Below are 57,671 nucleotides of genomic sequence, written 5' to 3' on the forward strand. Positions count from 1 at the left end.
AATCTATGCATTTAATCTGTGTAAATCATTCTAATCTGTGGCTAATTATTTTTTTTATTTTCACGCAGATTTTGCACACTTAAAATTTTAGATAATCAACAAAAATCAGCTTAGATCTGCCAAATCTGCGTGCTATTTAATTTCTAAAATCAAACCACAAGTTCATGGTTATACCGTCATCGCCACTTTTGATTCGGATATTGGTTGGTTGACTAGAAGGTCCTTGTTGTTCTAGCGGTTTGAAAGAGCGCATTCCTGGAATTTCATACATAAAAGATAGATCGCCTTCTGGGAATTTTGGTTGTGGATAGCTGCCTGGTAACGCATGTTTGGGTTCGTCTGGTGTGAAAACTCTAAAGGTCACATTTTCGGAAGCACTGAAAACTTTGAACGAATTGTTACCAGCTTCTAAATTGGCTCCAAATAAATTGGCGTGGTAGCCTTTGAATTCGGGATAAATCAAATTATCAAAACTTTCGCCTGTAATCGTATTGTTGTAGTCTTTGTGCCAAATGCCGTACGTAGCACCTTTCATACGGTTTTTCCAAACGTGATAAGGGCCTTTTCCAAACCATTTCATACCTGTTACACCTTGTTCTGGATAGCTAAAAGTGATTCCGAATTTGTCAATGGCATCATCAAATGCAGCTCCGTCAAATCCGCCGTTATTGGTAGCGTTGGTTAAGGCACGCAGTTCCATTAGTACACGACCATCAGCTTCCATCGTCCACTTTACTGAGTGCATCGCTCCGTTGTAGAAAACGGTACAAACGACTTTATCTCCAACTTGTTCGGTTTTGATTTCTTTAAAAGTAGCTTTCATACCAATTGGTCTTGGACCTTGCGAAAGCGGAATGGTATTTTTATCGTTTTTAACCGAAATGATTTCACCGTTTAAAGCATCCAAAACCAATTCCACTTTATTAGCCGAAAGTGTGATTTGGTTGCCTTCTTTTTTTATCGTTGCTTTTGCATTGGTTTTTTCTGTCAATACAAATTTCTCTGCAAAATAATCCGCTTTATGTATAGGCCACGACCAAGTATATATTTCGCGTCCGTGTTGGTCTTTGGCAGAAATTTCAAGGAAATCGCCATTGAAGAAATTTGAATTAACTGGAATGCTAATTTTTCTAGTTTCTCCTGGTTCGATACTCGGAATTTCGATTTTTCCTGAGGCAATACTTTTGGCTTCGTTATTTCCGTAAAATAAATTTTTATCCGCTTGCATCACTCGATATTCTATTTGACAGGTATTCAAATTGCTAAACAAATAATCGTTGGTGATTAAAATTTTGCCATCGAATTTTTCAGATATTTGAAAAGGAGCAAACTGGATTGGAGCCCAAATTTCTTTAATCGCATAAAAACTACCTTCGCGTTCACGATGAGGTCCTAGAATTCCGTCGGCAGCCAAAGAACCTTTGGAGTCAAATTTTTCGGCTCCTGTCCAATCCGAACGAAAAACCGCTTCATCTACCATTGCCCAAATGAAACCACCAGCAAACAATGGACTTTCTTTGTAACGTTTCCAAAAATCTTCTAAGGCAGCTCCACCACCATTGTCGTAAGTAGCGTGCATAAATTCGGTTGGGAAAAACACATTTTCACCTTGATTAAAACGATGCACACCCGTTAAATAAGTTGGGTAATGATGCGCATCCCAGCCATTAAAATCAGCCCACGGATGAATTACGATTCGTTTTTGCGGATCGTATTGCTCAAAAACTTTATCGACATCGTAGTTCCATCCGCCTTCATTTCCGTTGTCCCAAATGATTACCGATGCATGATTGACATCACGTTCAACTGTTTCTTTGACTAATTTGGTTCCCGTTTTGGTATCGTAAGCATTTTGCCAGCCCGCCAATTCGTTTAAAACAAAAATTCCCAACGAATCACAAGCTTCTAAGAAATGAGAATCTGGAGGATAATGACCACGAACCGCATTCATATTCATGTCTTTCAATAAATTCACATCCATCACGCTAATGCGTTTGCTGGTACTGCGTCCGCCTTCTGGCCAAAACGTATGACGGTTAACCCCTTTCATTTGTATTTTGGTTCCGTTAACGTAAATTCCGTCCTTCTTTTTAAATTCTAATGTTCTAAAACCAATGCGTTTTTCGTATTCGTGAATGGTTTTACCATTTTCTTTTAAGGAAAGTTTTAAAGTGTATAAATTCGGATTTTCGGGATTCCAAGGCAGAACTCCGTCCCATTTGGTTTTTATAATTTCCTGAGTACTTCCTTTTTTAATGTTGAAAGAATTTGTTGCAAAAGATTTTCCGTCTTTTACCCCAACAATCGTAGCTTGAACTTCAACATTTTTCGAGATATTTTCTAAATCTAATGTTGCTGCCAAAGAGCCATCCATTTTGGCATCTACAGCAATATGCTCGATGTGTGCTTTGGGAGCAACTTCTAACCAAACCGGACGATAAATTCCGCCAAACAACCACCAATCGGCTTTGCGCTCGGCAGCATTTACAGAATTATTGGCAGAATGTTTCCAAACGTGAACTTCGAGCGTGTTTTTGGTTCCATATTTTAATAACGAAGTGATGTTGTATTTGAACTCATAAAAACCGCCTTGATGGATTTCGCCCGCCAATTTTCCGTTGACTTTTACTTCGGTATCGGTCATGGCGCCACCAAAAACAATGGTAATGTCTTTGTCTTTGTAATCAGCAGGAACATCAAATTCATATTTGTACAAACCTTCTTCCTTGCTCGGTTCTTTTTGGTTGAGTTCTTTGTACCAACGGCCATAGGTGTATTCGCCAAAACCTTCTAATTCCCATTGCGAAGGCACATTTATTTTAGACCAAGTCTTACTTTTATTGCCATCGGTACAATAAAAATCCCATTGTACAGGATGTTCAAAATCTTTTCCAGAAAGCAGAATTTTTTCAGTTTGTTGAGCTGAGGAATTGTGGGTAGAAATGGTAGCTAAAGCAATAGCAATAAGAGATTTTATGGAGTTATGCATATTTATGTTTTAATGGTATTCAGAAATAATTAATTGCCATCAGGCTTAGTAGTTTCAAAACGGGTGCTCATTGGCAAAGTCCAATTCGAAATATAATTTGGATGTTTTGGATCGTAATTTGGAGCTTGTTTTAGAATATCTTTTTTCAAAGGTAAATTCAATTCTCGAATTCCTTGAAGTACAGCCAAAGCAATTTCATTGGCACCAAAAGTATTAAAATGAGTATTGTCTTCCAAGGCTTTGGTTTGCCCCGGGAAAGTGTTGGCTGGATATTGTACAAAAGCTTTTCTGGATTCGTCATCTCCCCAAGCTTCGTACATAAAAGTTGTTTTTTGGGTAATATCAATAAGAGGCACATTCATTTTTTTAGCAACTGTTCGCATGGCTTCAGGAAAATCGCCATGGGTTTCTAACAAAGAACCATCTGTATTGAAAAAACGACGCTGAGTTGGTGTTACCAAAACCGGAAAAGCACCTTTGTCTCTGGCTAGTTGCACAAATTCTGCTAATAAATCCGAATACGATTTCCAAGCGGTGTTTTCTGGGCCTTTTATTTTTTCGTCATTATGCCCAAATTCGATAAATAAATAATCTCCAGGTTTAATTTGTGAACTTATTTTTTGTAAACGATTACTACTTTTAAAGGAGCTCAAGGTCAAACCAGAACAAGCATAATTGCTAATGACAACATTGGTCCCAAAAAACTGAGGGATCATTTGTCCCCAAGAGGCCCAAGGTTCAACATCTTGATCGGTTACGGTGGAGTCGCCCGCTAAGAAAACCGTAGTAATTTTATCTAGCGCAATAATTTCAATGTTTTGAATGGTTGTCGTTCCCGAAAATTCTAGTGTGAGTTTATTGTCCCAATTTAAATCTCCTTTTTCTCGGTCTTTTAGTTTAATAGAATTTGAGGAATCTATAACACTATTTCGAATATTTACGTTGAATTCTGCTACTGATGATTTTCCTTTTTTTGTCAAAAATTGATTTACCATTACTCTGCGGGATTCTGCTTTTATAGTCGTGTTGCACTCTTTTGATGCACCGCCAATAGCAATTTTTATTTTATAATTTCCTTCGGGAATTTTTACCGAAAAATAAGTGCTTTTATCAATACTAAGTCCCAATTTATTGAAGGTTGCATTTGAATTTGTTTGGTAATCAAAACCATAGCCTGTTTTTTCATCGTAAGTTATGGGTGTAAAAACATTTGTGAATTTGGCGTTTTTTTGGGAAGATTCAAAATTGAAAATTTTTGATTTGATCGCAAGAGCTGTAGGTATCGATGTGCTTTTTTTTCCGATTTCGATTGCATCTTTTCCCATTGCTATTATCATATTTGATGAGCAAACGAGACATAATGATGCGATAAAAATTCTAAAAGAACTCATTTGTTTATGGGTTTAATTAATATAAAATCAAAACTAGGGGTTCGTTTTCAAAATTGCATCCTGTACTATGAGGTTGTTGAAAGGTACAAAAAAATGATTTTTGGAATAGACGGGTAGGTACAGGATGGAATATTGTTTTAAAAACTGCAATATTGTGTTGTTAATGTTTGTAATAAAGGCATTGTTTTAATTTTTATAGTGAGCAATTCAAATTGTAAGATGCAAAAAAAGAGTATCATTTTATAATGATTTTTATGAAAATTAAGTTCATTTTATTTTTCATTTTGTTTTCGATAGCAATGTTGGGACAAAATAATTCAGCCTCACGTAGAATTCATTACGTGCCCGATGCTGATGGTTTTTTGTTGCAAAATGGCACCCGAAAATTCAATCGTGCTTTGTACGGTTCCAATACTGGTTTTAGAGTCGAAACGGGCGATTTGCCTGAGTTTGCCATGTACATGCCGGGAATGGGAGGAAATCTAAAGTTAGGTTTTGGCGATGAAAACCAAAGCAAATGGTTTACCGAATTCCAACAAATTACGACACGTTACGCCAACGGAAAAATGTATTATGCTATAAAAGATGTTTCTTTTGCAAAAACGGAAATCCTATTAGAAGTTGTGGCTTTGACTGATAAAGAAGGTTTTGTAGTAAAAGCCAAAGTTCAAAATGCCAATCCGAAACAATTTTTATTTTGGGCATTTGGAGGAGCAACTGGAAAAAAGTTTAGTCGTGATGGCGATATTGGTGCCGACCCAGAATCGGTTTTTTACCTGCAACCCGATTATTGCAAAGGAAATGTTTTTGACCTAAATAAGAATGATTTTGTACTACAGTACGGCTCCGAATCGAACAAGAAAAAAATAGGAAACGATAAGCAAGTGCAAGGGTTTTTTCCAACTTCGGAAGTGAAAATCGCCAATGCCAATAAACAAAGATCACCGTCTGATTTGTTTTCTGCTGACAAAAGTGAGCTGAATGTGATTTGCGGAAAAATCAATTTACAAAAAGAGACTACTTTTTATTGGTTCTTTACTCCAGAAAGCAATGCTAAAGCTATTTCTCAAAAAGAAATGGCTACTTTATTTGAAAGAGCCTCTGCTTCGATGTTAGCTTTAGCCAATCGAGTAAAAGTCAAAACGCCCGATCCGTACATCAATACTTTGGGTTCGGCTTTGGCTATTGCGGCGGATGGAATTTGGGAAAGTCCAGCCTATTTACACGGAGCCATTGCTTGGCGAATGCATCTCAATGCTTGGCGTGGCGCTTATGTAGCCGATCCTTTGGGTTGGCACGACAGAGCGAAAACGCATTTTACAGGCTACAGCAATTCTCAAGTTACCGAACCTAAATCTGGACCAATTGTTTTTGATGAAGAGCGCAATTTGGCTCGTCAAAAAGAGGAAATCGGAACTTCAATGTTTAGTAGCGGTTACATCAGCCGCAAACCCAACAATAATACGGTTGCGCATCATTATGATATGAATTTGGTGTTTTTTGACCAGATGTTGCGTCATTTTAAATGGACAGGAGATACCGATTTTATGAAAGAAATGTGGCCGGTTTTACAGCGTCATCTCGATTGGGAAAACCGCAATTTTGATCCAGATAACGACGGACTTTATGATGCGTATGCATCTATTTGGGCGAGCGATGCTTTGCAATACAGTGGAGGGGGTGTGATTCACTCTTCGGCTTATAATTATTATGCTAATCTGATGATGATGCAAGTGGCAAAGGCTTTAAATCTTAACGAAAAACCATATCAAGAAAAGGCCAATCAAATTGCAAAAGCGGTTCAAGACAAACTTTGGATTCCCGAAAAAGGAATTTTTGCCGAATACAAAGATGCTTTGGGCAATCAATTATTGCACGATGTTCCAGGCGTTTGGAGTATTTACCACACGATTGATTCAGAGTTGGGAAATCCTTTTCAACAATACCAAATGTTGCGTTATGTTGATACGCAAATTCCGCACATTCCAATTGCTGTAGAAGGCTTAGATAAAAAGGATTTATTTGTCATCAGCACGACCAATTGGCAACCTTATACGTGGTCTGTAAACAATGTGGCGTTGGCAGAACAGTTGCATACTTCGTTGGCGTACTGGCAAGGTGGAAATGTAGAGAAAGCTTTTAAAATGTGGGAAAGTGCCTTGGTAGAAAGTATGTATCTGAGTCCATCGCCTGGTGGTTTTGAACAGTTAATGATTCAGGATGCCGTGCGTGGCGAATTGTACCGTGATTTTGCCGATCCAATAGGGATGGCGGCTCGAACTTTGGTCGAAGGTTTGTTCGGAATTCAGCCTGATGTTTTGGCGAAACAATTGACTATTAAACCCGGATTTCCCGAAAAATGGAACTCGGCTTCACTGGAAATTCCAGATATGTCTTTTGATTTTAAAAGAGAAAAAAAAACCGATTCGTATGAAATTACCAGTCATTTGTCAACAAAAATGGCTTTGAAATTTATTGTAAAAGGAATTGCTGAAAGAATAAATAGTATTACTATTAATGGAAATAAAGCGAATTATACGATTACCAAAAACGGAATCGAAAAGCCCGAAATTATTATTGAATCGCCTTTTGCCGAAAAATATTCCATTGTAATTAATTGGGAAGAAAAAGCTTTGGAACAACCTAAAATAAAAGAAAATTACAATCCAAAAGATGCTTTTGTATTCGAAACTAAAATGGCAAAAATCATTGATATCAATGACCCACAAAAAGTTTTGAGTGCAGTTTCAAAAACCGAAAATAAAATCACCGCAACCATAAACGGCATCGGTCATAAAACACTTTTTGTGCAGTTGCAACAAGGCGAAATGATGTGGTGGCAACCAGTTGTCATTAACTGTAAACCAAGATTGGAAATTGTTTCAACCGAATTAAAATCAAATGAAGTAAGGCTCTCCGTTCAAAATAATTCGGATAACAATGTTTCGGCAAAATTGATTGTAAATTCTTTTGGAAAAGAAATCAACATACAAGGAAATAGTAAAGAAATTGTTGCTATTCCTTTGAAAAATACCGTTGCAGGCACCAATAAATTGCAATTAAAAACTAAAGATTTGGGCGATTTGAATTTGTCATTTACCAATTGGGATATTCCAAATCAAGCGAAAGGAAAATTCGAAAAAGTAGATTTGAATTTTTTTTTCAATGCCAAAGTGACGGATATTTTTACCCAAAAATACTTGTCTCCTCGTCCGCAAACCGTGACTTTGCAATTGCCCACACAAGGAATTGGAAACTGGTGTTATCCATTTATTCAGCCAACAATTGATGATTCGGGTTTAAGAGCAAAATCGAAGGATAACGAATTTAAAGTAGATGATAAATTGGTTTTCCAAACCCCATCTGAAGCTTCTCAAAAGAATATCGTTTTTACCTCGCGATGGGATAATTTTCCAAACATAGTAAATATTCCGTTGCAAGGCAAAGCGTCACATTTGTATTTGATGATGGCGGGTTCGACCAATCCGATGCAAAGCCGAATGGTAAATGGTAAAGTGATTGTTACTTACACCGATGGTTCGCAAGATGTATTAGAACTCAAAAACCCTGAAAATTGGTGGCCTATCGAGCAAGATTATTTTGTAGATGGTTTGGCTTTTTCAACAAATGTGCCAAAACCACCAAGAGTGTATTTCAAATCGGGAGAGGTTTCCAGAACTTTTTCGGATTATAAAACGATAAAAGGATTTTCGAATAATGGAATTGAGGGCGGAGCTGGAACGATTTTGGATTTGCCATTGAATCCGTCCAAAAAATTAAAAAGCCTTTCGATACAAACCATTACCAATGATGTGGTGATTGGGTTGATGAGTGCGACGTTGGTTAGATAAAGGTTATTTGATTGAAATAAAAAAATATAGCACGCAGATTTTACAGATTTTGGCAGATTTGTAAATTCAAAAAACCTGCTGAATCTGCGTACAATTTTAATAACAATTAGTACAAGGTTAATTAAAAAACATACAACGGATCAAGAGTCCAATTTTAAAATTAAAAACATGAAAAAATATTTAATCTTTTCCATTTTGTTGTTGTCTTCAGGGATATTTGCTCAACAAAAAATCGATCGCAAAGCTGTAGTTACAAGACACGATGTAAAGATAAATGCAATCGATACTTTGGCTTCGTTAAGCGTTGGAAACGGAAAATTTGCCTATACCGTTGACGTTACTGGTTTGCAATCTTTTCCTGAAAAGTATCAAAACGGTGTGCCATTAGGAACCCAAGCCGAGTGGGGTTGGGACAGTTATAAAAATGTAAATGGCTATAAATTTTCGGAGACTCTGAAAGAGGTAGATCAGTACGGAAGAAAGATTTCGTATTCTGCACAGATTAAAGAACCAGCCCGTAAAAAAGAGGCGGTGGAATGGTTTCGTCAAAATGCACATTTATTGCAATTGGGGAATATTGGATTGGAAATTACCAAGAAAGACGGGACTTTGGCAAAGCCAGAAGACATCAAAGCGATTAATCAAAAACTGAATTTGTGGACAGGAAAAATAGAAAGTTCTTTTGAGGTCGAAGGAACCACTGTAAAAGTAATCACGACTTGTCATCAAGAAAAAGATGCTTTAGGTTTCCAAATCGAATCGGATTTGATGAAGCAGGGGCATTTGAAAGTTCGTGTTCGTATTCCGTATCCAACAGGACTTTGGGGAGATATGGGAACAAAATGGGAAGAAAAACAAGATGTAGCGATCTCAACAGTTGCTATTGAGGGAACTGAAATGGGGAAAAAATGGGGAGGAAAATTAGACTATCAAAGCAATCTGAAAATCAAGAATACTTCGGAAGCAACGATTACACATGTAATGGACAGTATTTCGTATGATATAAATTTGAAATGGAAAGGAAATGCTGTTGTAAAAGAAAAGACAAAACATTATTTCTTAGTAGAACCAACTAATAGCAATCAATTGGAATTGACTTGCGCATTCATTCATACCAATAAAAATAAAGGCACCGTTCCGTCATTTGCGGAGATTGAAAAAAGTTCGGTTACAGGATATGATAAATTCTGGAAAAGCGGTGCAGCGGTAGATTTTGCTGGAAGTACCGATAAAAGAGCGCACGAATTGGAGCGCCGAGTGGTGCTTTCGCAATATCTAACTAAAATTCAATGTGCAGGTTCTGTGCCTCCGCAGGAAACGGGTTTGACGTACAACAGTTGGTTCGGAAAACCGCATTTGGAAATGCATTGGTGGCACGGGGTTCATTTTCCGCTTTGGGGAAGATCTCAGTATTTAGAAAATACTTTGGGCTGGTATGAAAATGCTTTTGATAAAGCCAAAAAAATAGCAAAAAGACAAGGTTTTGAAGGAGCTCGTTGGCAAAAAATGACCGATCCAGAGGGTAACGAAAGTCCGTCATCGGTAGGAGCTTTTTTGATTTGGCAACAACCTCATTTTATTACTTATGCGGAGTTGTTATACGATTCGTCAAAATCAGAATCGACTTTAAAAAAATACAGCGAACGCGTTTTTGCTACCGCCGATTTTATGGCTTCGTTTGCTTTTTATGATAAAGAAAAGAAACGCTATATGTTGGGTCCCGGCGTGATTCCGGCGCAGGAGCGTTTTGTGGCGATGCAAACGTTCAATCCCACGTATGAATTGGCTTATTGGAATTGGGCTTTAAAAACCGCCATCGAATGGAAAAAGAGAATGAAGCAAGCGGTTCCTCAAAAATGGGAAGCGGTTCTGAAAGATTTATCGCCTTTGCCAATTCAAAACAATGTCTATTTGGCAACCGAAAGTGCTACGGATTCATACACTAATCCTGAATTTAAAACGGATCATCCTTCTGTTTTAGGAACTTTCGGAATGTTGCCTGAAACTTCATTATTGGATAAAAAAATAATGAGAAACACCTTCGATTTGGTTTGGGATACTTGGTCTTGGCAAAAAACCTGGGGATGGGATTTCCAGATGACCGCTATGTCGGCAGCTCGTTTGGGTTTACCCAACAAAGCCATTGATGCCTTATTTATGGATGTAACGACCAATACCTATTTGAAAAACGGACACAATTACCAATCGGGAAGACTAACACTTTATCTTCCAGGAAATGGAGGAGTCCTTACAACTGTTGCGATGATGTGTGCCGGTTGGGAAGGCTCAGTGGGCGAAAATCCAGGTTTCCCAAAAGATGGAACGTGGAAAGTAAAAAGCGAAGGCTTTATGAAGATGTTTTGATTAGTTTGTTGTTAGTTGATGATTAAAAGTTCATCTGCGCAAATCTGCGTGCTTTAAAAAAAATAAAAAAAATAAAATATGTCAAAATTGCTAAAAAGTATAATATTATTTCTGATTGGTTTTTCAGTTTTCGGTCAAAGACAAATGGAAAACCTCGACCGTGGACTCGTAGCAATCCAACAAAAGGATGGTTTTTATATCAGTTGGCGAGTTTTAGGTACCGATTCGGATAATCTAGCTTTTAATTTATACCGAAAAAGCAACGAAGCGAAACCAGTAAAACTGAACGATAAACCAATTTCAGGGGCTACTTTTTTTATCGATAAAACCGCAAAAAGTTCTGAAAACAACGAATGGTTTGTCAAAACGATTGAAAAGGGAAAAGAGCAAGAAGCAAAAGGAAGTTTTAGAATTTCAGCCAATTCAGAAGCTAAAAATTACGTTTCATTACCCTTAAAAAAGATTGATGGTTATACAGCGAATGATGTTTCGGTTGGAGATCTTGATGGAGATGGTCGTTACGAACTTATCGTTCACATGACGGGAAAAGGGCATGATAATTCGCATAAAGGCCTTACCGATCCGCCTATTTTTCATGCTTATACTTTGGAAGGGAAATTGTTGTGGGAAATCAATCTTGGGAAAAACATTCGAGAAGGAGCACATTACACCCAATTTATGGTGTATGATTTAGATGGTGATGGTTATGCTGAAATGGTTTGCAAAACAGCTGATGGAACAGTGGATGGCGTTGGCAATGTAATAGGCGATGCTACTAAAGATTGGCGCGATACGGATGAAAAATTGGGGACTTATGGGAAAATTTTGAAAGGTCCAGAATACCTAACCGTTTTTGATGGGCGTACCGGGAAAGCAGTTGCAACGGTTGATTATATTCCAGAAAGGGGAGATTTACGTGGCTGGGGTGGTTTTGGCGGAAACGGTCATAGTGATAATACCGGAAATCGTGCAGACCGTTTTACCGCTTGTGTGGCATATTTAGACGGAGTGCATCCGAGTGTAGTCATGTGCCGTGGGTATTATGGCAGAACGGTTTTGGCAGCTTTCGACTTTAAAAATAATAAATTGACTTCTCGTTGGGTTTTTGACAGTAAAGACGGAAAAAATCGGTATTCGGGTCAGGGTAATCATGGACTTTCGGTTGCCGATGTAGATCATGACGGAAAAGATGAAATAGTTTTTGGTGCAATGTTGGTCGATGATAACGGGAAGGGATTATTTACAACAGGATTACGACACGGTGATGCTTTGCACGTGAGTGATTTGGATTTGGATAATCCGGGATTAGAAGTTTTTGGCGTGCATGAATTGGAAGGTGGTTCCGAAGGTTTGGGAGCTGCTTTGTATGATGCTAAAACCGGTAAAATTCTTTTTTCGGGTTCTAAAAATGAAGACGTAGGTCGAGGTGTGGCCGATAATATTGTAGCCGATAAAAAAGGAGCGCAATTGTGGTGGTCGGGTTCAAATGGTGTTTTTGATACCAAAGGGAATAGAGTCGGGGATTCGCCTAGTGCAGCCAATTTTGTGATTTATTGGGATGGCGATGTGAGTCGCGAACTATTAAATTCGAATTACATCGAAAAATACGGACTGGGTCGTTTGTTGACTGCAGAAGGTGCTTCATCGAATAACGGAACCAAATCGACACCAGCTTTATCAGCAGATATTTGGGGCGATTGGCGCGAAGAATTGATTTTGAAAAGTAATGATAATTCGGAATTACGAATTTACACCACCACTATTCCAACCAATGTTAGACAATATACGTTGATGCACGACTCGCAATACCGATTGAGTATTGCCTGGCAAAATGTAGGCTATAATCAACCGCCACATACTAGTTTTTACATGGGCTACGGAATGGAGAAAGCACCAAAGCCTGATATCAATTTGGTAAAAACGCGATGAATTAAATTATTTATACGCAACCATTTTAAAACATTTTCATCTAGTAGGTAAACCATTAGTTATGAAAAAGTTCCTGAGCTTTATAATTTTTATCATTACAATTAGTTGTTCAAATGATGAAGAAAACACTACGTCGGTAAAAATTAGAATATCAAATGTTAGTCCATTTAATTTTCAGGATATTATTGTAAATACGGGTAGTTCTAACGGAAATGTAAATTTTGGCAACTTAGAAGCTGGAGAGAAAACAGTCTATAAAGAATTTGATTCGGCTTATGCTTATGCTTTTATTGAATTGGAAATTGAGGGAAAGATCTATACGTTACAGCCTATAGATTATGTTGGCGAAACTCCTCTTGAGGATGGAAATTACACTTATCAAATCAAGGCATCGGATTCCGAAAATCAATATCAAAAGTTGAGTTTGACATTGATAAGAGAGTAAAAAAAATTTTTATATAAGAGGAACGAGGAAATTTTACTTTTATAAAATTTCCTCGTTTTTTTATTAAATGCTACAAATCAGCATTTGTTTTCGTCCAAATAGAACCATTTTTTGTGGTTGTTTTTTTGAGTTTGCCTATAGCGGTAAGATTATTCAAGAGTATTTCTGCTTGATTTTTTGGAGTGTCGGTCAATACCGAAAATTCTTTGACGGTTAGCGAATGGTATTTGGCAAAGACTGATTTTGCACTTTTATCATAATTGTATTTTTGAATTGAGGGTTCAAGTTTACGAATGACTTCTTCATAAGCAGCATAAGGCTTAAAGCCATAAACGGTTTCTGAGACTCCATTCGTATTAACAAAAATCATCGTAGGGAACCCTCTAACACCCAATTCTCGAGCCAATTTTAAATCTGCATAAAATAGATTTTTGGCTTGATCTTCAAAATCAGTCTTGAGTTGATCAGTGTTGAGACCCGCATTTTCAGCGGCTAATTTGATGTACTCCCATTTGGTTATGTTTTTTTTCTGCAAGAAAACCATTTCCCGAATTAAACGAAGAAATACAATAGCTTTTTCCTTGTCTTGCATTTGTGCAGCTTTAAAAGCAATCGAAGGCGGATAAGAAGAATTTAAAGGATCCTCTAACCAGACATCACCATCAATTGGCATATCATAATACAAACTAACCTCGTCCCAATGATGAGCAACATCCGATGGTTTGCTGATGCCACCGCTGTTGTATGACCAATCAGGTAATAAACCTCCCATTCTATAATCAATCTCTAAATTGTTTCCGTATTCTAGCTTTAGTTTTCGTAGTTGAGGCTCTATACCCCAGCAAGAGGAACAAATAGGATCTGTAAAATAAATTACTTTGATCGGATTCTCAATTGCTTTGATTTCCTTAGTATTTAGATCTGTTGCAAGATTGCTAGGCATTTCGCAAACTCCAGATTCTGGATTGCATAGCAAAGGATTGTTTGAGTCTTTCATAGTTGTAGTGTGTTGAGATTGGCAATTTGCCATACTTAAATAGAGTAATAATTGAATTTTGAAATAGTTAAAGCTCATTCGTTTTTAGAGTATTTAGGCTATTTGTTTATTTTTGTGTAAAGGTCTAAACAATAAAAGTGCAATGCAATAAGTCAAATTTTTATGACTACAAAAAACAATATGGAAGAAAACGAAACATGCCCAGCTCAAGCTCTAATAAAATTATTGTCTGGTAAATGGAAACCTGAAATTTTTAGATTAGCTGTAGATAGTCCGTTACGGTTTAGTAGTTTGCTTCGTCAGATAGAAGGTTCGAATAAGCAAACCATTGCTGTTGCTTTACGTGAATTAGAAGAAGTTGGATTGTTAGAAAAGAATATCATCACCGAAAAACCTTTGCATATCGAATATTATCTTACTAATAAAGGAAAAGAGTTAATTCCGATTTTTAAACAGTTAGAAAGCCTAGGGTAGTTTTTTTTAGAATATGTGGTAGGTACTGGTTGGCTTTGTTGAATCTTGTCATTACATTTGTTAGTGGACCCAAAAGATTCCAAATAGCATGAAATTTTTCTTTAGAAATTTATTTAAAATTGTATTCGTTATCGTTTTCTTTATTTCCTATGCGATAAATGCTCAACTACAAACGCAGGAGAGTGAGGTAGGTTTGGGATGGAGTAACAACTCGGTCAATACTGTGATTTTTAGGAATAGTGCTCTTACTACTTTCAAAAACATACAATTCACAGCTTATTATAATCCAGATGGGAAAATGGTTTTGGCAAAGCGAAAATTGAACTCCAATAAATGGGAAATTCAAATCACACCCTATTCTGGAAATGTAAAAGATGCTCATAATTGCATCAGTATTGCTCTGGATTCTGAAGGATATTTGCATGTAAGCTGGGATCATCATGATAACCGTTTGCGATATGCCAAAAGTAAAAAGCCTTTTGGTCTGGAGTTGACCGAGGAATTAAGCATGACTGGCGACAATGAAAGCAAAGTAACCTATCCAGAATTTCATAATTTGTCCAATGGGAAATTATTATTTTGTTACCGTTCTGGGGCTTCGGGTAGAGGAAATATGGTGATGAAAAGTTACGATGTCAAAACCCAAAAATGGTCTTTATTGCAACATAATTTGCTCGATGGCGAAAACCAGCGTAGTGCGTATTGGCAAATGGATGTTAACCCAAAAGGAATTTATCTTTCTTGGGTTTGGCGAGAAAGTTGGGATGTATCTACTAACCACGATATTTGTTATGCCTTTTCGGCTGATGGAGGTCTAACTTGGCAAAAGGCAACAGGTGAAAAATACAATTTGCCCATTACGAAATCTACCGCCGAAATTGCTTGTGAAATTCCACCAAACAGTAGCTTAATCAATCAAACCGCTATGACTGTTGATGAATTTGGGAATCCTTATATTGTGAATTATTGGAATACAAATGATATTCCGCAATATAAAGTAGTGTATTTAGATTCTGGAAAATGGCACTTAATGGAGACCCAATTTCAGCAAAATTCTTTTGCGTTAGGAGGAGGAGGAACCAAACGAATTCCGATTTCACGTCCCGAAATTTTGGTGCATGATGCGATGTTGTATTTGCTTTTTCGAACCGAAGAAAGAGCCAATAAAATCACACTCGCTTATACCAATTTAAACCAAAAGGAATGGAAATTAACCGATGTTACTAATTATTCGGTGGGACAATGGGAACCTAACGTAGATAAGGAACTTTGGAAAAAGAAACAGCAATTGCATATTTTTTCTCAAAATGTAAATCAAGTAGATGGCGAAGGTTTGGCTACTGTAACTCCTCAGGCTGTAAAAATTATTGCAATAGATAAGTTGCCAAATTTTAAGGAATAAAAGAATTATTTGTTTGGGTTTTCTAATGTTCGAATAATACCTTTTAGCATTGTTGGTACAATTAATTTATGAAAAGGTCTAACAGGTAAAAAATACAAACGTCCAAACCAATTATTAAATTCTACTGTTGTCGATATGGTTATTTTTTTGTTGTTTATTTCTGTTGGATGAGGTTCTAAAAATAATGAAACTCTAAAATTCAAATGTTTGTCATCTTCTCCCAAAATTACTTCATTTGGTGTTTTGGCAAAGACTTTGAAAAGCCCAAGTTGTTCTCCAGGTTCACATTTAAAATTTTTCAATTGTTCAGCTCTATTGTTGTCATTTCCAGAAGTTTTTAATCCAAACTTCGAGACAATCTTGTTCCTTATATTAAATAGCTTTTCAACCCAATCTGGACCACTCGAAAAAAAAGCTTTCCCTAAATCTTCGGAGTTGAATTTGTTCTCTGTGTCTTTAAGATAACTTTGAAAACTGTCAACATAGTCATACTTTTTATGAGGTACATTTAGTACTGACAGTAAAGGAAGTTGTGTTTGTGCTATCTTTTTTTTCAATTTAAAATTATTTGACTATTTATTAAGATTATTGTACAATGACTGGTTGTGCCGTTTATTCCTATAAAAGTATTAAATATATGATTTTATTGAATACTATTTTTTGAAAGTTAAAGGATAATAAAAAAGGCAATCGCATCAGTGGATACAATTGCCTTTTTAGTTTTGCGAAAAAGTAAATTTACATTTTTACTGCATTTTTTGAAACTTTATCACTAATGGTTGTGGTTTTTGTAAAATCGAGTTTAGGGGTAGATACCAACTCAATATTTGAGCTAGCTTGTCCGTCAATAGTTACTGCTTTTTCTGAAGTAGAATTGAACTCGATGTTTTTAAGCGACATATTTTTACCATTGTAAATTTCGAAAATTGTACTGTTTTTGATGTCTAGATTAATGTCTTGGAATTTGATTTTATTCGCATCAATAACCGAAACCCCTTTGTTGGCTCTTCCTTTTAGATTTGTAATTTCGATGTTTTCTAAATTCATTTCAGGCAGACCTTGTAAGAACACAGCTTGTTGAGCACCATCGATAATTATATTTTTGATAGTGATGTTTTTAAATTGTGGTGTTTTTTCATCAACAGGAACAGCAGCTTGAGCTAAATTATCGCCTCCATCAGCTAATTTTTCAGCTATAGATTTTCCTCCATAATATAAGTCAAAAGATATGGCTTGCGATGGGATATTGGTCATATAAACGTCTTTGATGAAGATGTTTTCTACAACACCACCACGTCCACGAGTACTTTTGAAACGAAGACCAACATCGGTTCCTATAAAAGTACAGTTGGAAACATGCATGTTTTTTACACCGCTAGACATTTCGCTTCCTACAGTAACACCGCCATGTCCGTGATACACAATATTGTTTTTGATGATAATGTTTTCGCAAGGAATGGCACGGTCACGTCCATCTTTGTCTTTACCTGATTTGATGCAAATAGCATCGTCACCCACATCAAAACTTGAGTTTTCTACCAATACATTTTTGCAAGATTCAACATCAAGACCATCTCCATTTTGTGAATACCAAGGATTGCGAACTGTAATATTTCTAATAATTAAATCTTCAATAATAAGAGGGTGAATGTTCCAAGCTGGAGAGTTTTGAAAAACTGGACCGTCAAATAAGACACGTTTACTGTTTTGGATGCTTACCATTACAGGACGAAGAAAATCATGAATTTCTTCGAATTGTTCTTTGGTTTTTAGATCTAAGCGAACGTTTTGATCGGCTCCTTCATTGGCTTTTTTGTATTGCTCAGATGGATACCAACTTGTTTTTTTGTCATTTAATACTCCACCAGAAGCTATTAATTTTTTCCATTGACTTTCGGTTAGTTTGTCTTTTTTAACCATACGCCAAGCTTCTCCTGAACCATCCCAAACACCATTTCCGGTAAAGGCAACATTTTCTAAGTTTTTTCCATAAATAGGCGAAATACAACGCCAAGTATTCAATCCTTCAAAACTAGTCTCAATTATTGGATATAAGCTTTTGTCTGGCGAAAATTTAATCAAAGCACCACTTTGGGCGTGTAATTCTAGATTGCTTTTTAAAATGATTGGTCCAGTTAACCAAATTCCAGGAGGGATAATTACTTTTCCGCCTCCTTTTTTAGAAACAGCCTCTATGGCTTTTGTAAAAGCATCGGTACATAAAACTGTTCCGCCGCTGATAGCACCAAAATCTACTATGTTTACAGAATTGTTCGGGATTTTCGGTTCTTTTATTTTATCCATTTTAAATTCGATTCCAGCATAAGGATCGGTTGAGGTACTTTTGCCTTGAGCGAAAATAGAATTGGAATGACTTGCAAGTACAACTATAAAACTTAAAAATAATTGTTTGGTTAATTTAGATTTCATGCCTTTGTTGAGTTGTTAATATTTGATTTAAATAGATTTTCTATGAATAAAATTAAAAGGGACTTTGATTTGTCCTATTTCTTTATTTAATATCATTTGGGCTGCTGTTTCGCCCATTATTTTAAAATCGGTTGACATAACAGAGATGCCTAATAGTTCTTTTAATGGAGTATCGTTATACGAAATCACACCAATATCTTTACCTAATTTCATTTTTCGGTCTCTCATTTGTTTGACCAAACTTACAAGGTCTGATTCTTCGATGGTGATGAATAAATCTCTTTTTTTGAGGATAATATCATCATAGACTTCGTTCAAAATTTCATAGTTTAATTCAAATTCGGAACAAAATTTTTTGAAACCATGCAAAATTCTTCTGGGATACGGATATACAGCTTTGTCCGGATATACTAGGATGATACGGGAGTATTCCTGAATTTTGGCAAAACTTTCCTTAAGAGCGTTATAGATATCATTTTCGAAATCTTGGTAAATTTTGGTCACCTCGTTTTCGATTCCCAATTTGATATTATCCATGATGATCAACTTATCACTTGGTATTTTGTTGATGGCATTGATAACCGCATCAGTAGAACTTTTATGTTTTAAATCTTCGGTTTTAAAGTGTGTTGTTATTACATAGTAATCGTAAGCACCTTCGTATTTGTCAAGTAAATTAAGAAAAAGGGTTTCATCGCAGTGGTAAATTTGTAAATCGGTGTGGGCATTGGCACCGATGGTATTTATAAATGCGTTGAAAGTTGACATCTTATACGAGCTCAATTTATTGTACAAAAACAAGACATTTACTTTCGAAACCAATTTGGTTTGGGTAATGTAGTACCCTTTGCCACGAATGGAGGTGATGATTTTTCTTTCCTTAAGTATATTATATGCTTTTTCTACGGTATCTCTTGATAAGTAAAATTCTTCGCTAAAACTGTTTATTGATGGAATTTTTTGATTGATTTTTAGATTTCCGTTAGAGATATTGGCTAGAATAGAATCTACAATTTGCTTGTATTTGGGAACACGTGAATCCTCGTCTATTTTAATAATCTTAATCATGAGTTAACTTTTTAGAGCATGTTTCACCTAAGTTACAGTTTTTTTATCAATCGTTTATTTGTTCTGATTTTTGGTTAACTCATTTTGAGAAAACACAAAAACAATGTAATCGATTGCACAAATATAATTTTAAAATAATATATATGAAAAAAATGTGTGGAATATTTTAGGGATTATTTAAAAAAAGAGCAAAAAAAGTCAATTGTAGATTGATTAATACGTAAAGTTGAGTCTTTGTGATAATTGGTTAAAAGTGATGGCTTTTGATTTTATTAGAAAGGACAAGAATAATTATGATTTCAAAATAAGGCTGATAGTACAGGATAGTTTTCTTTTTTTAGTTTCATTATTTTACATTTCAATTCAACTAACAACCCCATAAACAGTTAATAAATGGAATCAATATTAGGGATACTTTTTCACTCCATCGGAGGATTTTCATCAGGAAGTTTTTATATGCCTTTTAAAAAGGTAAAAGATTGGGCATGGGAAAGTTATTGGTTGGTTGGAGGATTATTCTCTTGGTTGATAGTGCCGCCAATTGCCGCCTATTTAACGATACCAAATTTTACTGAAATCATTAGTGCAGCAGCAACATCTATCAAAGCATTGGCTTTTACGATGGGATTAATCTGGGGAATCGGGGGCTTAACTTACGGATTAGGAGTTCGTTATTTAGGAATGTCATTAGGAAACTCTATCACTCTAGGGTTTTGTTCGGCATTTGGAGCTTTAATACCACCAATTTATTATCAGTTTAATGCCGTTGAAGGCAAAGAATCTATAGGAGATATGTTTTCCAATCAAGGAGGACAAATAGTCTTGCTTGGTGTTTTGGTTTGTATTATTGGGATTACAATTTTAGGTAAAGCAGGAATGCTAAAAGAAAAAGATTTTGCGGTTGGTCACGAAGACAAAGACAAAGATTTTAGTTTGGTTAAAGGATTGATCATTGCTATCGTTTCAGGTATCTTAAGTTCGTTTTTTAATTTCGGAATAGAAGTTGGAAAACCATTGGCCGAAGCAGCAGTAGTAGAAGGTTGTAACCCTTTGTTTCAAAATAATGTTACTTATATCGTAGTACTTTGGGGAGGATTGACAACCAATCTGATCTGGTGTGTTTTCTTGAATTTTAAGAATAAAACTTTTGGAGATTATACCAATACCAAAACACCTATAACACAAAACGTTTTATTTTCTGCATTGGCAGGAACAATGTGGTTTTTGCAGTTTTTCTTTTATGGAATGGGTGAAAGTAAATTAGGAAACGGAGCAAGTTCTTGGATTTTGCACATGTCAACAATTATCCTTACCGCCAATTTTTGGGGATTTTACCTAAAAGAATGGACAGGAGTTTCTAAAAAAACATTCAATGCATTTTTAATTGGAATTGCATTAATGTTTCTTTCAATCGTATTGGTTGGAATTGGAAATTCATTAGAATAAATAAAAAAATTAAACATACATAAAATATAATGTCAAATATAAACATAGAAAAAATGACTTTTAAGCACGTAAGTTATCTTTGGGATGAGGCTAAAGCTGCAACATTAGCAGGAGATGAGGTAGCACTTTTTATTTATCGCTCTAATTTGTTGGGAGCCGATTTACGGTTAACTAATTATGGTGGAGGAAATACTTCTGTGAAAATTACAGACAAGGACCCTCTTACGGGTGATGCTTCGGAAGTAATGTGGATAAAAGGTTCGGGCGGTGATATTGGAACTCTAACTAAATCGGGTTGTGCAGCTTTATATTTAGATAGACTGCGTAACCTTGAGAACGTTTACAGAGGAATAGAATTTGAAGATGAAATGGTAGAATTATTCAATCACTGTATTTTCGATTTAGCCTCAAAAGCACCCTCTATAGATACGCCTTTGCACGGTTTCTTACCTTTCAAACATATCGATCATTTACACCCTGATGCTGCAATTGCAATTGCGGCTGCAAAAGATGGGAAGAAAATTACCCAAGAATTATTCAACGGTGAAATTGGTTGGGTAGGATGGCAACGTCCAGGTTTTGATTTGGGACTGCAATTGAGAGCTTGTCTAGAAGAGGCCGCTCAAAACGGAAAACAATTAAAAGGGATAATGTTAGGATCTCACGGATTGTTTACTTGGGGCGATACTGCATACGAAAGTTATATCAATACTCTAGAAGTAATCGAAAAATGTGCAGAGTATTTAGAAAACAATTACGGAAAAACTCGTCCAGTTTTTGGTGGCCAAAAAATGGAAAGTTTAAATCCAGAAGTGCGTCAGTTACAAGCATCAAAAGTAGCTCCAATTTTAAGAGGATTCTGTTCTTCTGAAAGAAAAATGATTGGTCATTATACGGATGATGCTAGAGTTTTAGAGTTTATCAATTCTAATGATTTAGCAAAATTAGCTCCTCTAGGAACCTCATGTCCAGATCATTTCTTGAGAACCAAAATCAGTCCATTGGTTTTAGAATTAGATCCAAACGAAGATTTATCAGACGTAAATGCAATCAAAGCCAAATTAACACCTGCTTTTGAGGCTTACAGAAAGATGTATGCAGCCTATTATGATGCTTGCAAACGCTCTAATTCACCTGCTATGCGTGACCCAAACCCTGTAGTAATTTTATACCCAGGGGTCGGAATGTTTACGTTTGCCAAAGATAAAACGATGGCTCGTTTGGCTTCAGAATATTACATCAACGCTGTAAATGTAATGAAAGGTGCTGAGGCTGTTTCCGAATATACTTCGCTACCACACCAAGAAGCTTTTGATATCGAATATTGGTTACTGGAAGAGGCAAAATTACAACGTATGCCAAAACCAAAAGCGTTGTCTGGAAGAGTGGCATTAATCACGGGTTCTGGTGGCGGAATTGGTAAAGCTATCGCTAAAAAGTTTGCAGAAGAAGGTGCTTGTGTAGTTCTTAATGATATTGATGAAGAGCGTTTAGCGGGTGCCAAAGAAGAATTTATCAAATTATTTGGTAAAGATGCAGTGGCCAGTACGGTATTGAATGTAACAAATGATACAAGCGCAGAGAAAGCTTTCGATGCATCTGCATTGGCTTTTGGTGGTGTTGATATTGTAATTAATAATGCAGGAATCAGTATTTCTAAATCAATTCCAGATCACACTTTAGAAGAATGGGATAGACTATACGATATTTTGGTAAAAGGGCAATTCATTGTTTCAAAAGCGGGAATCGAAGTAATGCGCAAACAAGGTTTTGGTGGAGATATTGTAAATATTGTGTCTAAAAATGCAGTAGTAGCTGGACCAAACAATCCAGGTTATGGCTCTGCCAAAGCGGCTCAAGCTCATTTAACTCGTTTGATGTCGGCCGAATTAGGTACTGATAAAATTAGAGTAAACACTGTAAATCCAGATGCTGTAATCTCAGATTCAAATATTTGGTCTGGTGGATGGGCCGAAGGTCGTGCCAAAGCCTACGGTATTACTGTAGAGGAATTACCAGCTTATTACGCTAAACGTACTTTGTTGAATGAGATAATATTGCCAGATGATATTGCTAATGCTTGTTTTGCATTTGTAGGTGGTTTGTTGAATAAGTCAACAGGAAACGCCTTGAATGTTGACGGAGGTGTAGCAATGGGCTTTTATAGATAATTTAGTTTTTTAGTTCGGTTTATGGGGTATATCCCAAAAGGACTAACGTTTGATTTTTTCTATTCAAACGTTAGTTCTCCTTAAAATATACCTAAATTGTAAACTTTAATAATACCATGAAATCATGATAATAGATTCAAATAAAATAGCTTCACATAACGATGATTTATTAAAAAGTCATTCTAATAAATTAATATTTACGGTTTCGGAAATTGCAAATAGTGAGGCGATCATCCAAAAATTAATCGACTTTCAAATCGCAATTCCGTCTTGGGCATTGGGAACAGGGGGAACACGTTTTGGACGCTTTGCAGGTGGTGGTGAACCTCGTTCGTTAGAAGAAAAAATCGAAGATGTTGGTTTGTTACACAAATTAAACAATGCTTCAGGAGCCATCTCATTGCATATTCCTTGGGATATTCCACAAGATCATAAAGCAATACGAGCATTAGCAGCGCAACATAATTTGTTGTTTGATGCGGTAAACTCTAATACTTTTCAAGATCAGGCCAATTCGGAGCATTCATACAGATATGGGTCTTTGCAGAATGTAAATAAAGCCATTCGCAAACAAGCGGTAGATCACAATATAGAAGTAATCAAACAAGGAATCGAGTTAGGATCTGAATCTTTGACAGTTTGGTTGGCTGATGGATCTAACTTTCCAGGGCAATTAAATTTCAGAAAAGCTTACGAAAACACCTTAGAAAGTTTACAAGAAATATACGCAGCACTTCCAGATAACTGGAAATTATTTTTAGAATACAAATGTGCTGAACCTAATTTTTATTCAACTACCGTTGCAGATTGGGGACAATCGTATTCGTATGTAAAAAAATTAGGAGACAAAGCCAAAACATTGGTCGATTTAGGACATCATTTGCCAAATGCCAATATTGAACAAATCGTTTCTATATTATTGATGGAAGACAAATTAGGAGGTTTCCATTTCAATGATTCTAAATATGGCGATGACGATTTAACTGCAGGAGCTTTAAAACCATATCAATTGTTCTTGATTTTTAATGAATTGGTTGAAGGCATGGACGCTCGTGGAATGAATCATGCCAAGGATTTAGGTTGGATGATCGATGCTTCTCATAACATCAAGGATCCAATGGAAGACTTATTACAATCTGTAGAAGCCATTATGATTGCTTATGCTCAAGCACTTTCTGTTGACAGAAAAGCATTAGAAACAGCTCAAGCCGAAAATGATGTGGTAAAAGCTCAGGAAATTTTACAAAATGCTTTCCGTACAGATGTTCGTGCTCTGGTTGCCGAAGCTCGTTTGCGTAGTGGTGCAGCATTAAACCCAGTGGCTTTGTATCGTAGTTTGAATGTTAGAAAAGAACTTATAGGCGAAAGAGGATTAAAAACAGTGGCTACAGGATTATAAGTTATGACAAGAGTAAACGCAGTATTTGATATCGGTAAGACCAATAAAAAGTTTTTTCTTTTTGATGATGAGTATAACGAAGTCTATCGTGACTATGTCAATTTGCCACTAACGGTAGATGAAGATGGTTTCGAAACCGAAAATCTTGAAACACTCCGCAATTGGATTAAACAAACTTTTGATACTATTTTAGAGGATTCCCGATTCGATATCAAGACTTTAAACTTTTCTTCTTATGGCGCTAGTTTGGTTCACTTGGATTATAAGGGTAAACCACTTACTCCATTGTACAATTATACCAAAGAAATACCAAAAGAAATTTTACAGGATTTCCATTCAAAACACGGTGACGAATTATCTATTGGAGCAACAACAGCTTCGCCACCAACTTCTGTAATGCTAAATTCTGGGATGCAATTGTATTGGCTTAAAAAAACAAAACCCGAAGTGTTTGCTCAAATAAAATATAGCTTGCACTTACCACAATATCTATCGTATCTATTTACAGGAATACCCGTGAGCGAATACACCAGTATAGGGTGTCATACCAATCTATGGGATTATGATCAAGAGGATTACCACAAATGGGTGCATGATGAGGGAATCGATAAAATTTTGCCTCCAATAGTTCCTACATCAGCAAGTATCAATACGACTTACAACGATAAAAAAATAAAAATTGGAGTAGGAATACACGATAGTTCTTCGGCCTTGTTGCCTTACATCTTAAGCAAGAAAAAGCCTTTTTTATTACTTTCTACAGGAACGTGGAGCATTGCATTAAATCCTTTTAATTCCGAGAGTTTAAGCAAAGAAGATATCGAAGATAATTGTCTGAATTATCTAAGAATAGATGGTAAACGCGTAAAAGCTTCTCGTTTTTTTATGGGAAATGAATACCGTTTGCAAGTCGAAAAACTATGTAAGTATTACCGTAAAGAATATGGGTATCACAGAGATGTGATTTTCGATTCAAATATTTACTTGACTTTGATTGAAAAACCAGCCGTTTATTTTAAATTTGAAGGTATTTCGTTGCAACATTTGCCACAAGAAACAGTTTTGGATCAATTTGAAACTTTTGAAGTGGCTTACCATCAATTGATGATAGAGTTAATGGCGTTGCAAATCGATACTATAAATAAAGCTATCGGAAACAGTAAAATTAAGAAGATATTTATAGACGGAGGATTTACAGATAATGATGTGTTTATGAAATTGATGTCACATCACTTTAGTAACTTCAAAGTCCTATCAACACACTCGCCGCTTGGTTCTGCTTTGGGTGCAGCCATGGTGATTTCTGATAAGCAAATTACTTCTCAGTTTCTAAAAGAAAATTACAGAATGAAAAAATTGGTTCCTTTATTATTTTGATACTAAAGGAATCAATTTAAAACCATATCTCTATGAGATGAATCTCAAGAAAATTCTCCAAAGTTTTTCTTGAAAAAAGTATTTCCATATGAAAGTTGGACTTTTTATCCCTTGCTACGTTGACCAGTTTTATCCTAAAGTTGGAATTGCAACTTATGAATTATTACTAAAATTAGGATGCGATGTAGATTTTCCAATGAAGCAAACGTGCTGCGGACAACCAATGGCAAATAGCGGTTACGAACATTTAGCCAAAGGTTGCGATGCCAATTTTATTGCCAATTTTGCCAATTTCGATTACATTGTTTGTCCTTCAGGGAGTTGTGTTTTACATGTAAAAGATCATTTACATAGCGATACAGATGAAAAACTGGCGGCCAAACTTAGAGCCTCAGTTTACGAATTGACCGAATTTATTACCGATGTTTTAAAGATCGAAAATATCGAAGGTTATTTCCCATTTAGAGTAGGAATGCATCAAAGTTGTCACGGACAAAGAGGGTTGAAACTTTCTCAAATGACGGAGTTAAATGCGCCCTATTTTTCTAAACCGGGACAGTTATTATCCAATATAAACGGATTAGAATTGGTCTCCTTATCTCGCAAAGATGAATGCTGTGGTTTTGGGGGAACATTTTGTATTACCGAAGAAGCGATTTCTGTAAAAATGGGACAAGACCGTATCAATGACCATGCACAACATCAAGTAGAATATATTACAGGTGGAGATATGTCTTGTTTGATGCATTTAGAAGGGATTTTAAAAAGGCAAAAAAGCAACATAAAAGCAATTCATATAGCCGAAATTTTAAACACTTTTAAAGGATAAAAATCAAATGAAGAAAATTATTTTAATAGCAATTATTTGTTGTTCACTTATTTTTTTAGCTTTTAATATGAATAAAAAAGAGGTCACTTTGACGGAGGTAAAAGTAAAAGCCCCTTTTGAAATGCCTTCAATTTACATCCCAAATTTTGAAGCGTGCAAAAAATTAAATATTCTCGATTTTGGAGCTGTTCAAGGCGATAAAACAAAAACCTCTACAGCTATTGCCAATGCTATTGATAAAGTAAATCAATTGGGTGGGGGAATTGTGGTTGTACCAAAAGGAGAATGGCTAACCGGAAAAATTCATTTTAAGAGTAATGTGAATTTGCATTTAGAAAAAGGTGCTGTTTTACTATTTTCAGATGATCCTCAAGATTATTTGCCAGCGGTTCGTTCTACTTGGGAAGGTTATGAATGTTATAATTATTCTCCTTTAATTTATGCTTACAATTGTAAAAAAGTCGCCATAACTGGTGAAGGCGAACTAAAAGCCAAAATGGATCTCTGGAAGACTTGGTTTTCTAGACCCAAACCACACATGGAAAGTTTAAAACGATTGTATTATTTGGCTTCTTACAAAAAACCTGTCGAAGAACGACAAATGGTAAATGATACAGCTAATTTGCGTCCGCATTTTATTCAATTCAATCGATGCGAAAATGTACTTCTGGAGGGCATCAAAATTACCAATAGTCCTTTCTGGACGATTCATCCTTTTTTATCTAAAAATGTGGTGATTAGAAACATTCAAGTCTATGCTCACGGACATAATAATGATGGTGTAGATCCCGAAATGTCTCAAAATGTATTGATAGAAAATTGTGTTTTTGATCAAGGTGATGACGCTATTGCAATCAAATCGGGTTGCGGAATCGATGCTTGGAATTTAAACACTCCCTCGAAAAATATTGTGATTCGAAATGTTTCCGTAAAAAACGGACATCAATTACTGGCTTTGGGAAGTGAATTATCAGGTGGAATTGAGAATGTTTTTATGGATAATTGCAATGTGGTTGATGGTGCAAAGTTATTTCACCTGTTATTCATTAAGACTAACGAACGCAGAGGAGGGTATGTGAAAAATATTCATATTCAAAACGTAACTTCGGGAAAAATAGCCGAAGGAGTACTCGGAATTGATACTGATGTTTTGTACCAATGGCGTGATTTGGTTCCAACTATAGATCGCCAACTCACACCAATTAGCAATGTTTACTTGAAAAATTTTAAGGTTAAGGATGTTAAGTTTATTGCAAAAATTACGGGGCAAAAAGAATTGCCTGTAGAGAATATTTTTCTGAAAAATATTAAAGCGCAAAACATTACTGATACAAAATATATAACCGAAAATGTTCTCAATTTTTCGGATAAAGAATAAAAAACAAGATGAATGCAAAGGAAAACATCTCGCATAGTGAAGCCGCTAGTGTCTTTAATAAAAATGTAGAACGTGTCAATTGGCATGATCAAACGCTTTGGTTTGTCCGTGAAAAGCGCGATAAATCGGCTCATCAAATTCCAGAGTGGGAATTGCTAAGAGATACGGCTTCTCGAATAAAGTTTAATGTCCTTTCGAACATTCATGATTATCTTGTTGAGTTTGAAAAAAATGCTCAAAAAAACGGAATCATTGTACATTGGGCAGCCGATGCAAAGGAGCATAATGAAATAGTACATTCGATTTTGGTTAAACATAATGTTCAGCAAATGGTAAAATCAAAATCGATGCTTACCGAAGAATGTCATTTGAACGATTATTTGGCAGAAAAAGGAATCGAAGTTATCGATTCGGATTTGGGGGAATACATTGTACAGCTTCGCAAAGAACCACCAAGCCATATCGTTTTGCCTGCAATTCATCTAAAAAAAGAAGATGTAAGCGAAACTTTTCATGAACATCTCGGAACCGAAAAAGGGAATAATGATCCACAATATTTAACGGAATCTGCCCGTCAGAGTTTAAGAAACACTTTTTTGACCCGAAAAGCAGCTCTGACTGGAGTTAATTTTGCCGTAGCCGAAACTGGTGAGTTTGTAGTGTGTACCAACGAAGGCAATGCAGATATGGGCGCTCATCTGGCCGATGTGCATATTGCTTGTATGGGATTTGAAAAACTTATTCCAGAACGTAAACATTTAGGCGTTTTCTTGCGATTATTGGCAAGAAGCGCAACAGGTCAGCTCATTACTACTTTTTCAAGTCATTTTAAAAAACCAAGAGAAGGAAAAGAAATTCATATTGTAATTGTCGATAACGGAAGAAGTACACAATTAGGGAGAGAAGAATTTAGAAATTCGTTAAAATGTATTCGTTGTGGTGCTTGTATGAATACGTGTCCTGTTTACCGCCGAAGCGGAGGTCACAGTTATCACAATGCAGTTGCTGGTCCCATCGGATCTATTTTGGCTCCTAATTTGGATATGAAAAAAAATGCCGATTTGCCTTTTGCCAGCACACTCTGCGGATCTTGTACCAATGTTTGTCCTGTAAAAATTGATATTCATGAGCAATTGTATAAATGGAGACAGGTTTTGGTCAAAGAAGGATACACTCCAAAGAGCAAAACGATTGCAATGAAAACCATGACCAGTGTATTGGCTAATCCAACAGTTTTTGAAATCGCTGGTAAAGCTGGACGTTTTGTAATGAAAAATTTCCCCGCTGTGGTCAATAATAAAATAAACAAATGGTACGACCAAAGGGAAATGCCAGAAGTCCCAGAAGAATCTTTTAGAGAATGGTACAAAAAAAACGGAAGAGCAACCAAAGGTGGAAATGATGAGTAGTAGAGATTCGATTTTAAATAAAATAAAACAAAACCAACCAACGGAGCGTAACGAGTTGCCTTCTTTAGATCCTTTAAAAGCAACAGATCAGGATATTATTGCACAATATAAAACGGTTTTAAAGGGTATAGGTGGCGATTATATAGAAGTTGACAATTACTCAGAAGTTGTTGATTTTGTTAAGAATCAATTTGATACTAATAAAAGAATATTGTCCACAATCCCCGACTTGAGTGAAATTGCCAATTTAGATTGGACAACCGAAGATCCTCATTCGTTACAAAATGCTGAACTTATTGTGGTTAAAGCTCATTTTGGCGTAGCCGAAAATAGCGCACTTTGGGTTACAGATGACATTATGGGACAACGTGTTTCCACTTTTATCCCACAATATTTGGCCATTGTGGTTCACAAAAATGACATTGTAGCCAAAATGCATCAAGCGTATGACCGAATCGGAAATCAAGATTATGGATTTGGAACTTTCATCGCTGGACCATCCAAAACCGCAGATATAGAGCAATCATTGGTTTTAGGAGCCCATGGAGCTAGAGGATTAACAGTTTTTTTAATGGATAATTAACCTAAGCTCGATTATTATTTATATGCCGAATCTCAATAGAATAGGGTTTTAGTCCTATTTAATAAAAGCAATATAATTAGGCTTTAGTCAAATATTAGTATGATTATTTCGGCTAAAGCCTATGTTATTAGCTCTTTCTAACATCTGGCTAAAGCCAGATGCAATTAATAAACACAACCTTGTAAATCAATCTGTTGGAATTAATTATCGAGTTCAGGTAATTAAGTTATGTATAAAGAGTAATTACATAATCAATCGTACACCTCCTAGGTCTGATACACGATACGAAAATTTATCTCCGGGCGAACCAATAAACATAAAGTTTTTAGGAATTTTCCATTTTTCGGAGAGCTCAGTTATCAAATCAGGTCCAAAAACACCTTCAATTTCAATAAATTCAATATGAATGTCAGGATAGGCTCTGTCCAGTACTTCCAAATCAACTTTTAATTTTTGGTTCGAATAAGATCCTTCTATTACATTAACGATTTTTAGTTTTTTGGTCGTTTCATTGCCTTCTACATATTGCATTACCTTGTTTAAAATAGCAACATTGTCTCCTTTTGTAAAAAATACAAATTCCTGTGAATTGATTTTGTTGTGAAGTCTATTCAAAGAGCGATTACTTGTGATTACAAACCTTCGTAGGGGATTGTAAAAATATTCTAAAATCGTGATCAAAAATTCTATGATGAATACCCTTTCTAACATTATTAAAATAAATAGTAAAGCAGGAATAAAGTATTTTATAAAAGTGTAAAACGAATTGGTATTGATTATATAATTTCCCATAAAAGCAATTACAATCAAACTGATAGCGGTAACTACAGCAATACCTCTTGCTTTTTCAGGTCTAGGTAATTTTTTGCGTTTGAATTTTAATAATAAATTTCCAATTCCAAATAAAGCCATAACAGCAAGAAAAGAAAAAGTATAAACTCCCGCCAGCGATTCTAAATCACCTTTGGTAACCACCAAAACCGAAACACATAAAATCAAAAAACTGATGATGATTCTATAATTGGATCCGTTTTTATTTTCTCTCAAAAAATAATTAGGTAAAATTCTATCCAAGGTCATCCTTTTTAAAAGACCAGTTACCCCTACAAATGAGGTTAAAACGGCTCCACATAAAACCAAAACAGCATCAATAGAAATTAGCCAAGACAGCCAATTTCCACCAGCAGTATGTCCTAAATAGGCTAATAATGATTCCTTATGCTCTCCCAATTGTGTAATAGGAATAATGGCGATAAGTAATATGGCAATGGCTGGATTAAAGAAAGTTACAATAGCCCACATATTGCGAAGCGTTTTGGGGAAAACACCGTTTTGTTGCTCCTCAACAAAATTCGCCGAACTTTCAAATCCTGAAATTCCTAACATTGCTACCGAAAATCCTAAAAATAAAGTATAAAGAAGACTGTGACTGGTGAGCGGAATTTCCCAATTGAGATGAAAGGTGTCTAAACCATTAATCGCAATAAACACAGCAGAAGTAATCACTAATAAAAGTAAGGATACTAAATGAAAAATAAAAATTCCAACAGCAACTATAGCCGATTCTCCAATGCCAATTATTGATAATGCAGTGAAAATTAATAAGACAATAATTGTGGCAATAGGAATCGAAATAGTATCAAAAATATTATGTAAATAATGCATAGCTTCTGAAGCCGAAATTACAGCAGTTGCCATATAGGAAAGCACTGTAAGTATAGCCGCAATAGAGGCCATTCGTTTGCTGGATGTGTTCAATAAAACATTGTAAGCTCCACCATTTAATGGTAGGGCACCAACAACTTCACCGTATATTTTTCGAAATAAAAACAACACCAAACCAACAAACAAAAGTGAAATCCATGCGTATTGACCAGCGTAACCGATGGTCAAAGCCGATACATATAAACAGGATGAACTAATATCATTTCCACAAATTGCTGTTGATTGTAATTCGTTTAATTTTTTATGAATCGTTTTTGTCATGTCTTAGGTTGATTACAAATGATTAATTAGGATATTTAAAGGATTTAAAAACAATGTTTCGATACCTGTAATTTAATTTTTATAGACATTTGGGTTGTAGTTTTCCATATAAATTTCGGGGTTTGGTATTTTTATAAAGCCGTATTTCTCGTAGAGCCAATCAGCAGTCGAGGTTAGCAAAATCCAACGTCTAAGTCCTTGTAAATTGGGATGTGCCATAACACAATTCATTAATGTTTTAGAGAGTCCTTGTCCTCGATACTTGTCTAACACATAGATATCACCCAAATAGGCAATAGTAGAAAAGTCTGAAATGATTCTGGCAAAGCCAATTTGTTGATTTTGATGAAATAGTCCAAAGTTTAAGGAATTATCGATAGCTGTTTTAACTTTTTCAAAGGGAATATTATCACTCCATTCAGAATGTTTTGATAAAAAGTCGTGAATGGCAACAATATCCATTTTTGATTTATCGGTAGTAATGGTGAAGCCGTCAAAATGAGTTTCAATTATTTTCATTTTATAAAACGATCAAAATTTTTTATTTATTCCCTTTTTTGGGAGTATTAATAGAATGACTATCTACTCAAAGATAAAGCTATTTTTTTGATTAGTTGTATTTTTAAGATAGTTACTCTTTTATGTTATTTTTTAAAATGTATAATTTTCTTTCCAAATAAAATAGGTATCTTTCAAGACTGTAATAAAATAGTAAAATAAATTAACCAAAATTGAAAACGGATTTGAAATTAAAAGATAAAGTAATAGTAGTTACGGGGGCTACAGGGATTCTAGGGGAAGCTTTTATAGACGGTTTGGCTAATAATGGCGCAACCGTTTGCGTATTAGGAAGAAACCAAAAAGTTGCCCAAGAACGTGCTCAACGAATTATTGAAAAAGGAGGTAAGGCTATTGCATTAATTGCCGATGTAACTAACGAAGCCGATTTGATCGCAGCTCGTGATTTAGTGCTTTCTACATTTGGAAAAATTGACGGTTTAGTAAATGCGGCTGGAGGGAATATGCCCGATGCTGTGGTGCAACCAGAACAAGATATTTTTAACCTGAATATGGATGCTTTGCAACAGGTGATGAATCTTAATTTGTTTGGTACACTTTTGCCCACACAAGTTTTTGGGAGAGCAATTCAGGAATCTGTTGGGACTGGAAGTATCGTGAATATTTCTTCGGTGGCACCCGTTCAGGCAATTACAAAAGTTTTGGGCTATAGTTTGGCCAAATCGGCTATCGATTTATATACGAAATGGTTTGCAGTAGAACTAGCAAGACGTTATGGGGATACAATTAGAATTAACGGAATCGTACCTGGATTTTTTCTGACAGAACAAAACAGGACTTTATTGACCAATTCAGATGAGAGTTTGACTGAAAGAGGGCATTTGATTATTAAGAATACGCCATTTAAGCGTTTTGGAAACCCAGATGAATTGTCTGGCGCATTGGTTTGGTTATTAAGTGATGATTCTAAATTTGTTACGGGTTCTAATGTAACTGTTGATGGTGGATTTACCATTTTTAGTGGAGTTTAAATTTTTTTAAAAGAAATGAATATGTATAAAATGAAACAAACCTGGAGATGGTTTGGCCCCAATGACCCCGTTAGTTTAGACTATGTAAAACAAGCAGGAGCAACAGGAGTTGTATCGGCATTGCATCATGTTCCGCATGGTGATGTCTGGACACAAGAAGAAGTACAAGAAAGAAAAGAAATAATCGAAGCAGCAGGTTTGGTTTGGGAGGTGGTAGAGAGTATTACGGTACATGAATCTATTAAGACCAGAACAGGAAACTATCAAGAATATATAGACAAATACAAACAAAGTATTCGCAATGTGGCGGCTTGTGGCATACCAGTGATCACCTATAATTTTATGCCGGTTAATGACTGGACAAGAACACAATTGGATTACAAAATGCCAGACGGTTCTGAGGCATTGTATTTTAGCTGGGTTGATTTGGCTGTTTTTGATATTTATATTTTGAAAAGGCCAAATGCCGAAAAAAGTTTTCCTGAAAATTTGGTTGCAAAAGCAAAAGAACGTTTTGAATCATTAAATGAAGAGCAATTGCAAGGCATTGCAGATGTTGTGATGTTTGGTATTCCTGGAGAACAAAAAATGACAATCGAAGGAATGCGTAATGCTTTAAAGGCGTACGATAATATTGATAGAGATGCTTTAAGAAGCAATTTGAGTTATTTCCTAAACGAGATAGGCCCAGTTGCAGACGAATGTGGAGTCCAACTTGCCATTCACCCAGATGATCCACCGTTTGATATTTTGGGATTGCCTAGAATTGTAAACTCAATCGAAGATTTTGAGTACATTCTTTCTAGCGCTCCTTATAAATCTAACGGAATCTGTTTTTGTACAGGTTCATTGGGAGCCAATGTAAAGAATAATTTACCCGAAATGGTAAAAAAACTTGATGATAAAATTCATTTTATTCATTTACGAAATGTTCGAAGCGATCAAGATGGAAACTTTTTCGAAGCGGATCATTTAGACGGAAATACTGATATGTATGCCGTAATGAAAGAATTATTATTGTTGCAAAAGAAATACAAAACATCAATTCCGTTTAGACCAGATCACGGACACCAAATGCTAGATGATTTAGGAAAAGTAAACAATCCTGGATATTCGGCTATTGGAAGACTTAGAGGTTTGGCCGAATTAAGAGGTTTAGAAGAAGGAATTGTTCGTTCGTTATAGTTTGTAAGATCAGATATTTGTAAAAAGCTGTCAGGTATTGGCAGCTTTTTTTGTTTAAAAAAAAAACAGGTTAAGACTATTTCGTTTTAAAAAAGTACAGAATAAAAATTAAGTTTTTTTTAAACAATTTTTTCCTATTTTTAAAACTTAATTTTTTTCGATGGCTTATAAAATTACTCCGATTATTACTTCACTTTTTTTATTTGTTAGTGTGTTACTTTTTTCTCAAAATAGTAATTATAGCGCATTAATCATACCCGATAGTTTAAAGCAAAATGCAGATGCCGTTGTTCGTTTGAACCAAATTGATATTGTAATTTCTTCTCAAAGAAATATGAATATCAAAACCAAACGAGTTGTGTCTGTTTTGAATGAAAATGGTTTGGATGCTATTGAAGCTTATGAAAATTATGACAAATCAAGTTCTGTCAAGAATATTTTGGCGACTGTTTATGATGCTTTTGGCAATGAATTAAAAAAAATAAAAAAAAGTGAATTCAGAGATGTGAGCGCCGTAAGTGGTAGCACACTTTTTTCTGATAGCCGATATATTTATTTAGATTATACTCCCATTCAATATCCATTTACAGTCGTTTTTGAATGCGAAACAGCAACTTCAAATACTGCTTTTATACCGCAATGGATGCCTTTGAACGATTATGCGGTTAGTGTTGAAAAAAGCATACTCAACGTGAGTTATCCTTCAAACCTAGGGTTTAAACACAAGGAGTTTAATTTTTCCAATTTTAATATAGAAAAAACAACCGATAATTCTACCCAGCTTTCATTAGTTGCAACAAAAATAATTGCACAGCGAGAGGAAGCTGTAAGTCCATCATTTAGCACACTTTTTCCGAGAGTTATGATGGGATTAGAACTGTTTCATTTAGAAGGAGTTGACGGAAATGCTAAGAGTTGGGCTGAGTTTGGCAAATGGTATAATGAAAAAATTTTGACAGGAACTACCGATCTTCCTGAAGTTACCAAAACTAAAATTAAGACTTTGATCGGAAATGAAACGGATCCGATTAAAAAAGCCCAAATCATTTACAAGTACGTTCAGGAAAAATCAAGATATGTTAGCATTCAAGTTGGAATTGGAGGCTGGAAACCAATGCTAGCAAGCGATGTGGATCACTTAGGTTATGGCGACTGTAAGGCATTGAGTAATTATACAAAAGCATTGCTCAATGTTGTAGAGGTTCCGTCGTACAATGTGGTTTTATATGGTAGTGCCAGAAAAAGAGATATCGAAACTGATTTTGTTTCGATGCAAGGGAATCACATGATTTTGGCTATCCCCAATAAAGAAAAATATGTCTTTTTAGAGTGTACCAGTCAGGATGATCCCTTTGGTTATCAAGGAACATTTACAGATGACCGAAATGTTTTGGTCATAAAACCCGATGGAGGAGAAATAGTGCGAACAAGTATTTATGAGGACATCGCCAATACCCAAATCAGCAAAGGAAACTATTCTATTGCTGAAAATGGAGATTTTTCTGGGAAAGTTGGAATCACTTCCGAAGGTATTCAGTACAACCAAAAATTCCGTAACGATAAGCTTTCGCCAACTGATATGGAGAAATTTTACAAAGAGTATTGGAGCACAATTAATAATTTGAAGATTAGAAAAATCACTTTCAAGAATGATACCGACAAAGTAAGTTTTACCGAAAATGCCGAAATCACCGCTGCGAATTACGGAAATGTGACCGCAAATAAGATGATATTTGCCTTAAATGCCTTCAATCCTTTAACCGAAAGTGTTAAACGTATTCGAAATCGAAAAAATCCAATGGAAATTCAAAGAGGATCAATAGATATTGATGAGATAGAAATTGCTTTACCCACAAGTTTCTCAATCGAGTTCCTTCCGACCAATGTCGAGATTAAGGGAAAATTTGGAGAATATGAAGCTGAATTCGTAAAAAAAGACAACAATAATATCGTTTACAAACGAAAATTCTTTTTAAAAAAAGGACTATACACTAATAAAGAATACGATGAATTTCGCCTTTTTATGGAGCAAATTTCCCGAAATGATAATGCCAAAATAATTTTAACCAAAAGCTAATAACCAACCAAAATCAGTACAAAATGAAAATTATCAAACTATTTAGTTTTGCCATATTACTATTGTTCATTTCTAAAACAGCTGCCCAAGAATTCAAATTAGGAAAAGTTTCTATAGCTGAATTAGAACAAAAAGTTCATCCTAAAGATACTTCGGCAGTGGCTGCTATTTTATTTAAAAAAGGAGAAACTAAATTTGAGTTTTCGCAAGAGAGTGGTTTTTTTGTGATTACCGAAGTTGCTATGCGAATCAAGATCTATAAAAAAGAGGGATACGAATGGGCAAATCACGCAGTGATATTCGGAACAGGGAATGATAATATTAAGGAAAAAGTAAATTTTTCAGATGCAGTAACCTATAATTTGGTCGGAGGGAAAATTGAAAAAACAAAGTTAAATAGCGAAGGGGAATTTGTTGAAAATGTAAATAAATATTGGAGCAGAAAAAAAATTACTTTGCCAAATGTAAAAGAAGGTTCGGTTCTAGAGTTTAACTATACAATTAAGACCGAAAGTATTGGGCGATTAAAGGAATTTGATTTTCAAACGGATATTCCTGTAAATTATGCAGAATACAAAACCTTTATACCGGAGTATTTTGTCTATAATACAAAAATGAAAGGGTATATTGCTCCTGAAATCGCAGTCGAAAAGAAAACAAATTCTATTAATATTACTAGCAAAGAAAGAACAGGAGGAGGATTTACTGCTGCAAGAACTTCATTTTCTCAGGATAAAATTGAATATGTAGAAACCAAAACAACTTATATAGCAAAGGATATTCCTGCAATAAAAGAAGAAGCTTTTGTAAATAATGTAGGGAATTACACTTTGGCATTAGAGCAAGAATTGTCGATGACAAAATATCCTAATTCACCTATAAAAACGTATTCTACAGATTGGAATTCAGTAGTTAAAACCATATATGATTATGATGATTTTGGCGCAGAACTTAATAAAACAGGATATTTTGAAGAGAATTTAAAATCGGTTATTGCGGGTTTAACCAATCAAGATGATATTATTAATGCAATTTTAGGGCATGTGAAATCCTCCATAGTTTGGAACGGAAATTATGGTTATTCATGTGATAATGGTGTAAAAAAAGCATATAAAGATAAAGTTGGTAATGTTGCTGAAATCAATTTGATGCTTGTAGCTATGTTGCGAAATTCTGGACTTAAAGCAAATCCTGTATTAGTGAGTACAAGAAGTCATGGGATATCGATATTCCCAAATAGAACTGCGTTTAATTATGTAATTGCAGCTGTTGAAACTCCTCAGGGTTTTATTTTACTTGATGCGACAAACAAGTATTCTACCCCAAATGTTTTACCATTTAGAGACTTAAATTGGATTGGGAGATTAATTAGAAAAGATGGATCTTCAGAAGAAGTAGATTTAATGCCAAAAATGATTTCAAATGATAATGTTGCAATGATCTATGCAATTGATGCTACAGGAAAAATTACAGGAAAAATGAGACGTCAAAGAACTAATCACAATGCATTAGGGTTTATATTAGAGTCTGAAAATGTCAAAGAAGAAGAGTATTTAGAGAAACTTGAAAATGAAAATAATAAAATAGAAATTTCTGATTATTCGAGAGCAAATGAAAAAGATGTGAAATTACCTGTTACGGAAACTTGTTCTTTTGTCGGAAACAATCTATGTGAAGTAATAGGGGAAAAAATCTACCTCAATCCGATGCTGTTTTTCACTAGATCGCAAAATCCTTTTAAACAAGAAACTAGAGAATATCCAATTGATTATGGTTTCCCTTTTGAGGACAAATTTACAATCAATATAGATTTACCAGAAGGTTTTGAGGTGGAGTCGTTACCTAAATCAACACAAATGAATATCGAAAATAATATTGGTCAATTTAGGTATATAGCCAATGTAGCAGGAAATAAAATTCAAATAAGTATTTCGCATCAAATAATTACTCCAATTGTTTCCTCGGAATATTATACGGCATTAAAAGATTATTATCAAGGAATGATTACTAAGGAAACAGAGAAAATAATATTAAAGAGGATCTAAAAAATGAGATTACGTATTCTATTTATTGCTTTTGTTTTAGTTGGAGGTTTAATCAAAACGGCCGCTCAAAATTTTGATCTCGGAAAAGTATCAATAGAAGAATTAAACGAAAAGCAACATCCCAAAGACACAAGTGCTGTAGCTGCCGTTTTATTTACAGAATGCGAATCAGGCATTTTGAAAGGTTCAGGCCCTTATTTTTACAGCAATATCAATACCAAAGTACGTATAAAAATATACAAGAAAGAAGGTTTGAAATGGGGTGAAAGCCGTTATTTTTTAAATAAAGGACTAAACGAAAGAATAAACGTCTATAATGCATTTACTTATAATTTGGTTGACGGGAAGATTGAGAAAACTGAACTCGATACAAATGTGGGGTTTCTTGGAGATAAATTTGATAATAACTTTGGACAACAAGTTCTTGTTATGCCTAATGTAAAAGTAGGGTCTGTCATCGAGTTTACTATCGTTCGCACACAGGACGCTATTGTTGTTCCTCCTAGATGGGATTTTCAATCAAGTATTCCTGTAAATTTTTCCAAGTTCGTTACTAGAATTCCGGAGCTGTTTGTTTTCAAAACTTTTCAAAGGGGAATGATTTCTCCTACTATTTCAGTTTCACGCAAAAATACTCCAAGTAATTTTATTGAGATTGTTACGACTTATACAGCCTATAATTTGCCTGCATTAAAAGAAGAGGAATATGTAAATAATATAAAGAATTATATTTCCAGTATTACTCATGAATTTGCAATGATAGATAATAATTCGGGGTTTAGTTATAGTTATGCAAATGATTGGGAGTCGGTTGTGAAAACCATATACGATTCGGATACATTTAGATATGAGCTGGACAAAACCGCCTATTTTAGAAAAGAATTGGATCTTGTTTTAGGGAAAGCAAAAACGCAGGAAGAAAAAATTAAAGTAGTATTTGATTTTGCAAAACAATCGATAAAATGGAATCAGGGAAGAGGAGTTCATTGTGGCGAGGGTGTCCGAAAAGCTTTTATCTCAAAATCAGGAAATATAGCCGAAATTAATTTGATGCTTACAGCAATGTTGAGGTATTCAGGGCTAAAAGCCAGTCCAGTCTTAATTAGTACTCGTGAGAATGGAATTGCTTTTTACCCCAGTACGTCCGCCTTTGATTATGTAATTGCAGCGGTGGAAGATAAGGATGGAATGATATTTTTGGATGCATCAGAAAAATATGCGACTCCAAATGTGTTGCCCATTAGAGATTTGAATTGGGTAGGGCGTTTGATTCGAGATGACCGAAGTTCGGTTCAGGTTAGCTTAATGCCAGAATTCTTATCTTTCAAAGATGTCATTATGGTTGCGGACATAGATTCTAAAGGGAAGGTTTCTGGTAAAGTAAAAAATCAATTTTCGGATCATTTAGCATTAGATTTTAGAACAACCAATCATTTGACTACCAACGAGAATTATTTGGAAAATTTTGAAAACAAACATAAAATTGCGATCAGGGAGTATGTAAGAGACAATATGGAAGATTTATCTAAGCCAGTTGTAGAAACGTTTTTATTTGAAAGCGAAAAATACTCTGAGATTGTGGAGGATAAAATTTATATAACTCCCTTGTTGTTTCTAAGTAAAGAGCGAAATCCTTTTACACAGGAAAAAAGAGATTTCCCAGTAGATTTTGGTTATCCAAAACAAGAGAATTACAGACTGATTTTAAACATTCCTGAAGGTTATACTGTCGAATCTATGCCTCAGCAATTAGATCTTGTTAGCCAAGACGGTTTAGAATCTTTTCATTTTTATTTTCAGCAAAATGGAAATAGCATTCAGCTGTTGGCTACTAATACAATCAAAACTGCAATTGTATCTTCTGAAAAATATCCTCAGCTCAAAGATTATTTTCAGCAAATGATAAATAAACAAACGGAAAAAATAATATTAAAAAAAATCTAAAATGACTTTACATAGAATAATTAGTATTGTAGTATTATTTTTTGGAATTGCAAACTCCACTGCTCAAGAATATAAATTAGGAAAAGTTACCGTAGCCGAATTGCAACAAAAAGTACATCCTAAAGATTCTTCTGCAGTAGCAGCTATATTATTTAAAAAAGGAAGAACTTATTTTAGTTATAAAGATAAAATTGGATTTTCGGCTATTCATGAATGCGAAATAAAAATAAAAATTTATAAAAAGGAAGGTTTAGAATGGGCCAACCAAAGGGTGAAGTTTTATGTTGGTTATGAAAACATAAATAATGATCAGTTAGCATTTTCAGATGCAGTGACCTACAATTTAGAAAAAGGATCAATCGTAAAAACTAAATTGGAAAGTCAGGGAACCTTTAAAAATAAAATTAACAAGTATTGGAAAGAAAAGGCAATCACACTCCCTAATGTAAAAGTTGGTTCGATTATCGAATATAAATATGAGTTAAAGTCCGAGAACATTGTAAAATTTCCTGATTTTGATTTCCAGTATGAAATTCCTGTAGATTACGTATATTATAAAACGGAATTGCCCGAGTATTATGTTTATAAGCCACTTTTAATTGGTTATGTCCCTTTAGAAACCAACGCAAAACTAACTTCAGGAACGCAGGTTTTTGATAATCAGTACGGTCAATCTACAAGTTTTTCATACAAACAAATTGTTTCAACTTATTTGGGTAAAAATATTCCAGCACTAAAAGAAGAACCTTTTGTAAATAATATCGAAAATTATAGAGGGAGTATAAAACAGGAATTAGAGCGTATTCGTTTTCCAGATCAACCAGTCAAAGATTATACAATGACTTGGGAGGGGGTTGCTAGTACCATTTTTAAGGACGAGAAATTTGCAAAAGAATTCAAGGATACTCAGTTTTTATTGAGCGACATTAGTCGATTATTGGCTAATGTTGAATCGCCAACTGAAAGGATGAACAAGATTTTTGCATACGTTCAAAACCGAATGAATTGGAATGAAAGTCTTGATTATTATCCAGATAAAGGAGTTGCAAAAGCTTATGCTGATCAAATTGGAAACGTAGCCGAAATCAATTTTATTTTGATAAATATGCTTCGATTAGCTGGTATAGAAGCCAATCCGGTTTTAGTAAGCACCATAGAAAACGGATATCCAGCTTACCCTACTCGAACAGGTTTTAATTATGTAATTGCCGCTGCTGCGATCGACGGCAAGCAAATATTGCTAGATGCTTCTCAAAAATTCACATCGCCCAATATTTTGCCTATCAATGTTTTGAATTGGAAAGGAAGGCTTATTAAAAGCAATGGAACTTCGCAAGAAATTGATTTAGAACCAGAAAATCCTTCTAGGGAAAACTTTAATTTATTGGTTAAAATTGATGATGGAGGAAAAATAGACGGGCAAGTAAGAATTCAACGTACCGATTATGATGCTTATCGTTTTAGAGTCGAAAATAATACGAAATCTCAGGAGGAATATCTTGAAAAATTGGAAGAACAATTAGGAGATCTTTCTATTACTAAGTATCGAATTCAAAACCAAAAGACAAATATAAATGAGGCTATTATGGAAACATTCGATTTTACCTCAAATGGACAATTGGAAATAATAGGAGGGAAATTTTTTATAAATCCGCTTTTGTTTTTAACCAGAGGAAAGAATCCATTTAATCAAGAAGTACGACAAATGCCAGTATATTTTGGATATAAAAACATAGAACGATTTAATTTGAATATTCAAATTCCAGAAGGATATGCTATTGAATCGGTACCAAAATCAATGAAAATCATTTCAGAAGATAAACAAGTGGTGTATTCATTAAATTGTTTGATCGATGAAGATAAAATTCAAATTATGAGTATTAGTGAAGTAAACAGTAGTACATTTGCACCAGAAGATTACGGTATGCTAAAAGATTTTTTTCAGAAAATTATCGTAAGTCAAAATGAAAAAATTGTACTAAAAAAAATATAATCATGGATTTGAAAAATGCTCAGTTAGATGTCGATAATTGGATAAAAGAACACGGAGTTCGCTATTTTAATGAATTGACCAATATGGCACAACTTACTGAAGAAGTAGGAGAGGTGGCTAGAATTATCGCCCGTCGTTACGGTGAACAATCCGAGAAAGAGAGTGACAAAAATAAAGATTTGGGGGAAGAATTAGCCGATGTTGTTTTTGTTGTTTTATGTTTAGCCAATCAAACCGGAATCGATTTGCAAGCTGCTTTTGATAAAAAAATGAATTTGAAATCGGTACGCGATAAAGACCGTCACAAAAACAACGATAAATTAAAATAATGTGATATGTCAAAGTAAAGCTTTGGTACCTCCTTTTTTTAAAATAAATTTGCCGAAAAGACCTAAACAACGCATTCTAAAATAATGAATTTACTAGTACAAACTTCTCATCACGATTTACAAGAACAAATTGCAATAACGGGTTCTAAAAGCGAAACCAATCGACTTTTATTACTACAGGCACTTTTTCCTAATATTACTTTGGCCAATACCTCCAACTCTGATGATAGCGAGGTGATGCAAAAAGCATTGAAAGGAAATGATGAAATAGTTGATATTCATCATGCTGGAACGGCAATGCGTTTTTTGACTGCTTATTTTGCAGTAAATGAAGGTAGAGAAGTAGTCTTGACGGGTTCACAAAGAATGACGGAACGTCCTATAAAAGTTTTGGTTGAGGCTTTGGTACAATTAGGAGCCAAAATTACCTATGAAAAAGAGGAAGGATACCCTCCAATTCGAATAAAAGGACAAAAAATAACCGCCAACAAAGTGAGTATTCCAGCCAATGTAAGTAGCCAGTATATTTCGGCTTTGCTTTTGGTTGCACCAAAATTGGAAAACGGAATAGAACTGACTCTTGAGGGCGAAATTACTTCTGTTCCTTATATTAAAATGACTTTGGCTTTGCTAAATGATTTGGATATAGAAACAAGTTTTGTTGGAAACGTAATAACGGTAAAACCTAAAAAAGAAGTAGCCTCCAAAGTAATGACTGTTGAATCAGATTGGAGTTCGGCTTCTTATTATTTTAGTTTAGTAGCTTTAGCCAAAACGGCTTCTGTTTCTTTAACCAGTTACAAGGAAACAAGTTTGCAAGGGGATTCGGCCTTAGTTGAAATTTACAAGCAAATGGGAGTTACTTCAAAATTTGAAGGCGATAAAATTACATTAACAAAACAAGAAGGTTTCGATTATAAAGACATTACTTTCGATTTAAATAATACTCCAGATATTGCTCAAACCATAGTTGTTACTTGTTTAGGTCTTGGAATTGGTTGCCATCTGACAGGTTTACACACTTTAAAAATCAAAGAAACCGATAGACTAGAAGCACTTAGAATCGAATTGACAAAATTAGGAGCTAATATATCTGTAACGAATGATAGTTTGACATTAGTGGCTACTAATACGATCAAAGAAGAAGTAAGAATTGCAACTTATAATGACCATAGAATGGCAATGGCTTTTGCACCATTAGGATTAAAAGTGCCAATCATTATTGATAATGCCGATGTAGTTTCAAAATCATATCCTGATTTTTGGGATGATCTAAAAAAATTAGGGTTTCTAGTTGTTCAAAAATGGTCATTTACCTAAAATTTTAATCGATAGTTTAACGGTTTTTTGTTCGGATAGGGTTAAGTCGATAAAAATAAACCTCTAAACACTTGACAACGCCTATTTCACAATCGTATATTTGCAACCCATTTAGTTATTTTGGTTTTCAAAATGATCTTTTTGGACATCCCGAGCATAGTCGAAGGATTAAACTTTTAAACAAACAGCAAATGAAATTATCTAATTTTAACTTCAACCTACCAAAAGAACTTCTTGCAGAATATCCGGCCGAAAACAGAGATGAGTCTCGTTTGATGATTGTTGACCGTAAGAATCAAACCATAACCCATAAAATGTTTAAAGATCTCATCGATTATTTTGACGATGGAGATGTTTTAATATTGAATAATACAAAAGTTTTTCCAGCTCGTTTGTACGGAAACAAAGAAAAAACTGGTGCTAGAATAGAAGTGTTTTTGCTAAGAGAACTAAATGCAGAACAAAGACTTTGGGATGTATTAGTTGATCCAGCTCGTAAAATTAGAATTGGAAATAAATTATACTTTGGTGACGATGATTCATTAGTTGCTGAGGTGATTGATAATACAACTTCTCGTGGTAGAACATTGCGTTTCCTTTATGATGGTTCTTATGAAGAATTTAGAAATAAATTGACTGAGCTTGGGGAAACTCCAATCCCAAAATATATTAACCGTGATGTAACTCCTGAAGATGCAGAACGTTACCAAACAATTTATGCTAAAGAAGAAGGTGCAGTAGCTGCTCCAACAGCAGGTTTACACTTTTCTAAGCATTTATTAAAAAGATTAGAAATCAAAGGAGTTAAATTTGCCGAAGTTACTCTTCATGTAGGTTTAGGAACTTTTAATCCGGTTGAGGTTGAAGATTTGTCTAAACACAAAATGGACTCGGAAGAATTAAAAATCACTCAGGAGGCTTGTGATATTGTAAATACTGCCAAAGTTGCTAAGAAAAGAATTTGTACCGTTGGGACAACTTCAATGCGTGCCGTAGAAAGTTCGGTTTCTTCACAAAATACACTAAATCCATATGATGGTTGGACCAATAAATTCGTTTTTCCTCCTCACGATTTTGCTATTCCAACTTGTATGATTACAAATTTCCATACACCAAAATCTACTTTGTTAATGATGGTTTCTGCTTTTTGTGGTCATGATTTAATGAAAAGAGCATACGAAGAAGCAATCAAAGAACAATACAAGTTCTATTCTTACGGTGATGCAATGTTAATTATCTAATTAGAAAATTTATATTTCAAAAAAACTCGTCAGCAATGACGAGTTTTTTTATGGTATAAAACCTGTTTTTATCTCAATCCCAGATGTATTTCCATGTACCGTCGGTTTGTTTTTTCCAGACTGTATGAAAAACTCCTTTCAGCGTTTCTGTTTTTCCATCAGTATTTTTTGAAATCCAATTGTATTTACCATAACTAGAAGCCATGTCTCCAGCATCCGAAACCCTTACATCGTCTGGAGTCCAAGTAACGGTTATGTTTCGGTATTTAGGATTAGAATAGTATTTTTTGATATTGTCTTTACCAATAATTAAGGTGTCGCGTTCTCTTTTGATGACAGCATTTGAATCTGCAAAATGATAAAAACTTTCAGCTAACCCTTTTTCGGCCACCATTTTTTCAAAGTCTTTTTCGGTTTTTACGATTTGTAATTTGATATAAGTTGTGTTTTTTTTGTCAGGTTTGGAGTTGCAACTGCAAAGAATCATCAGAATCATTAGATATTTATAACAGGTTCTCATCTCCTAATATTATTTTTTAAACATTTTGGATAATATTCCAAATGCTCCTCTAATAAATGTAGCACTAGTTACAACTTTCAAAACTGATTTTGTAACTACACTTGCCGTGCTTGGTTCGTTGCTTTTTGTTTTTTTTACTTCTTCCTTCTCGATAACTGTAGCTTGTTCTTGTGCAGTTTCTATTTTTTGTGTAAGTATTTCATAGGCACTTTCACGATCTATGGCCTCATTGTACTTTTTAACTAATTTTGATTTTGAATTGATTTCTTGAATCTCAGAATCTGTCAAAACATCCATTCTGCTCATAGGAGCTCGCATCATTGTTGCTACTAAAGGAGTTGGTATCCCTTTTTCGTTTAAAGCTGTCACAAATGCTTCTCCAATTCCTAAGCTTGTCAGAACTTCTGCTGTTTTGTAATAGTCTGAGGTAGGATAATTATCAGCCGATTGTTTGATGGCTTGTCTGTCATTGGCAGTAAAAGCTCTTAAAGCATGTTGGATTTTTAATCCGAGTTGTGCCAAAACACCACTAGGGACATCCATAGGATTTTGGGTTATAAAATAAATACCGATTCCTTTGGAGCGAATCAATTTGACTATGGTTTCTATTTGTTCCAATAATACTTTGCTAGCTTCATTAAAGATTAAATGTGCTTCGTCTATAAATAGAACAAGTTCTGGCTGGTCAGCATCTCCTTTCTCTGGCATTTGTTGGTATATTTCGGCCAATAAACTCAACATGAAAGTAGAGAATAATTTGGGTTTGTCCTGAATGTCTGTTAATCGTATTATGTTAATATAGCCTTTTCCGTTTTCATCGATTCGCATGAGGTCGTCGATTTCAAATGATAATTCTCCAAAAAACAAATCAGCACCTTGTTGTTCTAACTCAATTATTTTTCTAAGAATTGTCCCTGTAGTCGAAGTGGATATTTTGCCATAACTGGCTTCAATCTCATCTTTTCCTTCTTCTGTTATATAGCTAATGACTTTTTTGATGTCTTTCAAATCTAATAAAGGCATTTTGTTGTCATCGCAGTATTTAAAAATAACCGCAAGAACTCCAGATTGAGTGTCATTGAGATCCAAAATTCTTGAAAAAAGAACTGGACCAAATTCAGAAACTGTCGATCTAAGTCTAACTCCATCTTGTTTAGACAAGCTCATTAGTTCGACTGGGAAACTTGATACATTATAAGGAATGTTTAATTTCGCATGACGTTCTTTTATGAAGTCTTTTTCTTCTCCTTCTTTTGCGATACCACTAAAATCTCCTTTTATATCCATCATTAATACTGGAATCCCAAAAGAAGATAGTTGTTCAGAGAGCACCTGAATTGTTTTTGTTTTTCCTGTTCCAGTTGCGCCAGCAATTAGTCCGTGTCTGTTTAAGGTTTTAAGTGGAATTTTCACATGTGCATCAGCTAATACTTCACCGTCAAGTATAGAACTTCCTAGTGTTATACTGTCACCTTTTGATAAATAACCGTCGTTTATTTGCTGAATAAAATTTTCTTTTTTGCCCATTACGATTAGATTTTATTATTATTTGCAAGTTATTAAATATTCTCCAATTGATATAATCAAGAATTTTCTATTATAAATTATCACAAAAAGATACTGATTTGATAAGATTATTAGGTTTTTGTTGTATGCCTTTTTTAAAGAAAAAAACTTTAAATGCTTAAAATTGATTTGTTTTTAAATTTTTTATAATGTTTTAATAGAAATAATATCTAATTATTCTTAAAAAACGTTGTAGTACTGTCTTTAGATTAAAAGAAATTATGAGATTACTGAAAAAAAAGTTTTTTTATTTGAACTAAAAAATTAAATTTGCTCCAATACAAGTTTATTAAAACTAAAATAAATATTTAAAATTTAAAAAAAATGGCAAACGTTAAAGTTAAAAAAGAAAGCACTTCAAAAGGTGGAGGAATGGTTTCAGGAATTATTATTGCATTATGTATTTTTGTAGGTTATTTGGTTTGGTCTCAAATAATGGGAGATGCATCAAACTTTGAAGGAGGAGATGCAGAAAAAGGACATCCACTTAATTTATTAGGTACAGTTTATAAAGGAGGTATTATCGTACCAGTATTATTAGGTTTGTTATTAATGGTTTTGGTTTTCTCTATTGAAAGATTTTTTGTTATCACAAAAGCTGCTGGAAAAGGTAATTTAGATAAATTCATGCAAACTATTCAAACTAGCATCAAATCAGGAGATATTGATGGTGCTATTGTTTCATGTGATAAACAACAAGGTTCTGTTGCAAATGCAATTAAATCTGCATTAATTAAATACCAAGATGTTAAAAAAGAAGGATTCAATAGTGAAGAAGCTTCTGAAGTAATTCATAAAGAAATCGAAGAGGTTACTGCTCTTGAAATGCCAATGTTAGAGAAAAACATGACAATCATTTCTTCTTTAGTATCTTTAGGAACTCTTGGAGGATTATTAGGTACAGTATCAGGGATGATTAAAGCGTTTGGTGCTTTGGCAACTGCTGGAACTCCAGACCAAGCTGCACTTGCTGTTGGTATCTCTGAGGCTTTGATTAATACAGCTACAGGGATCTCTACTTCTATCGCTGCAATTATTGCTTACAACTTCTTTACTTCAAAAATTGATGATTTAACTTACTCTATTGATGAGGCTGGTACTACAATCGTAAATACTTACAGACACTTTAGAGGTAGTTTAAAACAATAATTAAATTAATTTTGATATTTTAAATATCAAATAAAATATAAAATAATGGGAAAAATAGTAATGAAGAAAAAGTCCACATCTACCGATATGACGGCGATGTGTGATGTTGCGTTTCTTTTGCTAACGTTCTTTATTTTGACAGCCACTGCTAAAACACCTGAGGTATTACCAGTTGATACTCCACAATCTACTGTGCAAACTAAGTTGCCAGCAGATAACTTGTCTATGTTGACAATTGGTAAGGTAGAGGGGAAAACAGCAGTGTTTTTTGACCTTAAAGGAAAAGATGTTCGTGTGAAGGCTCTTGAATTTATGTCAGATAAATATAATGTTTCTTTTACGGATCAAGAAAAAGAACAATTTGGATTAATGGAAAGTTTTGGGGTGCCTATTCAGAATTTAAAAGAAATTTTAAATATGAAATCAGCTGATAGAAATAAAGCAGGACAACCTGGGATTCCTAAAGATTCATTAGATAACCAATTGAAAGATTGGGTTCTTTATTCTCGTAAAGCTAATATTGAAGTTAACAATAAAGAATTGAATTTTGCAATTAAAGGGGATGCGAAAGAGCAATATCCTGCAATCAAACAAGTAATGGACTTATTGCAAGATCAAAAAGTTAATAGCTTTAACTTGGTTACAGGTTTAAGAGGAAAGAATTTTTAATTAAAAAAGACACACTAAAATGGCTGAATTAAATACCGACAGTGGCGGTGGTAAAAAAGGCGGTGGCAAGGTAAGAAGTAAAAAACAAAACTCTAAGGTAGATTTAACTGCCATGGTGGATTTGGCTTTCTTATTGATCACATTCTTTATGCTTACTACCACCTTGTCTAAACCTCAATCCATGGATTTGACGTTGCCAGATAAAGATGATAATAAAACTGTAAAGAATGATATTAAAGTTGACGAAAACAAAACGTTAACTTTATTGTTAGGAGAAAATGGCAAATTGGTTAGTTATATGGGTATGGTTACAACACCATTGGTAGCTCCAAAAGACTTTTCTTATGGTAAAGATGGAATTCGTCAAGAATTGTTAAAAAGAATGGAGCAAGTTAAGCAATATTCTACCGCTAAAGGAGAGCCTGGAAAGGGAATGATCGTAATCATTAAACCTAGTAAAAAATCGACTTACCGTAATCTGGTTGATGTATTGGATGAAATGGCTATAGTAGGGGTTAATAAGACTGGTTCTTATGCAATCGTTAACGATTTTTTACCAGAAGAAGTAAAATTGTTAGAGGGTAACAAATAATTGTTCCTAATAACCTAATAATTAAGAAAAATGAAATTAGATTTAATAAAAAATCAATGGGTTGAGATCGTTTTTGAAGGGCGTAATAAGCTTTATGGAGCTTATGAGCTGAGAAAATCGAATCGCAGGACTTCTATGCGAGCTCTTATCATTGGTAGCATACTTTTTGCTCTAGCTATTAGTGCACCTCTTATTGCAAATATGTTGCCAGAAGGTGAAGAAACTGTAGATAACGACATTAAGATTACAGCAGTTAAATTGCCACCAAAGAAAAAAGTAGAAGCTCCTAAAGATCTAGCACCACCACCACCTCCACCTCCAAAACAAGATCAGGTTAAATTCGTTAAACCTGTTGTTGCTAAAGCTGAAGAGGTTACGGAGGATATACCAAAAATGGACGATATCAAAGATAAAAAGACTGGTGCTGAGACTATCAAAGGGGATCCAGATGCGCCTCTTACAGTTGAAGAAGTAGGTAATGGACCAGTAGTTGAAGTTATTGCTGAAGATACAAGTGTTCACTCTTTGGCAGGTATTGAACAAAAACCTGAGTTCCCAGGAGGTATTGAGAAATTTTATGCTTTCGTAGCTAAAAACTACCAAACTCCTGAAGAAGAAGGGCTTAAGGGTAAAGTATATGTTACTTTCGTTGTTGAAAAAGATGGTTCTCTAACAGATATCAAAGTAATTAGGGATATAGGTTATGGAACTGGAAAAGAAGCTATTAGGGTTTTGAATAAATGTCCTAAATGGCTTCCAGGAGAGCAAAATGGTAAAAAGGTAAGGGTGTTATATTCTTTGCCGATTACGATTCAAACAGCTGAATAATGTTAAGTAATTTATTTAATAATTTTATGAAGAAATCGCTTATTGAGCGATTTCTTCTTATTATAACCATATTGGTTTTTGTAGCCTATTTCTTTTTAGGGCTAATGGTGATTTTTTGGGATAATCTTCCTTTTGAAATGAGAATACAATATAGAATCGCTTTAGGCGTTGTGTTAATTGTGTATTCTATTATTCGTTTTTTTCGCTTCTATAATTCAAATAAAGATTAGTTATGTCTAAGTTTAAATATTCCTTGTTTTTATTATCAATTGTTTTCATTTTTTTTAGTTGTAAGAAAAATGAAAATTTAGATTCTAATGGTGAGACAATTTTAAAAGGGAAAACAACTATCCTTGTTGATGAGACAGTTACTCCAATTATCGAAGATCAAGTAATGGTTTTTGAAAGTAGTTATGATGCAAAGATTACTTTGGTATCTAAATCAGAGGCTGAAGTGCTAAATGCTTTATTTGACAAAAAAGCAAGTATCGTTGTTTTGGCTCGTGATTTAACTAAAAAAGAGTTAAATATCTTTGAGCAAAGAAAAATAATGCCTAAAATTACAAAGTTTGCAACTGATGGAATTGCTTTTGTATCCAATAAGTCAAATAATGATACATTGATAAGTGTTAAGGAAGTCGTTGATTTTATGAAAGGAGATAGGGCTTCAAAAATTAAAGGATTAGTTTTTGATAACCCAAATTCTAGTACAGTTAGTTATATGAATAACTTAGCAGGCCTATCAAGTTTACCTGAAAAAGATATCTATACGTTCAAAACTAATAATGATGTCATAAAATTTGTTTCTGAAAACGATGGCATGATTGGTGTGGTTGGTGTTAATTGGTTGTCACAACCAAATCCTTCAATGTCAACAATAGTTAAAAATATTAATATCTTAAATGTAAAGGGGCAAACAAAAGAAGGGTATTATGCGCCTACTCAAAGTAATTTTGCCGAAGGAACCTATCCGTTACTAAGAGATTTATATATTGTAAATTGTCAAGGATATAATGGTTTAGGAATGGGGTTTGCTTCTTTCGTCGCTGGTGATATTGGACAAAGAATAATTTTAAAATCAGGTTTATTACCTTATAAAATTCCGACAAGGAATTTAAATATTGTAAAGAATAAATCTAATAGTGAAAAGAAATAGTATAAATTAATATAATGAAGATGAACAAAGTTAAAGTTTTAAGTATTGCCTTATTGGCTGGAGTTGGAATCAGCCAAGCACAGGATATTGATCAAGCTAGAAAAGCAATTGATGCTGAACAATTTGAAAGTGCAAAATCAATTTTAAAATCGATAATTGCTGCAAAACCTACCGATGGTATAGCTGATTTTTATTTAGGTAATGTATATTTATTGCAAAATAATGCTGACTCAGCAAAGATTTATTATGAAAAGGGACTTTCTGATTCTGATGCTGCTAATTTAAACAACATTGGATTAGGATTGATTGATTTAGACAATGCTAATCCTTCAGCTGCAGAACAAAAGTTTGCTCTAGCTACTAAAAATTTAAAGAAAAAAGATATTGAGGAGTATATATTCATTGGTAGAGCATATACATTATCTCACAATCCAGATTACAAAAAAGCTATTGAGTATTTGAATAAAGCAAAACTTGTAAAACCAGAAGATCCTCAATTAAATTTAGCTTTAGGGAATGCTTATTATGGTGACAAAAATCAAAATGAAGCATACTCGGCTTATAGAGCAGCATATGCGTCAGATAATACTTTGATAAGAGCTAAAATGCAATTAGGTGTTTTGTTAAAAGGAGCAAAAGCTTATACTGAGGCTATAAAAGCTTTTGATGAAGTAATTGGTATTAATGCAAACTACGGTCCTGTTTATCGTGAATTAGCTGAAACCTATTACTTGTGGGGAAGAAACGAGCCATCTAAATACAGAATGTATATAGATAGAGCTTTGGTTAATTACGAGAAATATTTGACTCTAACGGATTATTCTTTAAGTTCAAGAATGCGTCATGCTGATTTCTTAGTATTGGCTGGGGAATACAAAGCATTGGAAGTTGAAGCTAATAAAATGGTAGAGTTGGATAAGGTTAACCCTAGAATCTTACGTTATTTAGGAATCTCAGCTTACCAAAACGGTAATTATGATGTAGCCATTAAGTCATTAGAAAGCTTTACATCTGTACCAACTAATAAAATTATTGCTTTTGATTATCAAATTTTAGGTTTGTCAAAAATTAAAAAAGCAGTGGGGACTGATGGAGCTAATCTTGATAGCGCTTTATTTGAAAATGGTTTATTAGATTTAAATAAATCTTCTCAAATGGATCCTAATGGTTTGTCAACAAATGTTAGCGAATTAGGTAAAAGTTTATATGAATCTAAATTGTTTAAACAAGCTAGTGCTCTTTTTACAGTCGCTGTTCAAAATAAAGAATCAAAATCATATGTGTTAGATAATTTCTATTTAGGAAATAGTTATTATTTTGAGAATGCTGGGAAAGAAGCAGCTCAACGCGATACCGCTGGTCTTCAAAAAGGTGATTTGGCTTATGGTGCCGTGATCGAGGCTTCTCCTAAAACTCAAGATGCTTATTTGTATAGAGCTAGAATAAATAGTTTGTTAGAAAATGATGAAATGACTATTAAGTACTATACTGAATATGTTAATGTTGTTACAGAAAAAGGTCCTGAAGAATTAGCTAAGCCTGCTGTTGTTAAAAAAGTAATTGAGAGTTATAACACTACAGGAGCTAGTTATGCTAATTTCGATAAAGCAAAAGCAATTGAGTATTTTAATAAAACATTAAGTATCGATCCAGCTAATCAATACGCTTTGGATTCATTGAAATCTTTAAAATAATCATTAAAAATAATTTAATCAAACGGCAATCAGAAATGGTTGCCGTTTTTTTATATAATTTATTGCTTCTAGTTTTGTTTTATAGTGACTCTTCGCATTTCTATTAATTGCGTATCTTTGCAAACTAAATTTATATAATGTTATCTAAAGAGGTTCAATTAGAAGTTAATAAAGGAAAAATGCTTCCGTTAATGGAAGAGTTTTATACAATACAAGGCGAAGGCTTTCATACAGGTACTGCTGCCTATTTTATACGTATTGGAGGTTGTGATGTTGGATGTCATTGGTGTGATGTTAAAGAAAGTTGGAATGCTGAATTACATCCTCCGACAAAAATTGATTTGATTGTGAATAATGCAACGAAATTTGCTGATACTATTGTTGTGACCGGAGGGGAACCTCTTATGTGGGATATGGAACCGTTGACGGCTGAGTTAAAGAATAATAACTTAAGAGTTCATATAGAGACTTCTGGTGCCTATCCTTTAAGTGGGACTTGGGATTGGATTTGTCTTTCCCCTAAGAAAAACAAATTGCCAACCAAAACTGTTTATGAGAATGCTGATGAACTAAAGGTGATTATTTATAATAAACATGATTTTGTTTTTGCCGAAGAACAAGCTGAAAAAGTAAATTCTAATGCAATTCTATTTCTACAACCAGAATGGAGTAAAAAAGAAGAAATTACTCCTCTAATAGTTGATTATGTCATGAATAATCCTAAATGGAGAGTGTCTTTACAAACGCATAAGTATTTGAATATTCCTTAATTTTTTTGTAAAATTTATTTTTTAGGTTGCTAATTACCTCGAATTGTTGAGGCTAATGGCAACTTTTTTTATTGTGCAAATTTCTTTTGTTTTTAGTGGAATTTACGCCTATTGTAAGTTGTAGTTTGTTAAAACGTTTTATTTCGGTAATTAGTCTGTTTTTTTTGTGCTTTTTTATAGATTTAAAGAAGATATTTTATGAGTATATGATAATTTTATTAACTTATTTTTATATATTTGATTTTATTATCTTAAAATTTAAGTTTTATTGATAAAAAAATACTTTCCGATTGTTTTAAGTATAATCATAAATAAATTGAAATAACTTATGAAAAGAATTTTACTTTCTATTATTGCTTTGTTTGTTGTTAGTCTTGCTTCGGCTCAAGTTACTGCAACTATAGTTGATGATGCACCTTATAATTATGAAGAGGTGGAGGTGAGGCCTGAATTCCCTGGAGGGCATAGGGCTATGATGGAGTTTATTGCGGCCAATTTTAAAATTCCTGATTATGACGGAGGAGGCGGAACAATAAAAGTTGATTTTATTATAGAAGCTGATGGTAATATTTCAAATGTCAAGGTTGTTAAAGATCTTGGAGGAGGTACTGGAGTTGAGGCAAAACGAGTAATCAGCTCTTTCCCTCAATGGTCTTCTGGTGAGCATGGAGGTAAAAAAATTAGAGTATTGTATCATTTACCAATAAAAATCGCAAGTCAGGGGTAAATCTTGCAAATAAGAAACGCTTAAAAAGGTCAAATGTGGTATTTTCTCATTTGACCTTTTTTTAAATAAATAGTCTTGCTAGATAGTCATAATGTTCTCCTTCCTGAATCAGTTCGCATTTTAAGTCATTTGCGAATGCTACATTTTGTAAGGTGTTGTAATCAAGATAGAGCCAAGGGAACGGTTCTTCGTTTTCGTTTTTGTACTTGATGTTAAAAGTTAATTCGCCATAATAACTTGTGTCTGGAATCCATTTGCCTCCGTCTTCATCTTCGTCAAACATATAAATTAGGTCGGAGGAATCAATCAGGATTTGACCATTTGGGTTAAGGAGTTCTTTTAGTTTTTGTAAATATTTAGGAGTTTCTTTTAGTGTCCCAAAAATACCAGTCCCATTCATTAAAGCCAAAATAGTATCAAATTTTTCGTTTTCTAAAGTTATTATGTCTTGAACTTTGGTATTATTTAGTCCTCGGAGTTTACAAGTGTGTATAGCACCTTCTGAAATGTCAATCGACATTACGTCTAGGTTTTTATCGTTTTGAATGATTAAACTATGACTTCCTGCGCCACAACCAATGTCAAGAACTCTTCCTTTGGTTAGTTCTATTGCTTTTTGTTCAATAATTGGCATTTCATTAAAGTTTCGAAATAAATAAGCGACACTCATTTCGTCTTCTTCTGAAATCGAAGTTTCGGTAATTAAGTTTTCGGGATTGTTATTGGTTTGGTAATCAAGTATTGCTTTTCCAAATAGGTCTTTCATAAATTTAGATCCAAGTTTAAATTTTAGAGTTCAAAGTTTAGTATTTTTGCGACTTCATAAATATATTTGAAATTGAAACCAGCTTTAAACGAATTAGGGAAACTTGCCAAAGATAAGCATATCGAGAATAAAAAGTATTTTGATAAGCTAAAAAAGAGGCCCCCAAAGAATTTGGATTATATAATGCAAGATATTCATGATAACGAATTCAATAAAACTGATTGTTTAAAATGTGCTAATTGTTGTAAAACAACAGGACCTTTGTTTACTTTGGCTGATATAGAGAGAATTTCTAAATTTTTCAGGCAAAAACCCCAGCAGTTTATTGAGCAATATTTGCGTGTCGATGAGGAGAATGATTATGTTTTACAAAGTGTTCCTTGTACTTTTTTAGATAATGAAAATGCTTGTTTGATTTATGATGTTCGACCTAAAGCATGTAGAGAATTTCCGCATACCGATAGAAAAAAGTTTCAGCAAATTAGTGATTTGACTCTTAAGAATGTGGCAATTTGTCCTGCAGCTTATAATATTGTGGAAGAAATGAAAAAGAAAATTCAGCTTTGATATTTTTTGTATGTATAAAAATATAAATGTCCTTAGGATTATCTTGTGTATATTTGTTTCGTTACCAAAATAGATTGATTTGAATTTAGAATACTTCATTGCGAAAAGGCTTATAACCGCTAAAGATTATAAAAGTAGTATCTCAGCTCCAATAATTAATATTGCGATATCAGCTATTGCTATCGGGATGGTTATGATGATTGTTTCGGTGGCAACAGGAATTGGTTTGCAAAATAAGATACGTGAAAAAATTGCAGCCTTCAATGGGCATATTATAATTTCGAATTACGATAATAATCAATCAGAAATTACCGTTTCTCCGATCGACACGAAGCAAGATTTTTATCCAAATTTCAATTCGGTATCTGGAATAGATCATATTCAGGTAGTTGCAAACAAGGCAGGGATTATTAGGACAGAAACTGCTTTCGAGGGGATTATTTTTAAAGGTGTTGATGCTGATTACCGTTGGAAAAATATAAAAGAGTATTTGGTTTCTGGGAGATTACCTAATCTGTCTCAAAATGTTTCTCAAGAAGTTGTGATTTCTCAATTTTTAGCCAATCGATTAGGGCTAAAAGTGGGTGATTCTTTCAATACTTTTTTTATGAAAGAAAATCAAAGTCAATTACCGAATATTCGAAGATTCAAAATTGCAGGGGTTTTTAATTCTGGATTTCAGCAGTTTGATGCAACCTATATTATTGGTGATATTCGTCATATTCAGCGAATTAATAGATGGAATAAAGGTCAAATTGGGGCTTTTGAGGTTTTTGTTAAAGATTTTAATTCTATTAAAGAAACAGGGGATCAGGTGTATAAGCATACATCTTCAACCTTGGATACCAAAACCATTATCGAAAAATATAGTTATATTTTTGAATGGTTAAAGCTTTTTGATTTTAATATAGTGGTAATTTTGGTAGTGATGATATTGGTTGCGACTATAAATATGGTGGTAGCTTTGTTGGTTCTGATTTTAGAACGTACTCAGATGATTGGTATTCTTAAGGCATTAGGAGCTAATAATTGGTCGGTACGAAAGGTTTTTCTTTATAACGCATT

General features: G+C 34.4%; 44 protein-coding genes (1 of these 44 cut by a window edge). 33 read left to right on the top strand and 11 right to left on the bottom strand.

Features of this window, described 5'->3' with window-relative positions; translation table 11 throughout:
• Positions 1–136: 136 nt before the first annotated feature.
• On the bottom strand, positions 137–2,989 hold the full coding sequence (locus ABEB18_RS13445; protein ID WP_348799825.1) for a glycoside hydrolase family 2 TIM barrel-domain containing protein: 2,853 nt from the start codon (positions 2,987–2,989) through the stop codon (positions 137–139).
• A 29-nt stretch (positions 2,990–3,018) separates the two neighbouring features.
• The gene (locus ABEB18_RS13450; protein WP_348799826.1) at positions 3,019–4,326 is read right to left on the bottom strand and encodes a rhamnogalacturonan acetylesterase; all 1,308 of its coding nucleotides are present in this window, start codon (positions 4,324–4,326) and stop codon (positions 3,019–3,021) included.
• Positions 4,327–4,634: 308 nt separating this feature from the next.
• On the opposite strand from ABEB18_RS13450, the gene ABEB18_RS13455 reads away from it, so the two are divergent.
• The 4 genes from ABEB18_RS13455 (at position 4,635) to ABEB18_RS13470 (ending at position 12,969) form a co-directional block, all read left to right on the top strand.
• Positions 4,635–8,231: a DUF4450 domain-containing protein gene (locus tag ABEB18_RS13455; RefSeq protein WP_348799827.1), complete on the top strand. Its 3,597-nt coding sequence runs from the start codon at positions 4,635–4,637 to the stop codon at positions 8,229–8,231.
• A gap of 168 nt (positions 8,232–8,399) precedes the next feature.
• Positions 8,400–10,595 (top strand): hypothetical protein, encoded by a 2,196-nt coding sequence (locus ABEB18_RS13460; RefSeq protein ID WP_348799828.1) that lies wholly within the window; start codon positions 8,400–8,402, stop codon positions 10,593–10,595.
• A 78-nt stretch (positions 10,596–10,673) separates the two neighbouring features.
• Entirely contained in the window at positions 10,674–12,524 is a 1,851-nt protein-coding gene (locus ABEB18_RS13465) for a rhamnogalacturonan lyase (RefSeq protein ID WP_348799829.1), read from the top strand.
• Between the two features lie 61 nt (positions 12,525–12,585).
• Positions 12,586–12,969, top strand: a complete 384-nt coding sequence (locus ABEB18_RS13470; RefSeq protein WP_348799830.1) for a hypothetical protein — start codon at positions 12,586–12,588, stop codon at positions 12,967–12,969.
• Positions 12,970–13,039: 70 nt separating this feature from the next.
• Here ABEB18_RS13470 and ABEB18_RS13475 read toward each other — a convergent pair whose 3' ends face one another.
• Entirely contained in the window at positions 13,040–13,966 is a 927-nt protein-coding gene (locus tag ABEB18_RS13475; RefSeq protein ID WP_348799831.1) for a ClpXP adapter SpxH family protein, read from the bottom strand.
• A gap of 162 nt (positions 13,967–14,128) precedes the next feature.
• Between ABEB18_RS13475 and ABEB18_RS13480 the strand changes: the two genes are divergently transcribed.
• On the top strand, positions 14,129–14,440 hold the full coding sequence (locus tag ABEB18_RS13480; RefSeq protein WP_348799832.1) for a winged helix-turn-helix transcriptional regulator: 312 nt from the start codon (positions 14,129–14,131) through the stop codon (positions 14,438–14,440).
• An 88-nt stretch (positions 14,441–14,528) separates the two neighbouring features.
• Positions 14,529–15,842 carry a BNR repeat-containing protein gene (locus ABEB18_RS13485; RefSeq protein ID WP_348799833.1) on the top strand — a complete coding sequence of 438 codons (1,314 nt, stop codon included), beginning with the start codon at positions 14,529–14,531 and terminating at the stop codon, positions 15,840–15,842.
• Between the two features lie 5 nt (positions 15,843–15,847).
• Here ABEB18_RS13485 and ABEB18_RS13490 read toward each other — a convergent pair whose 3' ends face one another.
• From ABEB18_RS13490 to ABEB18_RS13500, 3 genes are all read right to left on the bottom strand, one after another.
• Complete coding sequence (locus tag ABEB18_RS13490) at positions 15,848–16,399, bottom strand: DUF2867 domain-containing protein (RefSeq protein WP_348799834.1); 552 nt, start codon at positions 16,397–16,399, stop codon at positions 15,848–15,850.
• 181 nt (positions 16,400–16,580) lie between these two features.
• Positions 16,581–18,272 carry a glycoside hydrolase family 28 protein gene (locus ABEB18_RS13495; RefSeq protein WP_348799835.1) on the bottom strand — a complete coding sequence of 564 codons (1,692 nt, stop codon included), beginning with the start codon at positions 18,270–18,272 and terminating at the stop codon, positions 16,581–16,583.
• A 27-nt stretch (positions 18,273–18,299) separates the two neighbouring features.
• Positions 18,300–19,340 carry a GntR family transcriptional regulator gene (locus tag ABEB18_RS13500; RefSeq protein ID WP_348799836.1) on the bottom strand — a complete coding sequence of 347 codons (1,041 nt, stop codon included), beginning with the start codon at positions 19,338–19,340 and terminating at the stop codon, positions 18,300–18,302.
• Between the two features lie 393 nt (positions 19,341–19,733).
• Here ABEB18_RS13500 and rhaT point away from each other — a divergent pair, with 393 nt between their 5' ends.
• The 8 genes from rhaT to ABEB18_RS13540 all read left to right on the top strand — a co-directional run bounded on the left by rhaT (position 19,734) and on the right by ABEB18_RS13540 (position 29,932).
• The gene (gene rhaT / locus ABEB18_RS13505) at positions 19,734–20,786 is read left to right on the top strand and encodes an L-rhamnose/proton symporter RhaT (RefSeq protein WP_348799837.1); all 1,053 of its coding nucleotides are present in this window, start codon (positions 19,734–19,736) and stop codon (positions 20,784–20,786) included.
• Between the two features lie 29 nt (positions 20,787–20,815).
• Entirely contained in the window at positions 20,816–22,957 is a 2,142-nt protein-coding gene (locus ABEB18_RS13510; RefSeq protein ID WP_348799838.1) for a bifunctional aldolase/short-chain dehydrogenase, read from the top strand.
• Positions 22,958–23,081: 124 nt separating this feature from the next.
• Positions 23,082–24,356: a sugar isomerase gene (locus ABEB18_RS13515; RefSeq protein WP_348799839.1), complete on the top strand. Its 1,275-nt coding sequence runs from the start codon at positions 23,082–23,084 to the stop codon at positions 24,354–24,356.
• Positions 24,357–24,359: 3 nt separating this feature from the next.
• Positions 24,360–25,733 (top strand): FGGY-family carbohydrate kinase, encoded by a 1,374-nt coding sequence (locus ABEB18_RS13520; RefSeq protein ID WP_348799840.1) that lies wholly within the window; start codon positions 24,360–24,362, stop codon positions 25,731–25,733.
• A gap of 88 nt (positions 25,734–25,821) precedes the next feature.
• Complete coding sequence (locus ABEB18_RS13525; RefSeq protein ID WP_348799841.1) at positions 25,822–26,562, top strand: (Fe-S)-binding protein; 741 nt, start codon at positions 25,822–25,824, stop codon at positions 26,560–26,562.
• Positions 26,563–26,629: 67 nt separating this feature from the next.
• Positions 26,630–27,940: a glycoside hydrolase family 28 protein gene (locus tag ABEB18_RS13530; RefSeq protein ID WP_348799842.1), complete on the top strand. Its 1,311-nt coding sequence runs from the start codon at positions 26,630–26,632 to the stop codon at positions 27,938–27,940.
• Between the two features lie 8 nt (positions 27,941–27,948).
• Complete coding sequence (locus ABEB18_RS13535) at positions 27,949–29,349, top strand: lactate utilization protein B (protein WP_348799843.1); 1,401 nt, start codon at positions 27,949–27,951, stop codon at positions 29,347–29,349.
• On the top strand, positions 29,342–29,932 hold the full coding sequence (locus ABEB18_RS13540; RefSeq protein ID WP_348799844.1) for a LutC/YkgG family protein: 591 nt from the start codon (positions 29,342–29,344) through the stop codon (positions 29,930–29,932). The genes ABEB18_RS13535 and ABEB18_RS13540 overlap by 8 nt, the downstream gene beginning before the upstream one ends.
• Before the next feature lie 243 nt (positions 29,933–30,175).
• Here the strand turns inward: ABEB18_RS13540 and ABEB18_RS13545 are convergent, their stop codons facing one another.
• Both ABEB18_RS13545 and ABEB18_RS13550 read right to left on the bottom strand, forming a co-directional pair.
• The gene (locus ABEB18_RS13545; protein WP_348799845.1) at positions 30,176–31,918 is read right to left on the bottom strand and encodes an APC family permease; all 1,743 of its coding nucleotides are present in this window, start codon (positions 31,916–31,918) and stop codon (positions 30,176–30,178) included.
• 72 nt (positions 31,919–31,990) lie between these two features.
• The gene (locus ABEB18_RS13550; RefSeq protein WP_348799846.1) at positions 31,991–32,437 is read right to left on the bottom strand and encodes a GNAT family N-acetyltransferase; all 447 of its coding nucleotides are present in this window, start codon (positions 32,435–32,437) and stop codon (positions 31,991–31,993) included.
• Positions 32,438–32,661: 224 nt separating this feature from the next.
• On the opposite strand from ABEB18_RS13550, the gene ABEB18_RS13555 reads away from it, so the two are divergent.
• From ABEB18_RS13555 to queA, 9 genes are all read left to right on the top strand, one after another.
• Positions 32,662–33,468: an SDR family oxidoreductase gene (locus tag ABEB18_RS13555; RefSeq protein ID WP_348799847.1), complete on the top strand. Its 807-nt coding sequence runs from the start codon at positions 32,662–32,664 to the stop codon at positions 33,466–33,468.
• Between the two features lie 30 nt (positions 33,469–33,498).
• A complete protein-coding gene (gene uxuA, locus ABEB18_RS13560) occupies positions 33,499–34,653 on the top strand; it encodes a mannonate dehydratase (protein ID WP_348799870.1) in 1,155 nt (384 codons plus the stop codon).
• Positions 34,654–34,813: 160 nt separating this feature from the next.
• The gene (locus tag ABEB18_RS13565) at positions 34,814–36,730 is read left to right on the top strand and encodes a DUF3857 domain-containing protein (RefSeq protein ID WP_348799848.1); all 1,917 of its coding nucleotides are present in this window, start codon (positions 34,814–34,816) and stop codon (positions 36,728–36,730) included.
• A 23-nt stretch (positions 36,731–36,753) separates the two neighbouring features.
• Positions 36,754–38,775, top strand: coding sequence for a DUF3858 domain-containing protein (locus tag ABEB18_RS13570; RefSeq protein ID WP_348799849.1), 2,022 nt, complete (start codon positions 36,754–36,756; stop codon positions 38,773–38,775).
• 3 nt (positions 38,776–38,778) lie between these two features.
• A complete protein-coding gene (locus ABEB18_RS13575; RefSeq protein ID WP_348799850.1) occupies positions 38,779–40,719 on the top strand; it encodes a DUF3858 domain-containing protein in 1,941 nt (646 codons plus the stop codon).
• A 1-nt stretch (position 40,720) separates the two neighbouring features.
• Positions 40,721–42,712: a DUF3858 domain-containing protein gene (locus ABEB18_RS13580; RefSeq protein ID WP_348799851.1), complete on the top strand. Its 1,992-nt coding sequence runs from the start codon at positions 40,721–40,723 to the stop codon at positions 42,710–42,712.
• Positions 42,713–42,714: 2 nt separating this feature from the next.
• On the top strand, positions 42,715–43,041 hold the full coding sequence (locus ABEB18_RS13585) for a nucleotide pyrophosphohydrolase (RefSeq protein WP_348799852.1): 327 nt from the start codon (positions 42,715–42,717) through the stop codon (positions 43,039–43,041).
• An 84-nt stretch (positions 43,042–43,125) separates the two neighbouring features.
• Positions 43,126–44,361 carry a 3-phosphoshikimate 1-carboxyvinyltransferase gene (gene aroA, locus ABEB18_RS13590; RefSeq protein WP_348799853.1) on the top strand — a complete coding sequence of 412 codons (1,236 nt, stop codon included), beginning with the start codon at positions 43,126–43,128 and terminating at the stop codon, positions 44,359–44,361.
• A 191-nt stretch (positions 44,362–44,552) separates the two neighbouring features.
• Positions 44,553–45,602 carry a tRNA preQ1(34) S-adenosylmethionine ribosyltransferase-isomerase QueA gene (gene queA, locus ABEB18_RS13595; protein ID WP_348799854.1) on the top strand — a complete coding sequence of 350 codons (1,050 nt, stop codon included), beginning with the start codon at positions 44,553–44,555 and terminating at the stop codon, positions 45,600–45,602.
• Between the two features lie 73 nt (positions 45,603–45,675).
• Here queA and ABEB18_RS13600 read toward each other — a convergent pair whose 3' ends face one another.
• A complete protein-coding gene (locus tag ABEB18_RS13600; protein ID WP_348799855.1) occupies positions 45,676–46,122 on the bottom strand; it encodes a YybH family protein in 447 nt (148 codons plus the stop codon).
• Between the two features lie 9 nt (positions 46,123–46,131).
• Entirely contained in the window at positions 46,132–47,649 is a 1,518-nt protein-coding gene (locus ABEB18_RS13605) for a helicase HerA-like domain-containing protein (RefSeq protein ID WP_348799856.1), read from the bottom strand.
• 363 nt (positions 47,650–48,012) lie between these two features.
• Here ABEB18_RS13605 and ABEB18_RS13610 point away from each other — a divergent pair, with 363 nt between their 5' ends.
• The 8 genes from ABEB18_RS13610 (at position 48,013) to ABEB18_RS13645 (ending at position 55,273) form a co-directional block, all read left to right on the top strand.
• A complete protein-coding gene (locus ABEB18_RS13610) occupies positions 48,013–48,837 on the top strand; it encodes a MotA/TolQ/ExbB proton channel family protein (RefSeq protein WP_348799857.1) in 825 nt (274 codons plus the stop codon).
• 45 nt (positions 48,838–48,882) lie between these two features.
• Positions 48,883–49,506 carry an ExbD/TolR family protein gene (locus tag ABEB18_RS13615; RefSeq protein WP_348799858.1) on the top strand — a complete coding sequence of 208 codons (624 nt, stop codon included), beginning with the start codon at positions 48,883–48,885 and terminating at the stop codon, positions 49,504–49,506.
• Between the two features lie 19 nt (positions 49,507–49,525).
• The gene (locus ABEB18_RS13620) at positions 49,526–50,098 is read left to right on the top strand and encodes an ExbD/TolR family protein (protein WP_348799859.1); all 573 of its coding nucleotides are present in this window, start codon (positions 49,526–49,528) and stop codon (positions 50,096–50,098) included.
• Between the two features lie 30 nt (positions 50,099–50,128).
• Positions 50,129–50,926 carry an energy transducer TonB gene (locus ABEB18_RS13625; protein WP_348799860.1) on the top strand — a complete coding sequence of 266 codons (798 nt, stop codon included), beginning with the start codon at positions 50,129–50,131 and terminating at the stop codon, positions 50,924–50,926.
• 232 nt (positions 50,927–51,158) lie between these two features.
• On the top strand, positions 51,159–52,082 hold the full coding sequence (locus ABEB18_RS13630; RefSeq protein WP_348799861.1) for a PstS family phosphate ABC transporter substrate-binding protein: 924 nt from the start codon (positions 51,159–51,161) through the stop codon (positions 52,080–52,082).
• 20 nt (positions 52,083–52,102) lie between these two features.
• Positions 52,103–53,776, top strand: coding sequence for a tetratricopeptide repeat protein (locus ABEB18_RS13635; protein ID WP_348799862.1), 1,674 nt, complete (start codon positions 52,103–52,105; stop codon positions 53,774–53,776).
• 137 nt (positions 53,777–53,913) lie between these two features.
• Positions 53,914–54,546, top strand: a complete 633-nt coding sequence (locus tag ABEB18_RS13640; RefSeq protein ID WP_348799863.1) for a 7-carboxy-7-deazaguanine synthase QueE — start codon at positions 53,914–53,916, stop codon at positions 54,544–54,546.
• Between the two features lie 328 nt (positions 54,547–54,874).
• Entirely contained in the window at positions 54,875–55,273 is a 399-nt protein-coding gene (locus ABEB18_RS13645; RefSeq protein WP_348799864.1) for an energy transducer TonB, read from the top strand.
• A 61-nt stretch (positions 55,274–55,334) separates the two neighbouring features.
• On the opposite strand, the gene ABEB18_RS13650 is transcribed toward ABEB18_RS13645, so the two are convergent.
• Positions 55,335–56,039, bottom strand: coding sequence for a class I SAM-dependent methyltransferase (locus ABEB18_RS13650; RefSeq protein ID WP_348799865.1), 705 nt, complete (start codon positions 56,037–56,039; stop codon positions 55,335–55,337).
• 72 nt (positions 56,040–56,111) lie between these two features.
• On the opposite strand from ABEB18_RS13650, the gene ABEB18_RS13655 reads away from it, so the two are divergent.
• Both ABEB18_RS13655 and ABEB18_RS13660 read left to right on the top strand, forming a co-directional pair.
• On the top strand, positions 56,112–56,606 hold the full coding sequence (locus ABEB18_RS13655) for a YkgJ family cysteine cluster protein (protein ID WP_348799866.1): 495 nt from the start codon (positions 56,112–56,114) through the stop codon (positions 56,604–56,606).
• Between the two features lie 79 nt (positions 56,607–56,685).
• Positions 56,686–57,671, top strand: partial view of an ABC transporter permease gene (locus ABEB18_RS13660; RefSeq protein WP_348799867.1) — the 5' portion only. It continues 250 nt past the right edge of the window; only the first 986 of its 1,236 coding nucleotides appear in the window; its start codon is at positions 56,686–56,688; its stop codon lies beyond the right edge, outside the window.

The sequence above is a fragment of the Flavobacterium adhaerens genome (assembly GCF_040045115.1).
Lineage (GTDB): Bacteria > Bacteroidota > Bacteroidia > Flavobacteriales > Flavobacteriaceae > Flavobacterium > Flavobacterium adhaerens.

Coding starts and splice junctions, on each gene's coding strand:
- ABEB18_RS13600 (WP_348799855.1), bottom strand. CDS start 46,122: ATGAGAACCTGTTATAAATATCTAATGATTCTGATGATTCTTTGCAGT.
- rhaT (WP_348799837.1), top strand. CDS start 19,734: ATGGAATCAATATTAGGGATACTTTTTCACTCCATCGGAGGATTTTCA.
- queA (WP_348799854.1), top strand. CDS start 44,553: ATGAAATTATCTAATTTTAACTTCAACCTACCAAAAGAACTTCTTGCA.
- ABEB18_RS13585 (WP_348799852.1), top strand. CDS start 42,715: ATGGATTTGAAAAATGCTCAGTTAGATGTCGATAATTGGATAAAAGAA.
- ABEB18_RS13480 (WP_348799832.1), top strand. CDS start 14,129: ATGACTACAAAAAACAATATGGAAGAAAACGAAACATGCCCAGCTCAA.
- ABEB18_RS13540 (WP_348799844.1), top strand. CDS start 29,342: ATGAGTAGTAGAGATTCGATTTTAAATAAAATAAAACAAAACCAACCA.
- ABEB18_RS13455 (WP_348799827.1), top strand. CDS start 4,635: ATGAAAATTAAGTTCATTTTATTTTTCATTTTGTTTTCGATAGCAATG.
- ABEB18_RS13485 (WP_348799833.1), top strand. CDS start 14,529: ATGAAATTTTTCTTTAGAAATTTATTTAAAATTGTATTCGTTATCGTT.
- ABEB18_RS13635 (WP_348799862.1), top strand. CDS start 52,103: ATGAACAAAGTTAAAGTTTTAAGTATTGCCTTATTGGCTGGAGTTGGA.
- ABEB18_RS13500 (WP_348799836.1), bottom strand. CDS start 19,340: ATGATTAAGATTATTAAAATAGACGAGGATTCACGTGTTCCCAAATAC.
- ABEB18_RS13495 (WP_348799835.1), bottom strand. CDS start 18,272: ATGAAATCTAAATTAACCAAACAATTATTTTTAAGTTTTATAGTTGTA.
- ABEB18_RS13650 (WP_348799865.1), bottom strand. CDS start 56,039: ATGAAAGACCTATTTGGAAAAGCAATACTTGATTACCAAACCAATAAC.
- ABEB18_RS13570 (WP_348799849.1), top strand. CDS start 36,754: ATGAAAATTATCAAACTATTTAGTTTTGCCATATTACTATTGTTCATT.
- ABEB18_RS13580 (WP_348799851.1), top strand. CDS start 40,721: ATGACTTTACATAGAATAATTAGTATTGTAGTATTATTTTTTGGAATT.
- ABEB18_RS13565 (WP_348799848.1), top strand. CDS start 34,814: ATGGCTTATAAAATTACTCCGATTATTACTTCACTTTTTTTATTTGTT.
- ABEB18_RS13520 (WP_348799840.1), top strand. CDS start 24,360: ATGACAAGAGTAAACGCAGTATTTGATATCGGTAAGACCAATAAAAAG.
- ABEB18_RS13575 (WP_348799850.1), top strand. CDS start 38,779: ATGAGATTACGTATTCTATTTATTGCTTTTGTTTTAGTTGGAGGTTTA.
- ABEB18_RS13610 (WP_348799857.1), top strand. CDS start 48,013: ATGGCAAACGTTAAAGTTAAAAAAGAAAGCACTTCAAAAGGTGGAGGA.
- ABEB18_RS13545 (WP_348799845.1), bottom strand. CDS start 31,918: ATGACAAAAACGATTCATAAAAAATTAAACGAATTACAATCAACAGCA.
- ABEB18_RS13515 (WP_348799839.1), top strand. CDS start 23,082: ATGATAATAGATTCAAATAAAATAGCTTCACATAACGATGATTTATTA.
- ABEB18_RS13525 (WP_348799841.1), top strand. CDS start 25,822: ATGAAAGTTGGACTTTTTATCCCTTGCTACGTTGACCAGTTTTATCCT.
- ABEB18_RS13470 (WP_348799830.1), top strand. CDS start 12,586: ATGAAAAAGTTCCTGAGCTTTATAATTTTTATCATTACAATTAGTTGT.
- ABEB18_RS13530 (WP_348799842.1), top strand. CDS start 26,630: ATGAATAAAAAAGAGGTCACTTTGACGGAGGTAAAAGTAAAAGCCCCT.
- ABEB18_RS13605 (WP_348799856.1), bottom strand. CDS start 47,649: ATGGGCAAAAAAGAAAATTTTATTCAGCAAATAAACGACGGTTATTTA.
- ABEB18_RS13640 (WP_348799863.1), top strand. CDS start 53,914: ATGTTATCTAAAGAGGTTCAATTAGAAGTTAATAAAGGAAAAATGCTT.
- ABEB18_RS13620 (WP_348799859.1), top strand. CDS start 49,526: ATGGCTGAATTAAATACCGACAGTGGCGGTGGTAAAAAAGGCGGTGGC.
- uxuA (WP_348799870.1), top strand. CDS start 33,499: ATGAAACAAACCTGGAGATGGTTTGGCCCCAATGACCCCGTTAGTTTA.
- ABEB18_RS13550 (WP_348799846.1), bottom strand. CDS start 32,437: ATGAAAATAATTGAAACTCATTTTGACGGCTTCACCATTACTACCGAT.
- ABEB18_RS13510 (WP_348799838.1), top strand. CDS start 20,816: ATGTCAAATATAAACATAGAAAAAATGACTTTTAAGCACGTAAGTTAT.
- ABEB18_RS13465 (WP_348799829.1), top strand. CDS start 10,674: ATGTCAAAATTGCTAAAAAGTATAATATTATTTCTGATTGGTTTTTCA.
- aroA (WP_348799853.1), top strand. CDS start 43,126: ATGAATTTACTAGTACAAACTTCTCATCACGATTTACAAGAACAAATT.
- ABEB18_RS13450 (WP_348799826.1), bottom strand. CDS start 4,326: ATGATAATAGCAATGGGAAAAGATGCAATCGAAATCGGAAAAAAAAGC.
- ABEB18_RS13460 (WP_348799828.1), top strand. CDS start 8,400: ATGAAAAAATATTTAATCTTTTCCATTTTGTTGTTGTCTTCAGGGATA.
- ABEB18_RS13630 (WP_348799861.1), top strand. CDS start 51,159: ATGTCTAAGTTTAAATATTCCTTGTTTTTATTATCAATTGTTTTCATT.
- ABEB18_RS13615 (WP_348799858.1), top strand. CDS start 48,883: ATGGGAAAAATAGTAATGAAGAAAAAGTCCACATCTACCGATATGACG.
- ABEB18_RS13535 (WP_348799843.1), top strand. CDS start 27,949: ATGAATGCAAAGGAAAACATCTCGCATAGTGAAGCCGCTAGTGTCTTT.
- ABEB18_RS13475 (WP_348799831.1), bottom strand. CDS start 13,966: ATGAAAGACTCAAACAATCCTTTGCTATGCAATCCAGAATCTGGAGTT.
- ABEB18_RS13445 (WP_348799825.1), bottom strand. CDS start 2,989: ATGCATAACTCCATAAAATCTCTTATTGCTATTGCTTTAGCTACCATT.
- ABEB18_RS13645 (WP_348799864.1), top strand. CDS start 54,875: ATGAAAAGAATTTTACTTTCTATTATTGCTTTGTTTGTTGTTAGTCTT.
- ABEB18_RS13625 (WP_348799860.1), top strand. CDS start 50,129: ATGAAATTAGATTTAATAAAAAATCAATGGGTTGAGATCGTTTTTGAA.